General features: G+C 61.9%; 52 protein-coding genes and 1 tRNA gene (2 of these 53 running past the window's edge). 36 read left to right on the plus strand and 17 right to left on the minus strand.

Going from position 1 to position 56,346, the window contains the following annotated elements:
• Together flhB and ACN9MW_RS24930 are read right to left on the minus strand one after the other, a co-directional pair.
• Positions 1-12, minus strand: the 5' end (the start) of a protein-coding gene (gene flhB, locus ACN9MW_RS24925) for a flagellar biosynthesis protein FlhB (protein WP_426163820.1). 1,125 nt of this gene lie to the left of the window's left edge; only the first 12 of its 1,137 coding nucleotides appear in the window; its start codon is at positions 10-12; its stop codon lies beyond the left edge, outside the window.
• Between the two features lie 81 nt (positions 13-93).
• Complete coding sequence (locus ACN9MW_RS24930; RefSeq protein WP_426163822.1) at positions 94-1,125, minus strand: fumarylacetoacetate hydrolase family protein; 1,032 nt, start codon at positions 1,123-1,125, stop codon at positions 94-96.
• A gap of 92 nt (positions 1,126-1,217) precedes the next feature.
• On the opposite strand from ACN9MW_RS24930, the gene ACN9MW_RS24935 reads away from it, so the two are divergent.
• A complete protein-coding gene (locus ACN9MW_RS24935) occupies positions 1,218-1,622 on the plus strand; it encodes a DUF2061 domain-containing protein (RefSeq protein ID WP_426163825.1) in 405 nt (134 codons plus the stop codon).
• Between the two features lie 39 nt (positions 1,623-1,661).
• Here ACN9MW_RS24935 and ACN9MW_RS24940 read toward each other — a convergent pair whose 3' ends face one another.
• Positions 1,662-2,696 (minus strand): Rpn family recombination-promoting nuclease/putative transposase, encoded by a 1,035-nt coding sequence (locus ACN9MW_RS24940; protein ID WP_426163827.1) that lies wholly within the window; start codon positions 2,694-2,696, stop codon positions 1,662-1,664.
• A 149-nt stretch (positions 2,697-2,845) separates the two neighbouring features.
• Here ACN9MW_RS24940 and ACN9MW_RS24945 point away from each other — a divergent pair, with 149 nt between their 5' ends.
• Together ACN9MW_RS24945 and ACN9MW_RS24950 are read left to right on the plus strand one after the other, a co-directional pair.
• Positions 2,846-3,223 carry a VOC family protein gene (locus ACN9MW_RS24945; protein ID WP_426163829.1) on the plus strand — a complete coding sequence of 126 codons (378 nt, stop codon included), beginning with the start codon at positions 2,846-2,848 and terminating at the stop codon, positions 3,221-3,223.
• A gap of 9 nt (positions 3,224-3,232) precedes the next feature.
• Positions 3,233-3,655: an EF-hand domain-containing protein gene (locus tag ACN9MW_RS24950; protein WP_426163831.1), complete on the plus strand. Its 423-nt coding sequence runs from the start codon at positions 3,233-3,235 to the stop codon at positions 3,653-3,655.
• Here the strand turns inward: ACN9MW_RS24950 and ACN9MW_RS24955 are convergent, their stop codons facing one another.
• Positions 3,656-4,372 carry a pseudouridine synthase gene (locus ACN9MW_RS24955; RefSeq protein ID WP_426163833.1) on the minus strand — a complete coding sequence of 239 codons (717 nt, stop codon included), beginning with the start codon at positions 4,370-4,372 and terminating at the stop codon, positions 3,656-3,658.
• 143 nt (positions 4,373-4,515) lie between these two features.
• Between ACN9MW_RS24955 and ACN9MW_RS24960 the strand changes: the two genes are divergently transcribed.
• Entirely contained in the window at positions 4,516-4,809 is a 294-nt protein-coding gene (locus ACN9MW_RS24960) for a hypothetical protein (protein ID WP_426163835.1), read from the plus strand.
• Positions 4,810-4,926: 117 nt separating this feature from the next.
• Here the strand turns inward: ACN9MW_RS24960 and ACN9MW_RS24965 are convergent, their stop codons facing one another.
• Genes ACN9MW_RS24965 through ACN9MW_RS24980 form a run of 4 tightly spaced genes read right to left on the minus strand, consistent with a single transcriptional unit; the run spans position 4,927 to position 7,976 of the window.
• Complete coding sequence (locus ACN9MW_RS24965; protein ID WP_426163837.1) at positions 4,927-5,925, minus strand: S49 family peptidase; 999 nt, start codon at positions 5,923-5,925, stop codon at positions 4,927-4,929.
• Positions 5,922-6,287, minus strand: a complete 366-nt coding sequence (locus tag ACN9MW_RS24970; RefSeq protein WP_426163839.1) for a Rieske (2Fe-2S) protein — start codon at positions 6,285-6,287, stop codon at positions 5,922-5,924. The genes ACN9MW_RS24965 and ACN9MW_RS24970 overlap by 4 nt, the downstream gene beginning before the upstream one ends.
• Complete coding sequence (locus ACN9MW_RS24975) at positions 6,287-6,946, minus strand: HAD-IIIA family hydrolase (protein ID WP_426163841.1); 660 nt, start codon at positions 6,944-6,946, stop codon at positions 6,287-6,289. Before ACN9MW_RS24975 ends, ACN9MW_RS24970 begins: the two co-directional genes overlap by 1 nt.
• Positions 6,947-6,956: 10 nt before the next feature.
• On the minus strand, positions 6,957-7,976 hold the full coding sequence (locus ACN9MW_RS24980; protein ID WP_426163843.1) for an RluA family pseudouridine synthase: 1,020 nt from the start codon (positions 7,974-7,976) through the stop codon (positions 6,957-6,959).
• Between the two features lie 563 nt (positions 7,977-8,539).
• On the opposite strand from ACN9MW_RS24980, the gene ACN9MW_RS24985 reads away from it, so the two are divergent.
• Genes ACN9MW_RS24985 through glp form a run of 4 tightly spaced genes read left to right on the plus strand, consistent with a single transcriptional unit; the run spans position 8,540 to position 16,054 of the window.
• Complete coding sequence (locus ACN9MW_RS24985) at positions 8,540-11,677, plus strand: Rne/Rng family ribonuclease (protein WP_426163845.1); 3,138 nt, start codon at positions 8,540-8,542, stop codon at positions 11,675-11,677.
• Positions 11,670-13,031: a chromate efflux transporter gene (gene chrA / locus ACN9MW_RS24990; protein ID WP_426163847.1), complete on the plus strand. Its 1,362-nt coding sequence runs from the start codon at positions 11,670-11,672 to the stop codon at positions 13,029-13,031. Before ACN9MW_RS24985 ends, chrA begins: the two co-directional genes overlap by 8 nt.
• Positions 13,032-13,044: 13 nt before the next feature.
• Entirely contained in the window at positions 13,045-14,157 is a 1,113-nt protein-coding gene (gene moaA, locus ACN9MW_RS24995) for a GTP 3',8-cyclase MoaA (protein ID WP_426163849.1), read from the plus strand.
• 7 nt (positions 14,158-14,164) lie between these two features.
• Positions 14,165-16,054: a gephyrin-like molybdotransferase Glp gene (gene glp / locus ACN9MW_RS25000; RefSeq protein WP_426163852.1), complete on the plus strand. Its 1,890-nt coding sequence runs from the start codon at positions 14,165-14,167 to the stop codon at positions 16,052-16,054.
• A gap of 36 nt (positions 16,055-16,090) precedes the next feature.
• On the opposite strand, the gene ACN9MW_RS25005 is transcribed toward glp, so the two are convergent.
• From ACN9MW_RS25005 to ACN9MW_RS25015, 3 genes are read right to left on the minus strand one after another with little or no spacing between them, the layout of a single operon-like run.
• Entirely contained in the window at positions 16,091-16,426 is a 336-nt protein-coding gene (locus tag ACN9MW_RS25005) for a hypothetical protein (protein ID WP_426163855.1), read from the minus strand.
• 3 nt (positions 16,427-16,429) lie between these two features.
• Positions 16,430-17,680 carry a DNA recombination protein RmuC gene (locus ACN9MW_RS25010; RefSeq protein WP_426163858.1) on the minus strand — a complete coding sequence of 417 codons (1,251 nt, stop codon included), beginning with the start codon at positions 17,678-17,680 and terminating at the stop codon, positions 16,430-16,432.
• Positions 17,680-18,072: a group II truncated hemoglobin gene (locus tag ACN9MW_RS25015; protein WP_426163861.1), complete on the minus strand. Its 393-nt coding sequence runs from the start codon at positions 18,070-18,072 to the stop codon at positions 17,680-17,682. Before ACN9MW_RS25015 ends, ACN9MW_RS25010 begins: the two co-directional genes overlap by 1 nt.
• 91 nt (positions 18,073-18,163) lie before the next feature.
• Between ACN9MW_RS25015 and ACN9MW_RS25020 the strand changes: the two genes are divergently transcribed.
• Both ACN9MW_RS25020 and ACN9MW_RS25025 read left to right on the plus strand, forming a co-directional pair.
• A complete protein-coding gene (locus tag ACN9MW_RS25020; RefSeq protein WP_426163864.1) occupies positions 18,164-19,393 on the plus strand; it encodes a sensor histidine kinase in 1,230 nt (409 codons plus the stop codon).
• A gap of 3 nt (positions 19,394-19,396) precedes the next feature.
• On the plus strand, positions 19,397-20,392 hold the full coding sequence (locus tag ACN9MW_RS25025; protein ID WP_426163867.1) for a response regulator: 996 nt from the start codon (positions 19,397-19,399) through the stop codon (positions 20,390-20,392).
• Between the two features lie 57 nt (positions 20,393-20,449).
• Here ACN9MW_RS25025 and ACN9MW_RS25030 read toward each other — a convergent pair whose 3' ends face one another.
• Together ACN9MW_RS25030 and ACN9MW_RS25035 are read right to left on the minus strand one after the other, a co-directional pair.
• Positions 20,450-22,975: an ABC transporter permease gene (locus tag ACN9MW_RS25030; protein ID WP_426163870.1), complete on the minus strand. Its 2,526-nt coding sequence runs from the start codon at positions 22,973-22,975 to the stop codon at positions 20,450-20,452.
• Between the two features lie 6 nt (positions 22,976-22,981).
• On the minus strand, positions 22,982-23,995 hold the full coding sequence (locus ACN9MW_RS25035; RefSeq protein WP_426163873.1) for an adenosine deaminase: 1,014 nt from the start codon (positions 23,993-23,995) through the stop codon (positions 22,982-22,984).
• 346 nt (positions 23,996-24,341) lie between these two features.
• Between ACN9MW_RS25035 and ACN9MW_RS25040 the strand changes: the two genes are divergently transcribed.
• From ACN9MW_RS25040 to ACN9MW_RS25125, 18 genes are all read left to right on the plus strand, one after another.
• Positions 24,342-26,264, plus strand: coding sequence for a PrkA family serine protein kinase (locus ACN9MW_RS25040; RefSeq protein ID WP_057260456.1), 1,923 nt, complete (start codon positions 24,342-24,344; stop codon positions 26,262-26,264).
• A gap of 49 nt (positions 26,265-26,313) precedes the next feature.
• The gene (locus ACN9MW_RS25045) at positions 26,314-27,582 is read left to right on the plus strand and encodes a YeaH/YhbH family protein (RefSeq protein ID WP_130310792.1); all 1,269 of its coding nucleotides are present in this window, start codon (positions 26,314-26,316) and stop codon (positions 27,580-27,582) included.
• A gap of 5 nt (positions 27,583-27,587) precedes the next feature.
• Positions 27,588-29,117: a SpoVR family protein gene (locus ACN9MW_RS25050; RefSeq protein WP_426172297.1), complete on the plus strand. Its 1,530-nt coding sequence runs from the start codon at positions 27,588-27,590 to the stop codon at positions 29,115-29,117.
• A 364-nt stretch (positions 29,118-29,481) separates the two neighbouring features.
• A complete protein-coding gene (locus tag ACN9MW_RS25055) occupies positions 29,482-30,144 on the plus strand; it encodes an energy transducer TonB (protein ID WP_426163877.1) in 663 nt (220 codons plus the stop codon).
• Between the two features lie 87 nt (positions 30,145-30,231).
• Positions 30,232-31,155, plus strand: coding sequence for a MotA/TolQ/ExbB proton channel family protein (locus ACN9MW_RS25060; RefSeq protein WP_426163880.1), 924 nt, complete (start codon positions 30,232-30,234; stop codon positions 31,153-31,155).
• Positions 31,156-31,159: 4 nt separating this feature from the next.
• Positions 31,160-31,588: an ExbD/TolR family protein gene (locus ACN9MW_RS25065; RefSeq protein ID WP_028101866.1), complete on the plus strand. Its 429-nt coding sequence runs from the start codon at positions 31,160-31,162 to the stop codon at positions 31,586-31,588.
• A gap of 55 nt (positions 31,589-31,643) precedes the next feature.
• Complete coding sequence (locus ACN9MW_RS25070; protein WP_200953793.1) at positions 31,644-32,066, plus strand: ExbD/TolR family protein; 423 nt, start codon at positions 31,644-31,646, stop codon at positions 32,064-32,066.
• A gap of 84 nt (positions 32,067-32,150) precedes the next feature.
• Entirely contained in the window at positions 32,151-33,362 is a 1,212-nt protein-coding gene (locus tag ACN9MW_RS25075; RefSeq protein WP_426163883.1) for a tetratricopeptide repeat protein, read from the plus strand.
• Positions 33,363-33,465: 103 nt separating this feature from the next.
• A complete protein-coding gene (locus tag ACN9MW_RS25080; RefSeq protein ID WP_426163885.1) occupies positions 33,466-34,425 on the plus strand; it encodes a bifunctional riboflavin kinase/FAD synthetase in 960 nt (319 codons plus the stop codon).
• A 53-nt stretch (positions 34,426-34,478) separates the two neighbouring features.
• Positions 34,479-37,343 carry an isoleucine--tRNA ligase gene (gene ileS, locus ACN9MW_RS25085; RefSeq protein ID WP_426163888.1) on the plus strand — a complete coding sequence of 955 codons (2,865 nt, stop codon included), beginning with the start codon at positions 34,479-34,481 and terminating at the stop codon, positions 37,341-37,343.
• Between the two features lie 91 nt (positions 37,344-37,434).
• On the plus strand, positions 37,435-37,947 hold the full coding sequence (gene lspA, locus ACN9MW_RS25090; protein ID WP_426163890.1) for a signal peptidase II: 513 nt from the start codon (positions 37,435-37,437) through the stop codon (positions 37,945-37,947).
• A 10-nt stretch (positions 37,948-37,957) separates the two neighbouring features.
• Entirely contained in the window at positions 37,958-39,178 is a 1,221-nt protein-coding gene (gene coaBC, locus ACN9MW_RS25095) for a bifunctional phosphopantothenoylcysteine decarboxylase/phosphopantothenate--cysteine ligase CoaBC (RefSeq protein WP_426163892.1), read from the plus strand.
• Positions 39,175-39,624, plus strand: a complete 450-nt coding sequence (gene dut / locus ACN9MW_RS25100; protein ID WP_130310784.1) for a dUTP diphosphatase — start codon at positions 39,175-39,177, stop codon at positions 39,622-39,624. Before coaBC ends, dut begins: the two co-directional genes overlap by 4 nt.
• A 10-nt stretch (positions 39,625-39,634) precedes the next feature.
• The gene (locus ACN9MW_RS25105) at positions 39,635-40,735 is read left to right on the plus strand and encodes a M48 family metalloprotease (protein ID WP_426163894.1); all 1,101 of its coding nucleotides are present in this window, start codon (positions 39,635-39,637) and stop codon (positions 40,733-40,735) included.
• Positions 40,732-41,121, plus strand: a complete 390-nt coding sequence (locus ACN9MW_RS25110; RefSeq protein ID WP_426163896.1) for a surface-adhesin E family protein — start codon at positions 40,732-40,734, stop codon at positions 41,119-41,121. Before ACN9MW_RS25105 ends, ACN9MW_RS25110 begins: the two co-directional genes overlap by 4 nt.
• Positions 41,122-41,141: 20 nt before the next feature.
• A complete protein-coding gene (locus ACN9MW_RS25115; protein WP_426163899.1) occupies positions 41,142-42,149 on the plus strand; it encodes an XdhC family protein in 1,008 nt (335 codons plus the stop codon).
• Positions 42,150-42,235: 86 nt separating this feature from the next.
• Positions 42,236-43,135 (plus strand): DMT family transporter, encoded by a 900-nt coding sequence (locus ACN9MW_RS25120; protein ID WP_426163901.1) that lies wholly within the window; start codon positions 42,236-42,238, stop codon positions 43,133-43,135.
• Complete coding sequence (locus tag ACN9MW_RS25125) at positions 43,132-44,043, plus strand: DNA-3-methyladenine glycosylase 2 (protein ID WP_426163903.1); 912 nt, start codon at positions 43,132-43,134, stop codon at positions 44,041-44,043. Before ACN9MW_RS25120 ends, ACN9MW_RS25125 begins: the two co-directional genes overlap by 4 nt.
• Positions 44,044-44,045: 2 nt before the next feature.
• Here the strand turns inward: ACN9MW_RS25125 and ACN9MW_RS25130 are convergent, their stop codons facing one another.
• Both ACN9MW_RS25130 and ACN9MW_RS25135 read right to left on the minus strand, forming a co-directional pair.
• On the minus strand, positions 44,046-46,286 hold the full coding sequence (locus ACN9MW_RS25130) for a hypothetical protein (RefSeq protein WP_426163905.1): 2,241 nt from the start codon (positions 46,284-46,286) through the stop codon (positions 44,046-44,048).
• Positions 46,283-47,050, minus strand: coding sequence for a hypothetical protein (locus tag ACN9MW_RS25135; protein ID WP_426163907.1), 768 nt, complete (start codon positions 47,048-47,050; stop codon positions 46,283-46,285). Before ACN9MW_RS25135 ends, ACN9MW_RS25130 begins: the two co-directional genes overlap by 4 nt.
• 116 nt (positions 47,051-47,166) lie before the next feature.
• Here ACN9MW_RS25135 and ACN9MW_RS25140 point away from each other — a divergent pair, with 116 nt between their 5' ends.
• Positions 47,167-48,180, plus strand: coding sequence for a MerR family transcriptional regulator (locus tag ACN9MW_RS25140; RefSeq protein WP_426163909.1), 1,014 nt, complete (start codon positions 47,167-47,169; stop codon positions 48,178-48,180).
• A 55-nt stretch (positions 48,181-48,235) separates the two neighbouring features.
• Here the strand turns inward: ACN9MW_RS25140 and ACN9MW_RS25145 are convergent.
• Positions 48,236-48,312: transfer RNA gene (locus tag ACN9MW_RS25145), tRNA-Met, on the minus strand.
• Positions 48,313-48,436: 124 nt separating this feature from the next.
• On the opposite strand from ACN9MW_RS25145, the gene ACN9MW_RS25150 reads away from it, so the two are divergent.
• From ACN9MW_RS25150 to ACN9MW_RS25160, 3 genes are read left to right on the plus strand one after another with little or no spacing between them, the layout of a single operon-like run.
• On the plus strand, positions 48,437-49,015 hold the full coding sequence (locus tag ACN9MW_RS25150) for an NUDIX hydrolase (RefSeq protein WP_426163911.1): 579 nt from the start codon (positions 48,437-48,439) through the stop codon (positions 49,013-49,015).
• On the plus strand, positions 49,012-49,719 hold the full coding sequence (aat, locus tag ACN9MW_RS25155) for a leucyl/phenylalanyl-tRNA--protein transferase (protein WP_426163913.1): 708 nt from the start codon (positions 49,012-49,014) through the stop codon (positions 49,717-49,719). The genes ACN9MW_RS25150 and aat overlap by 4 nt, the downstream gene beginning before the upstream one ends.
• A gap of 26 nt (positions 49,720-49,745) precedes the next feature.
• Positions 49,746-50,498, plus strand: coding sequence for an arginyltransferase (locus ACN9MW_RS25160; protein WP_426163915.1), 753 nt, complete (start codon positions 49,746-49,748; stop codon positions 50,496-50,498).
• On the opposite strand, the gene ACN9MW_RS25165 is transcribed toward ACN9MW_RS25160, so the two are convergent.
• Positions 50,464-51,777, minus strand: coding sequence for an amidohydrolase (locus tag ACN9MW_RS25165; protein ID WP_426163917.1), 1,314 nt, complete (start codon positions 51,775-51,777; stop codon positions 50,464-50,466). The two genes, ACN9MW_RS25160 and ACN9MW_RS25165, sit on opposite strands and share 35 nt — an antisense overlap.
• Before the next feature lie 60 nt (positions 51,778-51,837).
• Between ACN9MW_RS25165 and ACN9MW_RS25170 the strand changes: the two genes are divergently transcribed.
• The 4 genes from ACN9MW_RS25170 to ACN9MW_RS25185 form a co-directional block, all read left to right on the plus strand.
• The gene (locus ACN9MW_RS25170) at positions 51,838-52,878 is read left to right on the plus strand and encodes a quinone-dependent dihydroorotate dehydrogenase (RefSeq protein ID WP_426163919.1); all 1,041 of its coding nucleotides are present in this window, start codon (positions 51,838-51,840) and stop codon (positions 52,876-52,878) included.
• A 2-nt stretch (positions 52,879-52,880) separates the two neighbouring features.
• The gene (locus ACN9MW_RS25175; RefSeq protein ID WP_426163921.1) at positions 52,881-53,927 is read left to right on the plus strand and encodes an aldo/keto reductase; all 1,047 of its coding nucleotides are present in this window, start codon (positions 52,881-52,883) and stop codon (positions 53,925-53,927) included.
• Positions 53,928-54,089: 162 nt separating this feature from the next.
• Positions 54,090-55,571, plus strand: coding sequence for a Tar ligand binding domain-containing protein (locus ACN9MW_RS25180; protein WP_426163923.1), 1,482 nt, complete (start codon positions 54,090-54,092; stop codon positions 55,569-55,571).
• 139 nt (positions 55,572-55,710) lie between these two features.
• Positions 55,711-56,346: the 5' end (the start) of a methyl-accepting chemotaxis protein gene (locus ACN9MW_RS25185; RefSeq protein ID WP_426163925.1), read on the plus strand. It continues 1,053 nt past the right edge of the window; the window shows 636 of its 1,689 coding nt (coding positions 1-636); the start codon lies at positions 55,711-55,713; its stop codon lies beyond the right edge, outside the window.

Here is a 56,346-nt window from a genome sequence, read left to right on the forward strand (position 1 = left end):
GTCTTCAGCCATTGACCGCTCCTGTTATCGACCGTGCCATTATCGCTGCGGCCGAGCAAGAGCTATCGATGGAAAAAGCGGGGAAAACCTGCCTTACTCGGCCCCGTCGGCGGCTGGCGCCGCCTCTGGCACGGCTTTCGGACGGCCCAATTGCCAGACCTGCTGGTCGATGGCGCCGAAGATGGACTTGCCGTCGGCATCCAGCATTTCGATCTTGATGGTGTCGCCGAAGGACATGAAGGAAGTTGTCGGTTTGCCATCGGCGATCATTTCCAGGCAGCGCTTTTCGGCGATGCAGGAATAGCCCTTTTTCGCATCCTTGTTGGACACGGTGCCCGAACCGACGATGGTGCCGGCGCGCGCATTGCGGGTTTTCACCAGGTGCGAAATCAACTGGGCGAAGTTGAACACCATGTCCACGCCCGCATTCGGCTGGCCTACCAGCTTGCCGTTCCAGGTCGAGCGCAGCGGCAGGTGGACCTTGGCGTCGCTCCAGGCTTCGCCCAGTTCGTCCGGCGTCACGGCCACTGGCGAGAAGCTGCTGGCCGGCTTGGACTGGAAGAAGCCGAAGCCTTTGGCCAGCTCCTCCGGGATCAGGTTGCGCAGCGAGACGTCGTTGACCAGCACCAGCAGGCGAATCTGCTGGAAAGCCAGGTCGGGCGTGGCGCCCATCGGCACATCGTCGGTAATCACGGCGATTTCCGACTCGAAGTCGATGCCCCATTCTTCATGCTTCAACTCGATGTCGTCGCAAGGGCCGATGAAATCGTCACTGCCCCCCTGGTACATCAGCGGATCTTCCCAGAACGAGGCCGGCATCTCGGCATTGCGTGCCTTGCGCACCAGCTCGACGTGATTGACGTAGGCCGAACCGTCGGCCCACTGGAAGGCGCGCGGCAGCGGTGCCATGCAGTTCTTCGGCTCGAAGTCGAAGCTGCGGCGGGCCTTGCCCTCGTTGAGCTGGCGATACAGGTCGTCAAGCTGGGGCGAGATGAAGGTCCAGTCGTCCAGCGCGCGTTGCAGGCTGCGGGCGATGCCATCGGCGACCACGGCGGTTTTCAGGTCGCGGGAGACGACGAGCAATTGGCCGTCGCGGGTACCGTCTTTGAGGGTGGCAAGTTTCATTTCAGGAATGCTATCGATTCGGTAGAGATAATCAATTTTACCTCCTGGATGCGAATCATTACCATTTGGCTCAACTAGAAAGGAATTCGATCATGGCAATCGCAGCGAAGAAAATGAGCCAAGTCACCGCCCACATGGGCATCGCCTTCGGCCTGATGTATGTATTGACTGGGTCGGTGGCATTCGGCGGCCTGGCTGCCGTGCTGGAACCGGTGATCAACGTCGTGCTGCTGCCATTCCATGAACGCGCCTGGCACGCGCTGCGCCAGCGCTTCGCTCACCGCCGGCTGGCATTGATCGCAGCCGAGAAAATCTCGCAAACCGCAATGCATGCGATCATTGCCTTTGGAACCTTATACGCTGCCACTGGATCAATCGCGTTCGGTGGCCTGGCGGCAGTGTTGGAACCGATCATCAATGTGATCGCCCTGCCCTTCCACGACCGCCTGTTCGACCGCCATCTAATGCGAAGCGCCGCATCGCCGATGGCTGCCTGACAATAATCGCCTGACTTGCCATCGGATGCATCCTGGCCGCTACCGCGATAACAACTCCGGCGGCACGCTCGCGCTGTCAATGAGGACGTGAATCCAGTCCAGCAGTTGCTCGGGCGCCGCTTGCTCCAGAACCTGGGCACCGGCCTGGGATAGTGGCTTTCCAGCATGCTCGAGCAGTAATCTCACAGTATTGCGCCGCTCAGCCAACAGGGCGTTTTTCGCCCCTTCCTGCTGTCCCTCATGCCAACCTTCCTGCAAGCCTTCTTGCCGGCCTTCCTGCCGGCCTTCCTGCCGGCCTTCCTCCCGCCCCTCGCGTCGACCGCGGAGCAAGGTTCGGTACTCGAGTACCTCTGTGTAGTTGCGAAAATCATGTTCGAACATCATGGCGATTTTCTCCATAGTTAGCGCCTGGGCCATGTCCGCATCGGGGAACTGGGCAGAAAGACGCATTTGCACCCAAGCAGTGAGCGTCCTCGACAACAAATCATTGTGCTGGCGCTCCAGCCACACCGACAACGTTCGAGTCAGCGCTGGAATATCGCTGGCCTCGTCATCGGCCCGATCAAGTTCAAGCAAGGCTCCGATGACACCCTGTCCGATGCTTCGATCGACCAGCACATAATTTAGTTCCGGCTGCAGCGATTCCAGGCCAGGTGGCGCCTGCGGCCGGAATGCCCCCAGGGACCGGCTATACGGCCATGCCTCGCGGCCACTATAGAGAACGATGGGGAGCAGCAGCGGTTCCTTTCCGTGGGTCGCCCTGCGCGCCTTGATGAGGTCATCGGAAAGTAGCGCTGCATAACCCTGCATGCGTGTCGCCATCCATTTGTCCGGGATCGATTGGAATTCGATAAGCATATGGATGCTCGGACGACGAGATCGATGCACACACCACACGACGTCATCATGACGATGCGTGCCATTCGGCGATACATAGCTGGCATTCAGGCGTACAAAGTCGTCTGGGCGGACCGCTCTCGTCCATTCCTGCGGCACAGCCACGCACAACAGCTCGCGCGCCAACTCCGGGAACGAAAACAGCTGTTTGTAGCCGGTATCACTGGGGGAAGCCATGCAGGAAGTCTATGCGGCCCCTGTTTAAGCACTTTGGGCAAGCGCAAGCTGTTGCGACAAACCGGTCAGCCCCGGTGTGCGACAGCGAACGGACGCTTAGCGCCCAGGGGCCTAATCTCCACGCATCGAGTTCAAGCCGGGAGGCGAATATGCTGGCAGACAAAGATGCTATTGCGATGATCGCAGTAAAGAATCTGGATGCGGCGGCGAAATTTTACGGTGAAGTTCTCGGCCTTGAGAAGCTCGACAGCCCCGAACAGGAAGTGCTGGTCTTCCGCAGTGGGACCAGCACGATCAACGTCTATCGGTCGCAGTTTGCCGGTACAAACAAGGCAACCAATGTCATGTGGAACGTGGGCAGCGAACTGGAAGAAATTGCAGAACGCTTGAGAACGCAAGGTGTCATATTCGAGCACTACGATATGCCCGGCCTGAAACGCGAGGGCAACGTACACGTTGGCGGCAGTATGAAAGTGGCATGGTTCAGGGATCTCGATGGCAATATCCTCAGCATTGTTAGTGGCTAGGAGGCCAATATGAAAGCACTTAGCTTCATCGCAGGCGCACTAATCTCGGCACAGGCAATCGCCGGACCTGAGGTCGATAAGGAATTCAATTCCATGGATGCCGACCAGAATGGCAAGGTATCGGCGGCTGAACATGCGGCCGGTGCGAAGAGGATGTTCGAGCATATGGATGCCAACCATGATGGCAAAGTGGGTGCTGCAGAAATGACTGCTGCACACAAGGCCATTACGGGACAGGCAACGAAAAAGTCGGACATGCCGGCAGCCGACAAGATCAAGGCCGTCGATTCTGACGGCGATGGCGTGCTTACTGCCGAAGAGCACGCCAAAGCGTCGGCATCCATGTTTGCGAAAATGGATACCGACAAGGACGGATTCCTGAGCAAGCAGGAAATGGCCGCGGGACATGCGGCCATGATGAAGAAACAGTGATCAGGCCGGCGCCAATAACGCGAGCTGTTCGGGGGTGAGATAGCACCATTCCCCTTCCTGCAAGCCCAGAGAATCGAGTTGCAATTGGCCGATGGCGGAGCGGTGCAGCGCAGAGCAATGATTGCCGGCAGCAGCGAGCATGCGCTTGACCTGGTGGTATTTGCCTTGTTCGAGCACGATCTCGAGCTGGTGCTCGCCGCGCTTGATGCAGGTGACGGCAGCCAGGGGAGCGGGCTCATCATGCAACTGGACGCCGGCCAGCATCTGGGCCACCAGCTCGTCGGTCACCGGTTCGGCCGTGGTGGCCAGGTAGACCTTGGGCACGTGGCGCTTGGGCGAAGACTGCGCATGGATGAACGGGCCGTCATCGGACATCAGCAGCATGCCGGTGGTGTCATGGTCGAGGCGGCCGACCGGCTGGACTTCGCGCCAGGTGAATTGCTCAGGCAACAAGGTCAGCACGCCCGGGTGGTGGCTGGGCTTGCGGGAGCATTCGTAGTCGGAAGGCTTGTACAGGGCAATATAGAGGTGCTCGCGATACACCCACTCTTCGCCGAACACTTCCAGCACCAGGCCGTCGGTTTCGATAGTCGCTTTATAGTTGTCCTGCACTTCGCCGCCGATGGCAACGTCACCGTCTTCGATCAGGGCGCGGCAGTATTTACGGGTGCCGAAGCCTTGCGACTGCAGGATTCGGTCCAGGGATAATTTACTCATGGGGCGGGATTTTACCGGATTTACGCTACCGCAAGCCTCCCTATTGATGCAGATCAAAGGGCGTGACAGTCGAGTTGGTACACTTAAATAGCATTAGGAATCTGCTGACTGGGCTATAGGAATTTCTTTGGGAGATCTCAGCAATGAAGCTCTACATCAACCGTAAGTCGTTGGCACAGGCCCATGCCGCTTCGCTGGAAACCAAATTGGCAGTCGCGCGCTGGAGCGGCCAGGCAGGGGCAATGCCGCAAGCGTTGTGGCGGCGTCAACAGGGAGCGGAGCTGCTCGAGTGGCTGCTGCAAGGCGGCTTTTCAACCGAAGACCAGGGCGCAGAAACGAAAACAGCGGCCAGGGGCCGCCGTTCTCTTGCCTCCCAAAGAGACAGTGACGAGGAATGTGAATTCACTCAAGTCCGCATCCGTAATGCGGCTGCGTAGTCTGCCTCAAGAATTGATTGCTAATCGCCCTCCCCTTGAATCGAACTACACCGTCAATATAGTCCACGTCGGGGAAATGGCAAGCAAAAATGCCAATGTTGACTGCTGAGCCAAGTTTCAGCGCAAGCTCGGCTTGGCAGCATCGGCGGCGGCCTTGATGGCGCCATAACCAACTGCTGCGCCAAACTTCTTCAGCACGCGCTCTGGCAGGTTTTCATGCTGGGTATAGTCGACGATGTCTTCCGCTTTCACGATGTCGCGCGCCACGCTGTCGACGCTGCCCAGGTCATCGGCCAGCCCCATGTCGATGGCCCGCGCGCCAGTCCAGTACAGGCCGGAGAACATGTCGGGAGTTTCCTTCAGGCGCTTGCCGCGGCCGGTACGCACCACGTCGATGAATTGGGCATGGATTTCCTTGAGCATGGTCTGCGCATGCTGCTTCTGCTTGTCCGACTGGGGGCTGAACGGATCCATGAAACCCTTGTTTTCGCCAGCGGTGAGCAAGCGGCGTTCCACGCCCAGCTTTTCCATGGTGCCAGTGAAGCCGAAGCCATCCATCAGCACGCCAATCGAGCCAATGATGCTGGCCTTGTTGACGTAGATGCGATCGGCGGCCGAGGCGATGTAATAGCCGCCCGAGGCGCAGATTTCATCGACCACCACGTATAGCGGCTTTTGCGGGTAGCCGTGGCGCAGGCGGCGGATCTCGTCCACGATCATGCCGGCCTGGACCGCGCTGCCGCCCGGGCTGTTGATGTGCAGGACGATGGCCACCGAGCCGGTATCCGAGAAGGCTTTGTTCAGCGCGGGAATCACCACATCCGCCGCACCGCTGCCTTCCGACTCGATACTGCCTTCGATTTCGATCAGGGCGGTATGGCGGCCCAGGGCCTCGGCATCGCCGCCCATCAGGTTGACGCCGAAGTAGCTGGCCAGGGCGAAGAAAATGATCGCCAGTGTCGACACCTTGAAGAAAATGCTCCAGCGGCGATTGGCGCGCTGCTCCTTCAGCGTAGCGAACACCAGCTTTTCCAGCACTTCACGCTCCCACTTGATGGGAGGATTCTCGGCCGAGGGCGCTGGCTGGGTGTTATTGTTGTCGTTGATATCACTCATGGTCGTGGGCGCACGTAATCGTCAGGCTGCCAGTAAATGTTTTCGTCTCGCTCAATCACGGCAATCGGACGCAGTCGACCGCCGCGGCATGGGCCGCCGGCACATTGGCCATTCTCAGGCATATAAATGGCGCCGTGTGTGGAACACATGATATAGAGGCCGCTCGATTCAAAGAACTCGCCCTCAGCCCAGTCCAGCTCGATCGGCACGTGGGCGCAGCGGTTCAGGTAACCATAGACCTTGCCGCCGTAGCGCACCACGAAGCCGGTGCTGTCTTCGCCACCGGCGCGCAAGGGAAAACGGATTCCCTTGCCGCCTTCCAGCAAAGCCTCGGCAGCGCAAACCAGGATGTCAGCATCCATCAAGCGTTCTCATTCAGCCATTGGTGCAATTGCGGCACAGTCCGCGCCGAATACACCGGGTTGCAGGCAGCCAGTTGTTCCAACGGATGGGCGCCATATTCGACGGCGATGCCGGAAGATCCCGCATTTTGCGCCATCATCAGGTCATGTGTGGTGTCGCCAATCATCACGGTCCTGCGCAAATCCTGGCCCAGTTCGCGGGTCAGTTCCTGCAGCATGGCCGGATGCGGCTTGGAGAAAGTCTCGTCGGCGCAGCGCGTCGCATCGAAAGTCGACAACAGTCCGGCGGCGTTCAGGGAACGATTCAGGCCGACCCGGCTCTTGCCGGTCGCGACAGCAAGAAAATAGCCTTGCTGGGACAAGTCCTGCAACATTTCGTGCACGCCATCGAACAGTGTCAGCTCGTGGTCTTTCGCCAGGTAGTGATAGCGGTAGCGCTCCATCACGCGCGGATAAATCTTCGGGTCGAGGTTCGGCATGGCGACCTGCATGGCTTCTCCCATGCCCAGCCCGATCACGTGGGCGGACTGTTCCCTGCTCGGGATAGGCAGGCCCAGGTCCTTGGCGGCAGCCTGGATGCACTTCACGATGGTGGCGGTGCTATCCATGAGCGTGCCATCCCAATCGAAGACGATCAGGTCAAATTGCTTGCGCGGCATTATTTTTTTCTCAATTCAATGGTTTCCCCAAGCTTACCAAGAATCGCTGGCATTCGGCGGCCAAAGGCGCATTCAAGGTCATCGGCTTGCCCGTTTCCGGATGGGTAAACGTAATCTGGTGGGCGTGCAGGAACATGCGTTTCAGCGCGCCACGCGTTTCCGTGGCTTTCTGCAGCGCCTTGTTCAGTGCAAAATCGCCGTATTTATCGTCACCTGCAATCGGAAAGCCCGAAGATTGCAGATGAACGCGAATCTGGTGGGTTCGGCCGGTCTTCAGCTCGGCCTCCAGCAGCGCAAAACCATCAAATTTCTGCAGCAGGCTGAACACGGTATGCGAAGCCTGGCCGTCGGCTTGCACGCGCACGCGGCGCTCGCCGTCCGGAAGCGTGTATTTATGCAATGCCAGCTTTACGTGCTGGCGCTTGTTCTTCCAGTCGCCCACCGCCAGGGCCAGGTAGCGCTTGTCGGTCAGTCCGTCGCGCATCTGGTCATGCAGGTTGGTCAGGGCAGTACGCTTCTTGGCGATCAGCAGCAGGCCGGACGTTTCCCGGTCCAGGCGGTGCACCAGTTCCAGGAACTTGGCGTCCGGGCGGGCTGCGCGCAACTGCTCGATGACGCCAAATGAAACGCCGGAACCGCCATGGACGGCAACGCCGCAGGGTTTGTTGATCACCAACAGGTTGGCGTCTTCAAATATGACGTCGAATTCGGCGGCCGGAACGGTTGCCTCTTGCTTTTCAGCAATGCGAATCGGTGGAATGCGCACCAGGTCGCCGGCATTCAAGCGGTACAACTGGTCGATGCGGCCCTTGTTCACCCGCACTTCACCCGAGCGCAGGATACGATAAACGTGGCTCTTCGGCACACCTTTGCAAACACGCAACAGGTAGTTATCGATCCGCTGTCCGGCCTCTTCTTCAGTGATTGTGACGAATTGTGCTTGCGGCAGGACCTGTTGGGGGGAAGCGGAATCGGCTTTTTGCGACTTGTTTTGGCCCGGCTTCCCAGAATTTCTCTCTAAGTCCTTCATTTTGAATATATAATCGTTATGCCGCGGTTTAATCTGCTGCAAGTGTAAAGAATTAAACGTACATTTTACACAGGGGCGTATCTACTGGCCTCGCCAAACGCAAATTCGGTGGAAAAAATTGTATACGCACATTCGTGCGCCGATCAGGGTCGCAACCGCTGTTGCCATCGGCTCGAGCGCTCGTGTGCTGAATTAGACTGGCTGGATTGTTAGGATAAGTCCGGCGAGCAAGCACTACAGTCGTTGCTCGCTGGTTGATGAAGTGGATAACGCTTGCCGTTTCGCCAAGGCACCATACAAGATGCCCTGGCCCGACGATGTGCGCACGCCTGCATTCTCCCGCCACCCGGCAACGCTCGGGCCGTTGGATGATGTTGCACGCAGTGCGCAAACTCGGCATGACGATTTGCTTCATGCGCCCAATGCGGCGGCAGCGCTTCGCGCCCGCCGCATGACGAGGCATTTCCCCCTACAGCCTCCTTAATTCACGCGTATATCCTTGTACTTCGCCGTCTCCACGGAGGCGGCTTTGACATGGCCCAAGGGTCGCGGAGTTAATAAAAATGAAACGCATGTTGTTTAATGCTACGCAGCAAGAGGAGTTGCGCGTAGCAATTGTCGACGGTCAAAAATTGATCGACATCGACATCGAGACCGCCGGACGAGAGCAGCGCAAGTCCAATATCTACAAAGGCGTCATCACTCGAATCGAACCCTCCCTCGAAGCTTGCTTCGTCAGCTACGGCGAAGACCGCCACGGCTTCCTCCCCTTTAAAGAAGTTGCCCGTTCCTATTTCCGCGAAGGCGTCGACGTGCGCAATGCATCCGTCAAGGAAGCGCTGCGCGAAGGCCAGGAAATCATGGTGCAGGTGGAGAAGGAAGAGCGCGGCAATAAGGGCGCGGCACTGACCTCCTTTATTTCGCTGGCTGGCCGTTACCTGGTCCTGATGCCGAACAACCCGCGCGGTGGCGGTGTTTCCCGCCGTGTCGAGGGCGAAGAGCGCCAGGAGCTGCGCGAAACCATGGACAAGCTGGACCTGCCGCAAGGCATGTCGGTGATTGCCCGTACCGCCGGCATCGGCCGTACCGTGGAAGAGCTGCAGTGGGACTTGAACTACCTGATGCAACTGTGGCGCGCCATCGAAGGCGCCTCCAAGGCAGCCTCCGGCGCTTTCCTGATCTACCAGGAATCGTCCCTGGTGATCCGCGCCATTCGCGACTACTTCCAGCCTGATATCGGCGAGATCCTGATCGATACCGACGAGATCTACGAACAGGCGCACCAGTTCATGTCGCACGTGATGCCGGACATGGTGCACCGCGTGAAGCGCTACAGCGACGACGTGCCGCTGTTCTCGCGCTTCCAGATCGAACACCAGATCGAAACCGCGTACTCGCGCACGGTTCCGCTGCCATCGGGTGGCGCCATCGTGATCGACCACACTGAAGCCCTGGTCTCCATCGACGTCAACTCGGCCCGCGCCACCCGCGGCTCGGACATCGAAACCACCGCCTTCCACACCAACTGCGAAGCCGCCGACGAAGTGGCCCGCCAGCTGCGCCTGCGCGACCTGGGCGGCCTGATCGTGATCGACTTCATCGACATGGAAGTGTCGAAGAACCAGCGTGAAGTCGAACAGCGCCTGAAAGACGCCCTGCACCACGACCGTGCACGTGTCCAGATGGGCAAGATTTCCCGCTTCGGCCTGATGGAACTGTCGCGCCAGCGCCTGCGCCCTTCACTGTCGGAAGGCTCGCACGTGACCTGCCCGCGCTGCTCGGGCACCGGTCACATCCGCGATACCGAATCGTCCGCCCTGCAGGTGCTGCGCATCATCCAGGAAGAGGCGATGAAGGAAAATTCGGCCGCCATCCACGTCCAGGTGCCAGTCGACGTGGCTGCCTTCCTGCTGAACGAGAAGCGCGGCGAAGTGCTGAAGATCGAGACCCGTCACCGCATCACCGTGATCCTGATCCCGAACAAGCACCTGGAAACCCCGCACTACAAGCTGGAACGCATCAAGCACGACGATCCACGCCTGGAAGACCACGCTGCCTCCTACACCATGGCTGAAGCTGCCGAGACCGACATGTCGTTCTCCAAGCGCCACAAGGAAGAAGCCAAGCCGCGCCAGGAAGCCGTCGTCAAGACCATTACCCCAGAGCAACCAGCTCCAATGGTGGAACATAAGCCGGAAGCTGCCAAGCCAGCCGCCGCCGCTCCACGCGCGGCTGCTCCAGCAGCCCCGGCTGAAAAGGGCTTCTTCGCCAAGCTGATCTCCTTCTTCACCGGTGGTGAGAAGGAAGAGCCAGTGCAGCCGAAAGCGCCAGTCATCGTCACCAAGGCGCCAGCCAACGCAGAACGCGGCGACCGCAAGGATCGCGGCCAGCGTGGCCGTAACCGTGGCGGCAAAGGCGGCCGCGGCGAGCGCGAAGACCGCGAACCAGGCACCCGTCCAGGCGCCGAGGAAGCGAAACCGGCAGCAGAAGCCCGCAAGCCGCGCGAACAGCGCGAGCCACGTGAACCGCGTGAGCCACGCCAGCCGCGTGAACCACGCGAGCAGCGCGAAGGCGCCGAGGCGGCCCAGGCCCAAGGCCAGCGTGCCGAGCGCGAACCACGCGAGCAGCGTGAGCCACGTGAACCGCGCCAGCCTCGCCAGCCACGCGAGCCGCGCGCCGAGAAAGCAGTTCCAGCGGAAGCCAAGGCCGAGGAATTGGCACTGGCAGCAGCAGGCGTCGGTCCAGTTGGCACCGGCACCGGCGCGCCTGAGACGCCAGTACTGGTGAAAGCAGCCAGCAACACCGGACCAGAGGGTGAAGAGCATGAAGGCGCGGAAGGCGGCGACGAGCCACGCCGCCGCCGCCGTCGCGGTGGCCGCAACCGTAACCGTCGTGAGCGTGAAGGCGCTGAGGGCGTGGAAGGTGCGGAAGGCGCGACCGAGGCAACGTTCACCGTTGCGCCGGCTGAAGGCGAAGCAGTTCCAGTGGCCGCCGCTACCGAAGCTGTGTCGGCCCCAGTTGCTGCCCCGGCTGCTGTCACCGCCGAGCAGGCATCCACTGAAGCTGCGAGCGCTGCCGCTGCCGAAGGCGCCGCTGCGCACGCCGCTGCAGCCACGGCTGTCGAGGCGCCAGCGCTTGCTGAACCGGTTGCCGTAGCCCCTGTAGTAGCTGCGCCAGTCGAGCCCGCACCGGTAGCTGTCGCGCCAGTCGAGCCAGCCGCCGTGGACTTGCCAGTCGCTGCTCCAGCAGCCGCTGAGCCAGTCGCAGCGGAGCCTGTGGTCAGCGCGCCAGCATCGCCACAAGGCGTGCTGCCTTTCGCTGAAGCCGCGCCGGCCGCAACCGAACCGGCAACTGCCGAAGAAGTTGCTGCCGACGTCGTCGAGCCAGCGGCTGCCGCAACTCCAGCTCCAGCCGAGGCAGCGGCAGTCGCCGCCGCGCCGGCACCGGCCCCAGTTGCGCCAGCACCAGCTCCTGCCCCGGCAGCACCCGTGCCGGCCGCTGCCAAGGCAGACGTCGATGCCATGCTGGCTGCCGCCGGCCTGTCGATGGCAGTGACCGACCCGGCCAAGGTACGCGCGGCGCAGGAAGCTGCCGCCGCCGCCGCGACCACCCAACCGATCCGCGTGCCACGCGAGCGCAAGCCGCTGCCACCGGTTGCCAGCGAGCCGCTGGTACAGGTTGAAACCAAGGCGAATGGCTAACCGGCCTTTCGCAGACGAAAAAGGGAAGCCAGGTGCTTCCCTTTTTCATGTCCCATTGTGGGAAGCATTCCTGTATTGGCTCAAGCTGGGCTTCATCAGCTTCGGCGGCCCGGCCGGACAGATCGCCCTGATGCACACCGAGCTGGTTGAGCGCCGGCGCTGGATTTCCGAACACCGCTTCCTGCACGCACTGAATTACTGCATGCTCCTGCCCGGCCCGGAAGCCACGCAGCTCGCCATCTACATCGGCTGGCTGATGCACCGCACACTGGGCGGCATCATTGCCGGCGTACTGTTTGTACTCCCCTCGCTGTTGCTGCTGATTGGCCTGTCCTGGGCCTACATGGCTTACGGCAGCCTGCCCGCCGTCGCCGGCATCCTGTACGGCATGAAGCCCGCCGTAGTCGCCATTGTGCTGGCTGCCGCATGGCGCATCGGCAAACGCACACTGCGCAACCGCCCATTGATGGCCATCGCACTGGCTGCCTTCGTCGCCATCAGCTTTATCAAGCTGCCATTCCCGGCGATTGTCGGCGCGGCCGCCCTGCTGGGCTGGGCCGGCGGCCGGCTTCGTCCCGAACTGTTTGCCCTGGGCGGCGCCGGGCACGGCCCTGCCGCCACGCAAGCCGCCCACCCTCCCGCCCTGATCGACGATGACACGCCAACGCCGCAGCACGCGCGCTTCAGCTGGACCGGACTGGCGCGCGTCGCCGCTGCCGGCATCGTATTGATGGCTGGCGGCTGGCTGCTGCTCGCCTGGCTGTTCGGCATCGACAAACCGCTGGCGCAGATGGCCTGGTTCTTCAGCAAAGCCGCCATGATGACTTTTGGCGGGGCCTATGCTGTCCTGCCCTATGTCTACCAGGGCGGTGTCGAGCACTTCCACTGGCTGACGCCTGCCCAGATGGTCGATGGCCTGGCCTTGGGAGAAACCACGCCTGGCCCTCTGATCATGGTGGTGGCGTTCGTCGGCTTCGTCGGCGCCTGGACGCAGCAAGCCGTGGCCGGCCACCCTGCCCTGGCAGGCATGCTGGGCGCCGCTGTCGCCGCCTGGTTTACCTTCGTGCCGTCCTTCGTCTTCATCCTGGCCGGCGGCCCGCTGGTCGAATCAACGCGCGGCAATATCCGCATGACCGCCCCGCTGACCGCAATCTCTGCCGCCGTGGTGGGAGTAATTGCCAGCCTGGCACTATTTTTTGGCATCCACGTGTTCTATCCAGCCGGCCGCTGGGAGTGGCCGGCCGTCGCAATCGCCGCTACCGCAGCCATAGCCTTAATGCAGTACAAGCAAGGAACAATCCGCGTATTGCTGGCCTGTGCAATTGCTGGCATCGTGCTATCGTACCGGGTGTAACCACGCACCCAGCATGACCGAAAAAATCATCCTCCTGAACGATGGCCGCAGCCAGGCGCCGGCCATCCCCGCAACGTTAGAGGCGCCAACCGGCCGCCTTCAGGACAGGTTCGCCCGTCCGCTGCACGACTTGCGCATTTCCATCACCGACCGCTGCAATTTCCGCTGCGTCTACTGCATGCCGAAGGAAGTGTTCGACAAGGACTACCAGTACCTGCCGCACAATGCCCTGCTCACGTTTGAGGAGATCACGCGCATTGCGCGCCTGTTCGTCGAACACGGGGTTGAAAAGATCCGCCTGACCGGCGGCGAGCCGCTCTTGCGCAAGGACCTGGAACGACTGGTCGCCATGCTGGCCGAACTGCGCACCGTGAGCGGCAGGCCGCTCGACCTGACCCTGACCACCAACGGCTCCCTGTTGGCGCGCAAAGCGCAATCGCTGAAGGACGCCGGCCTGCAACGCGTCACCGTCTCGCTCGACGCGCTGGATGACGCCACCTTCAAGCGCATGAACGATGTCGACTTCGCAGTAGAGGATGTGCTGCACGGAATCGACGTGGCGCACAGCGTCGGCCTTGGTCCTGTCAAAGTGAACATGGTGGTCAAGCGCGGCATGAACGAACAGGAAATCCTGCCGATGGCGCGCCACTTCAAAGGCTCGCCTTCCATCCTGCGCTTCATTGAATTCATGGACGTCGGCACGTCCAACGGCTGGAATATGCACGACGTGGTGCCATCCGCCGAAGTGGTGCGCATGATCAGCGCCGAAATGCCTTTGGTACCGGTCGATCCGAACTATACCGGCGAGACGGCCGAACGCTGGCGCTACGTCGATGGCGGTGGCGAAGTCGGCGTGATCTCCAGCGTGACGCAGGCCTTCTGCAAGGATTGTTCGCGTGCCCGCCTGTCGACCGAGGGCAAGCTGTACACCTGCTTGTTCGCATCGCGCGGCCACGACTTGCGCGCACTGCTGCGCGAAGGCCGCAATGACGCAGAAATCTCATCCGCCATCACTGCGCTGTGGCGCGTTCGTGCCGACCGCTATTCGGAACTGCGTACCATCAATACCGAAGGCCTGGCGCTGGGCGCCGACCGCAAAGTCGAAATGTCATATATCGGGGGCTAAGCTGGCGATGGAACAAAACATCAGTGGATTGATCCTGGCAGGTGGCCGCGGCACCCGCATGGGCCGTGTGGACAAAGGCTTGCAGCCCTTCCGGGGCGGCACGCTTGCCTCACATGTGCTGCAGCGGCTTGCGCCGCAAGTGGCCAGCGTCGCCATCAACGCCAACCGCAATCTGGGCGCCTACGGCGCGCTCGGCGTGGAGGTGCTGCCGGACGAACTGGAAGGCTACGAGGGCCCGCTGGCCGGTCTGCAGACGGGCCTGCGCCATTGCACGACGGACCTGCTGCTGACAGCGCCCTGCGACTCCCCTTTCCTGCCGCCCGACCTGGCGCAGCGGCTTTACGAGGCGCTGAACGCGCAGGGCGCCGACCTCGCCGTGGCATCTACGCTGGAAACCGACGACGATGGCAAGACGCGCACGCAACTGCATCCTGTTTTTTGCCTGGTGCGCAAAAGCGCCCTGCCGGCGCTGGACGATTACCTGCAGACCGGCTCGCGCAAGATGGATGGCTGGTACAAATCGATCAAGGTGGCCGAGGTGCTGTTCAACGAGGCCGCTGCCTTCCGCAATATCAACACGTTGACCGAGCTGCAGAACGAGGAAGAAGCTGCCGCCAACCCTTCACTGAAAGATGTGGCGAGTTGCCTGTCCGGCTACGACCCCGACGCCCTGCCTGTGCGGAATGCACAGCGCATCATCCGTGAATTCATCCGGCCCGTGCGCTGCATCGAAAAGGTCGCGCTGCGCAGCGCCCTGGACCGCGTGCTCGCTGCCGATGTGATCTCGCCGATCAACGTCCCCGCGCACGACAACTCCGCGATGGACGGATTCGCGTTTGCCGGCGGGCAGCTCAAAGCCGACGGCAACACCACGCTGAAGGTGATCGGAACAGCCTACGCGGGCCGCCCTTCGGCGCTGAAGCCCGGCCCCGGCGAGTGCGTGCGCATCATGACCGGCGGCGTCATGCCGGATGGCTGCGACACCGTGCTGCCGCAGGAGTTGGCGGCGGACCTGAGCGACGTCGCCGTCACAATCTCGCCGAACACCGTGCGCACTGGCGACAACCGCCGATTCAAAGGCGAAGACCTTGCAGCCGGCACTCCCGCACTTCGCAAAGGCAAAGTATTGCGCCCGGCCGACCTGGGCCTGCTTGCCTCGCTGGGCCTGGCCGAAGTGCCGGTGCAGCGCCGCCTGCGCGTGGCCTTCTTCTCCACGGGCGACGAGCTGCGCTCGATCGGCGAACCGCTGGCGGAAGGCTGCGTCTACGACAGCAACCGCTACACCCTGTTCGGCATGCTGCAACGCCTTGGCTGCGACATCGTCGACATGGGCATCGTGAAGGATGACGCGGCATCGCTCGAAGAAGCCTTGCGCACTGCCTGTGAATGTGCCGACGCCGTGATCACATCCGGCGGCGTATCGGTAGGCGCAGCGGATTACACCAAGCAGGTCATGGCCACGCTGGGCGATGTGCATTTCTGGAAGATCGGCATGCGCCCTGGCCGCCCGATGGCGTTCGGCCGCATCCGCTCGAACGGCCACAGTGCCTACCTGTTTGGCCTGCCTGGCAATCCAGTGGCCGTCATGGTCACCTTCTACTTCTTCGCGCGCCACGCCCTGCTGCGCATGATGGGCGCCGATGCACCAGGCGACCAGTTGCTGCGTGTCCGCTCGGCCCAGGCGATCCGCAAGAAACCCGGCCGCACCGAATATCAACGGGGCATCCTCTCCACGGCGCTGGACGGCACGCGCGAAGTGCGCATCACCGGCTCGCAAGGCTCCGGCATCCTGCGTTCGATGTCCGAGGCAAACTGCATGGTGGTGCTGCACGACGAGCAAGGCAATGTGGCGGAGGGTGACCTGATTGACGTGATAGTTTTTGAGGGGCTGGTCTGACTCGCCTGACCTGCATCAGCCCGGCCCCAGAAAGACTCAATAGCGGTAGCAGTGCGCTTGCTGCGGCTCGCTGCGCATAAGAGCCGTCGTCCAGGCGGGGTTGGTGGCTTGCTGGCACTTTATCAGGACTTCCGACCATGCTTTCAAATTCGCTTCGGAAGCATCCTTCTTCCATGCCTCGTTCATTGCGCGCGCCAAGGGCGTTTGGCTGCCTGGGACACCCAAAGGCCGGCCGAAGCTGTCGCGGGCGGGTTCTAAATCAAGCTGTGTTCGCACAACAGGCTTCGCGGCAGGGAGTTCCAGTTCGCCGGCCCATACGCCAGTTGATGCTGGCAGCAGCAATGCTAGCGCGAAGTGGGCAGCGAGCTTCATCGCTCAGTTGGGGCTGTCGGTGTCCGCGTCAGCGCCGTCGGATGCGCCCAGCATCAACAGGGCCGCTTCGGCAGGTAGCGCTTCCACTGATTTCAGCTTGCGCGCCATCTGGCGGCTGCGTACTTCCGCGTTTTCGATGTTGCGGGCGGCTTTTTCCAGTGTCATCTTGGTCGTTGCAAGGACGTCGCCGAATTTGGCGAATTCGGTCTTTACAGCGCCCAGCACTTGCCACACTTCCGACGAGCGTTTTTCCAGCGCCAGGGTACGGAAGCCCATTTGCAGGCTATTCAGCAGCGCGGTCAGCGTGGATGGGCCGGCGATGCTGACCCGATTCACACGCTGCAGTTCATCCGCCAGGCCGGGGCGGCGCATCACTTCTGCATACAGGCCTTCGGTCGGCAGGAACAGGATGGCGAAGTCGGTGGTCAGCGGGGGCGAGACGTATTTTTCAGCGATCGTCTTCGCCTCGCCGCGCACGGCGCGTTCCAGCTCACGGCCGGCAGCGGCAACTGCATCGGCATCGGCGCGGTCGGCCGCTTCCAGCAGGCGCTCGTACTGCTCTTTCGGGAACTTGGCGTCGATCGGCATCCATACTGGCGCGCCGCCCTCTTTCTGGCCCGGCAGCTTGAGCGCGAATTCGACGCGGGCGTTGGATCCCGGGATAGTTTCGACGTTCTTGGCGTATTGATCCGGCGTGAGGATCTGCTCGAGCAGCATCTCGAGCTGCACTTCGCCCCAGGTGCCGCGCGTTTTCACATTGGTCAGCACGCGTTTCAGGTCGCCAACGCCCAGCGCCAACTGCTGCATTTCGCCCAGGCCCTGGTGCACGCGCTCCAGGCGTTCGGACACCTGGCGGAATGATTCAGTCAGGCGTGTTTCCAGCGTTTCGTGCAGCTTTTCATCGACAGTCTTGCGCATCTCTTCCAGCCGCGCACCGTTGTCGGCCTGCAGCTCGCGCATCCTGGTTTCCAGCGCCACGCGTACTTCCAGCAGGCGGCGCGTGTTGGATTCGGTCAGCACCTCGATCTGGCGGCGCATTGTTTCAAGCTGCTGGACTGTCGCTGCGTGCGACTGCGCAAGGATATTGCCCATTTCCTGGCGCTGCGCCTGTGCCGTGGCCTGAAGCTGCAGGCGCACTTCGCGTTCGACTCGGTCCAGTTGGTCGGCGACGTCGCTGCCGCGGCTGCGCAGCAGCGCGACAATTTGCAGGACGATGATGACGGCGGCCAGCGCCAGCAGGATGGTCAATTCCATCAATCGGCCTTGTTCCGCATCCAGTCGGCGGTCTGATAGAACGACTCCATCAGCCGCAGCCGCAAATCTTCGGCGATGCCGACGTCCTGCATCGCCCACGCCATGCAGCGCAGCCACTGGTCGCGTTCACTCGAACCGACAGCGAACGGCAGGTGGCGCGCGCGCAGGCGCGGGTGGCCGAAACGCTCGATGAACAGGTCCGGGCCGCCCATCCAGCCGCTGAGGAACCAGAACAGCTTGTCGCGCGAGCCGTCGGTGCTGGGCGGGTGCATGGCGCGGATGCCGGCGAACTCCGGCTCCAGCTCCATCAGGTCGTAAAAACGGTCAACCATCTCGCGCAGCTTGGTTTCTCCGCCGATGACTTCGTAAAGGGTGCGTGCTTCATCATTCATAAAGCAATGATAGCGCATGGACGTATTGATGTGGATCAAGCATAGTGCTGATTTCACGCAAAAAGCGCCAACAAACCGCCATGATTGCCAGATGATCCGACGCCTTATCCGAACCCGACTGCACGCCCGCAGTGCCGGGGAAATCGCCGACCTGCGCCTCGCTGCCCTGAGCTGGCTCGGAATCACCTGCTTTCCGCTGTATTACGCGATTTTCGGCTGGCTGGTGCCGCAGCCGTATGAAAACCTGATGGCGCGCGCCGTCGGTACCGCGCTTGGACTTGGCGGCCTGTTGGCGCGACGCCTGCCTGCGCGACTGCGCGACCGCTACACCCTGGTGCTGGTGACTTACGAGCTGCCCTTCTTCTGCACCTTCATGTTCCTGATGAATCACGCCAACGTCACCTGGTCCCAGGTGATGCTGGTGATGCTGGTTGCGCTGTTCCATTTCGAAGTTCGTCTCGCTTTGCGCGCCGGCGCAATCGGCATTTGCGCCGCCGTGCTGCTGGCGATTGCGCTGGGGGCCGGTGAGGTCATCGCCTCGGCGGCGGTGCTGCAATTGCTGCCGGTGCAGTTGTTCCTGGTCGGCTGGATGTGGGTGTTTTCGCAAAGCCGCAAGGCGCTGGAAGAAGAAAAGCTGGAAGGGCTGGGCGAAGGACTGGGCGCTGTGGCGCACGAGATGCGTACCCCGCTGGCCAGCCTGGACGCCAATGTGCGCGGCCTGTCGCGCATGCAGCAGCGCGCGGGACAGGATAATCCGGCAATGCGCCAGGCACTGGGCCGCATGCAGTACGAAGTGCGCCATATGAATCATATGATCGACCTGTTCCTGCTTAGCGCGCAGGCGGTGCGGCAGAAGCTGGATCCGCACGAAACCGTGTCCATGCTTGATACCGTTGAATCGGCGCTGCGCCGCTATCCCTTTACCGGCGAGGCCCAGCGCCAGCTGGTCGCGCTGCAGGTCCGCAGCGATTTCCGCTTCGGTGGGCAGAACGAGCTGGCCATCATGCTGCTGCTGAACCTCCTGCGCAATGCCATGCAGGCGGTGCAGCGCGCCGGCAAGGGGCGGGTCAGGATCGTGATCGATGGTTGCCGGCCGGTGCCACGCGTCCTGGTGATCGATACGGGCTGCGGTATTGCACCGCACCATCTGCCGATGATTTTCCAGCGTTTCTTCACTTATCCGGAGCACAATGGCGCCGGCATCGGCCTGGCACTGTGCCGCCAGGTGATGCAAGCGTGGGAAGCGAAACTACATTGTGTCTCCCGCGAGCACGCATATGCTATCTTTGTGCTTGAATTTCCCTTACAAGCAAGCCGTTGAACCATGAAACTGCCCGTTTACGCCCACCCAACCATGACCGTCCTGGTGGACGACAGCGATACCTTCCTTCACAGCCTGGTATTCCAGCTCGATCCGATGCAGGCCAGCGTGTGCTTCCACGACCCGCTGCAGGCGCTGGAATGGTTCAAGGCCAATGCCCGCAGCAGCGAACTGCCGCTGCAGGTGGATTTCGATAATCCGAACCAGTCGGCGGAGCAGCGCAACGTGGCGGTGGACCTGGAGCAGATCTACCGGATTTCCGCCCAACGCCAGCGTTTTTCCATTCCATCGGTGCTGGTGGTCGATTATTCAATGCCACAGATGAACGGCGTGGCGTTTTGCCAGGCGATCCAGCACCTGCCCTGCAAGAAGATCCTGTTCACCGGCCAGGCCGATGAAAAGATCGCGGTCGACGCCTTCAACCGCGGCCTGATCGACCGCTATATCAAGAAAAGCGCAGACGATGCGCTGGACCGGCTGGAGGAGGAAGTGGCTGCGCTGCAGAAGGCGTTTTTCCAGGAGCAGTCGGAGACCCTGCTGGACATGCTGGTGCTGCACGAATTCAGCTTCCTGCGCTGCGGTGCGCTGGCCAAGGTCGTGCAGCAGCTGTACCAGGAGCACGGCTTCGTCGAGCACTACCCTTTCCCGAGCCCGAGCGGCATCCTGTTCTTCAAGGCCGACGGTTCGGCGCAGCTGATGGTGGTGGAAACCGAACGGGGCTACGAATCGCAGGTGGAAATGGCTCGTGACAGCGGCGCCCCGCAATCGCTGGTGGAAGCGCTGGAAGAAAAGCGCATGCTGCCCTTCTTTCCGCCCGACGGCATGTATTCCGACGAAGTGGGCCAGCATTGGCACCGCTACTGCAAGGCGCCGCAGGTGTGCAAGGGCCTGGAAACCTACTACTGGGCCCTGTTCGAGGTCGAACCGACGCTGCTCGATATCCAGCCCACCCCTTACGCGGAATTCCTGCGCCAGCATACCCCGCCGCTCGCAGCGTGACGGTCCAGCCCGTGTCACACTTGGGGTGTGACCCCAGGGTGTGACACGGGCCCAGCCTTATGCCTCGCGCAGCGTTTGCAGCGGGGGGTGGTTCAGGACGTTGCGCAGGCCGAGCCAGCCGCCGATCACGGCGCAGATCGCGCCTGCCAGCAGGCCTGCCAGCCAGACCCAGGGACTGAAGGTCCAGGCGAACTTGAACTGGTAGGTTGCCAGGCCCCATCCCATCAGGCCGGCGCCGGTGGCGGCCAGCAGGCCTCCCAGGCCGCCGACCAGCATGAACTCGATCAGTTGCGCTTGCGAGAGCTGGCGGCGGGTGGCGCCGAGGGCGCGCAGCAGGCCGGCTTCGCGCCGGCGTTCGTCCTGGGAGCCCATCAGCGCGGCATAAAGCACCAGCACGCCGGACAGCAGGGTGAAGGCAAACAGGAATTCCACCGCCTGGATCACCTGGTCCAGCACCGATTGCACCTGGCGCAGGATGCCGCCAACGTCGATGATGGTCAGGTTGGGGAATTCGCGCGACAGCGCGTTGCCGGCAGCCAGGGCATGCTTCGGCAAGTGGTACGAGGTAATCCAGGTTTGCGGCGTGTCGGCCATCACTGCCGGGTTGATGATGACGAAGAAGTTCACCCGCATCGATCCCCATTCGAGCTTGCGCAGGCTGGTGATCTTCGCTTCCACCGGCGAGCCGGCGATATCGAAGCGCATCGTGTCGCCCAGTTTCAGGCCCAGCGTCTTGGCGATGCCCTCCTCGACCGAGGCTTCGCCCGCCGTGCCCCCCATCGCCCATTTGCCGGAGGTGACCTGGTTCTGCGCCGGCAGTTCCGTCATCGTCGACAGGTTGAATTCGCGTTCGGCCAGTCCTTTCGCCCGTTCGTCGGTGTAGGTCTCGCTGGTGATGGCCTTGTCGTTCACCGCCACCAGGCGGCCGCGGATCATGGGGAACATCGGCACGTCCTTCACTCCGGCTGCCTTCAGGCGCGCAGCGATGACGTCCTTCTGGTCTGGCTGGATGTTGATGATGAAGCGGTTCGGGGCATCAGGCGGCATGGTATTGCGCCAGGCCGACATCAAGTCGCCGCGCACCACGGTCAATAGCAGCAATGCCATGAGGCCAAGCGACAGCGATACCACCTGCACCACGGTGGCGCCGGGCCGGCGGCGCAGGGAGGTCACCGCGAAGCGCCATGCCTGGTGCGGGAATGCATTGCGCAGCGGACGCAGGGCTTGCAAGCCGAGCCAGCCCACCAGGGCAAACAATGCGAAACCAAGCAGGAAGCCGCCGCCGGTCACGCCGGCGAGCTTGACGTCATTCGATTGCCATAACAGCAGCGCGCCGAAAGCGGCGATGCCGAGCCCGTAGGTGGCCAGGGCGGCAGGCTTCGGCGCGGCGGCCTCGCGCCGAATCACGCGGTTGTGCGGCACGTTACGCAGCTGCAGGATCGGCGGCAGCGCGAAGCCGGCCAACAGGATCATGCCGGTGGCGAGGCCCTGCAGCGCCGGCAGGATGGTCGGCGCCGGGATGTCGGTAGCGACAAGGCTGCCAAGCAGTTGCAGCAGAACATAGTGGGCGCCAAAGCCGACCAGGACCCCGAGCAGGCTGCCCGCCAGCCCGACCAGCAGGAATTCGACGAGGTAGATCAAGGTCACCTGGTTCTGCGTCAGCCCCAGGCAGCGCAGCATGGCGCAGGAATCGAGATGCCGCTGCATGAAGCGGCGCGCAGCCATCGCCACCGCTACCGCAGCCAGCATGGCCGACAGCAGGCCGACCAGCGACAGGAAGCGGTCGGCGCGGTCGAGGGTGGCGCTCATTTCCGGGCGCCCCTCTTCCAGCGATTCGAGGCGCACCCCGCGTACATTGTCCTTCCTGATCAAGGTTTTCAGCCATTCGCCATATTCCTGCGTCGCCCTGGAGCTGGCGCCGGGGCCGGCCACCAACAGCCGATAGCCGACGCGCGACCCCTCCTGCACCAGATTGGTCGCCGGCATATCGGACAAGGCAAGGAAAACGCGCGGGGCAAAGTTGATGAAACCGCCGCCGCGATCCGGTTCCGCGGCAATCAGCTGCGTTACGCGGAACTGCTTGTCCCCCAGTTGCACCGTGCCGCCGACTGCGACGTCGAGCGACGTCGCCAGCGCCGGGTCGATCCAGACCGTGCCCGGTTCAGGCGTGGCCGGTGCCGGAGTGCCGATGCTTTCGTTCGCTTGCGCGACGTCGGTATTGACCTTGACGCGGCCGCGCAGCGGATAGCCCGGGCCGACGGCTTTCAGCGTCACCAGCACGGAGCGGGCGGCATCGCCCTGCCCTGCCTGCGCCATGCTGGGGAAGGCCAGCGTATCGGTCACCAGCAGGCCGCGCCGCAGCGCTTCTTCGCGCCAGGCGCCGGGCACCGGGTTGTCGGCGACGATCACCAGGTCGGCGCCCAGCAACTGGTGCGCATCGCGATTCAGTCCGCTGCGCAGGCGATCGATGAAGAATCCGGCGGCCGACAGCGCCGCCACTGCCACAACCAGCGCTACCAGCAGGAAGCGCAACTGCCCGGCGCGCCAGTCGCGCGCCGTCATCCTCAGGGCTTGTTGAAACATTGATTGTCAGACCACGTTAAAGGCAGAGAAATAGGTATCGACTTCGTCCAGGAACTTCTGCTTTTCCTCGGCGGGCAGGAAGGCTGCTTCGAAGCTGTTGCGCGCCAGCTGGTGCGCATGGGCCAGGCCAAGCGGCAGCGCGTCGAACACGGCGACGAAGTTATCGTTCATATAGCCGCCAAAGTACGCCGGGTCGTCCGAATTCACCATCGCCACCAGGCCCGCGTCGAGCAGCGCCAGCAGGTTATGGTCCTTCATCTGGTCGAACACGCGCAGCTTGGTGTTGGACAGCGGGCAAACGGTCAGGGGCATGCGCAGCGCGGCCAGGCGCCGTGTCAATGCAGGATCTTCCAGGCAGCGTACGCCGTGGTCGATGCGCTCCACCTTGAGCAGGTCGACCGCCGTTTCGATATAGGCTGGCGGCCCCTCTTCGCCGGCATGCGCCACCAGGTGCAGTCCGAGGTCGCGGGCGCGTGCGAACACGCGGGCAAATTTCTCCGGCGGGTGGCCGACTTCGGAAGAATCGAGGCCGACGCCGATGAATTTGTCGCGGTACGGCAGCGCCGCTTCCAGCGTGGCGAGCGCGTCTTCTTCGCTCAGGTGGCGCAGGAAGCACAGGATCAGCTTCGCGCTGATTGGCCCTTCGGTGCAAGCGCGATGGATACCATTAATCACATCGCCAATCGGCACGCCGCGCGCGGTATGGGTCTGGGGGTCGAAGAAAATTTCGGCATGGCGTACATGATCGGCCCTGGCGCGCTGCAGGTAAGCCATGGTCATGTCATAAAAGTCCTGCTCTTTCAGCAGCACGCTGGCGCCGGCGTAGTAGATGTCGAGGAAGGATTGCAGGTTGGTGAAGGCATATGCCGCGCGCAGTGCTTCCACCGACGGGTAGGCCAGCTTGACGCCATTGCGTTCGGCCAGCGCGAAAATCACTTCCGGCTCCAGCGAGCCTTCAATGTGAATGTGCAGTTCTGCCTTCGGCATATTCTGCACGATGGAGCGCATTTGGGTAGTCATTTTTTGTTCTCTTTCACCGCTGATAAGTAGTTGGCATCTTACTCCAAGATAGTGTGCTGCAGAGTCGGGCCAGCCGTGCTACTGTGGTGCCATAGGCGAGGGGATCGAGCATTGGCGGTACTACTGGCTTTACTTCTAGATCCAATAGAGCAATAATAAATTTCATCAACGTAAGATGCGTTTCGAGCCCGGCAACCATCCCCCCGCCGGCTAATAATGATCCAGCTCCGAGCCTCGGGCAATCCCTGGCAACTCAGGCAAGCTGGCAAAGCATTGAGCAGGCCTGCAGCCCACGCTACGACTGCCGACCATGTGACTAGTAGATTTTTCATTAAAGGACATTCACATGACCATTTTTGACAACTACGCAGCACGGTATGAGCGCACCAAGGAAGAGGAAATGTCCCTCTCCGAGTATCTCGCGCTTTGCAAAAAGGACCGCCTGACTTACGCTTCGGCGGCGGAACGGATGCTGGCTGCGATCGGCGAACCGACCCTGGTTGATACGCGCAACGATACGCGCCTGTCCCGCATCTTCGCCAACAAGGTCATCAAGATTTATCCCGCCTTCCGTGAGTTCTACGGCATGGAGGACGTCATCGAGCAGGTCGTTGCCTACTTCCGCCATGCCGCCCAGGGCCTGGAAGAGCGCAAGCAGATCCTCTACCTGCTGGGCCCTGTCGGCGGCGGCAAATCGTCGATTGCGGAAAAGCTCAAGCAACTGATGGAAGAAGTGCCGTTCTACTGCCTGAAAGGCTCGCCGGTGAACGAATCGCCGCTCGGCCTGTTCAGCGAGGCGGAAGACGGCACCATCCTGGAAGAGGATTACGGCATCCCGCGCCGCTACCTGCGCAATATCCCTTCGCCATGGGCAGTCAAGCGCCTGCACGAATTCAATGGCGATATCAACCAGTTCCGCGTGGTCAAGCGCTACCCTTCCGTACTGAAGCAGACTGCCATCTCGAAGACCGAGCCGGGCGACGAGAACAACCAGGACATTTCTTCGCTGGTGGGCAAGGTCGATATCCGCAAGCTCGAAGACTACGCCCAGGACGACCCGGACGCCTACAGCTATTCCGGCGGCCTGTGCCTGGCCAACCAGGGCCTGATGGAATTCGTCGAGATGTTCAAGGCGCCGATCAAGGTGCTGCACCCCTTGCTGACCGCCACCCAGGAAGGCAACTACAAGGGCACGGAAGGCTTCGGCGCCATCCCCTTCGAGGGCATCATCCTGGCCCACTCGAACGAGTCGGAGTGGAAGAGCTTCAAGAACAACCGCAATAACGAGGCATTCCTCGACCGTATCTATATAGTGAAGGTGCCGTACTGCCTGCGCGTCACCGACGAGATCAAGATTTACGAGAAGCTGCTGCACAATTCCTCGCTCGACAAGGCGCCTTGCGCTCCCGGCACGCTGCGCATGATGTCGCAGTTCGCCATTCTGTCGCGCCTGAAAGAGCCGGAAAACTCCAGCATTTTCAGCAAGATGCTGGTGTACGATGGTGAAAACCTCAAGGATACCGACCCGAAAGCCAAGTCCATCCACGAATACGTGGACTATGCCGGGGTCGACGAGGGCATGAGCGGCCTGTCGACGCGCTTCGCCTTCAAGATCCTGTCCAAGGTCTTCAACTTCGACTCGACCGAGGTGGCGGCCAACCCGGTGCACCTGCTCTACGTGCTCGAACAGCAGGTCGAGCGCGAGCAGTTCCCGCCGGAGACCGAGCAAAAGTACTTCTCCTATATAAAAGAGCACCTGGCCCAGCGCTATGTCGAGTTCATCGGCAAGGAAATCCAGACCGCCTACCTGGAGAGCTACTCCGAATACGGCCAAAACATCTTCGACCGCTACGTGACCTTTGCCGACTTCTGGATCCAGGACCAGGAATACCGCGACCCGGATACCGGCGAAAGCTTCGACCGCGAATCGCTGAACAACGAGCTGGAGAAGATCGAGAAGCCGGCCGGGATTTCGAACCCGAAAGACTTCCGTAATGAGATCGTCAACTTCGGCCTGCGGGCGCGCGCCAATAACGGTGGCAAGAACCCGGCCTGGACCAGTTACGAGAAGTTCCGCACGGTGATCGAGAAGAAAATGTTCTCCAATACGGAGGAACTGCTGCCGGTGATCTCCTTCAATGCCAAGGCCAGTGCCGAGGACGCCAACAAGCACGCCGACTTCGTGGCGCGCATGGTGGAAAAGGGATACACGGCCAAGCAGGTCCGGCTGCTGTGCGAATGGTATCTGCGCGTGAGGAAGTCGTCCTGATAGAGAAGTGGGATAATCAGGACGCGCCAATCAAGCAGGCAGGAGGCACATGACTTACCTCATCGACCGTCGTTTGCAGGGCAAGAACAAGTCCGCGGTCAACCGCGAACGATTTTTGCGGCGTTACAAGGGCCAGATCAAGGATGCGGTCGGGCGCGCCATCAAGGGGCGCTCGATCACCGACATCGAGAATGGCGAAAAAGTATCGATTCCCGTCAAGGACGTGAACGAGCCCTCGTTCGGCCACGCCCATGGCGGGATCTGGGAAGTGGTTAATCCCGGCAACGAGGAATACCAGAAAGGTGATTTGATCAACCGCCCCAAGGGCGGCGGGGGCAGCGGCCGCGGCCGCGCAGGCAACAGCGACCAGACCACCGAGGATGATTTCATCTTCGAACTGTCGCGCGAAGAATTCATGAACTACTTCTTCGAAGACCTGGAACTGCCGCACATGATCAAGACCCAGCTCACGGCGACCACGGAATTCAAGCCGCAGCGCGCAGGTTATACGGTATCGGGCACGCCTTCGAACATCCACGTGCTGCGCTCCCTGCGCGGCGCCCTCGGCCGCCGCATTGCGGTGGGCGGCAGTTCACGCAAGCGCCTGATCGAGGCGGAACGCGAACTGGAGGAACTGCTGGTGGCCGGCGCGCCCCTCGACGACCCGCAGGTCATCGAGCTGAAAAAGCTGATCCACCACTTGCATACGCGCTTGCTGGCCATTCCCTACATCGATCCCTTCGACCTGCGCTATTCGAACCGCATCAAGGTGCCGAAGCCGATGACCCAGGCCGTGATGTTCTGCATCATGGACGTGTCGGGCTCGATGGACGAGCAGCGCAAGGATACCGCCAAGCGCTTCTTCATCCTGCTCTACCTGTTCCTCAAGCGCGTGTACGACAAGATCGAGGTGGTGTTCATCCGCCACCATACGGCAGCGTCGGAAGTGGACGAAAATGAATTCTTCCATTCGCGCGAATCGGGCGGTACCGTGGTGTCCTCGGCCTTGCACCTGCTGAACAAGATCATTGACGAGCGCTTCGGCGGCGGCAGCTGGAACGCCTACGTGGCGCAAGCATCCGACGGCGACAACTGGGACAACGACTCCGTGCTGTGCCGGCAGCTGCTGGTCAACACCATCATGCCCAAGGTGCAGTACTACACCTATGTCGAGATCACCGACGGCCCGCCGCAGAACCTGTGGGAGCAATACGCCCAGATCCCCGAATACCACCAGCACTTCGCCATGCAGAAGATAGTCACGCCGGCCGATATCTACCCGGTGTTCCGCGAACTGTTCAAGAAGCAGCCAAAATGAACCAGATGACCAAGCGCCCCCCGCATCCACGCGCCCTGCCGGAGCAATCCGAATGGACGTTTGAACTGATCGAGCAGGCGCACGAAGAAATCCGCCGCGTAGCGCAGAACTTCGGGCTGGATACCTATCCGAACCAGCTGGAGATCATTACTGCCGAGCAAATGATGGATGCCTACACTTCAGTGGGCATGCCGGTGTCGTATGCCCACTGGTCGTTTGGCAAGCACTTCCTGGCGACAGAAAAAGGCTACAAGCGCGGGCAGATGGGGCTGGCTTACGAGATCGTCATCAATTCCAACCCCTGCATTGCCTATCTCATGGAGGAAAACAGCCTGACCATGCAGGCACTGGTGATCGCCCACGCCGCCTATGGCCACAACTCCTTCTTCAAGGGCAATTACCTGTTCAAGACCTGGACCGATGCCGATGCCATCATTGATTACATGGTGTTTGCCAAGAATTACATCACCGAGTGCGAACAACGGCATGGTATCGATGCCATTGAATTGCTGCTCGACTCCTGCCACGCGATCCAGAACTATGGCGTGGACCGCTACAAGCGTCCGGCCAAGCTGTCGCTGGCGCAGGAACAGATGAAGCAGAAGGAGCGCGAAGCCTACCTGCAATCGCAGATCAACGAACTGTGGCGCACCGTGCCGCGGCGCGAAGAAGAGGCCGTCGACAAGCCGGCGCCGCGCTTCCCGCCTGAGCCGGAAGAAAACCTGCTGTACTTTATCGAGAAGTACGCGCCGCTGCTGGAACCCTGGCAGCGCGAGATCGTGCGCATCGTGCGCAAGATCAGCCAGTATTTCTACCCGCAGCGCCAGACCCAGGTCATGAACGAGGGCTGGGCCACGTTCTGGCATTACACCATCCTCAACCAGTTGTACGATGAGGGCGTGGTCAGCGATGGCTTCATGATGGAATTCCTGAAGAGCCATACCAATGTGGTGTACCAGCCGCCGGTGCACAGCCCCTACTACAACGGCATCAATCCGTATGCACTGGGCTTTGCCATGATGTCTGACATCCGGCGCATTTGCGAGAATCCGACGCCGGAAGACCGCGAATGGTTCCCCGATATTGCCGGCAGCGACTGGAAGAAGACGCTTGACTTCGCCATGCGCAATTTCAAGGATGAAAGCTTCATTGCGCAATATCTGTCGCCGCGCCTGATCCGCGAGTTCCACTTCTTTGCTGTATTAGATGACGACAAGAACGACAAGCTGGCCGTCTCGGCCATCCACGATGAGCTGGGCTACCGCTATGTGCGGCAAATGCTGGCCGACCAGTACAACCTGGGCAACCGCGAGCCGAATATACAGGTATGGTCCGTCAATACCCGCGACGACCGCGCCCTGACACTGCGTCACACGCAGTACAACCGCCGTCCCCTCAACCAGCAGGCCAATGAAGTGCTGAAGCACGTGGCCCGTCTCTGGGGATTTGACGTTCACCTGGATACGGTTTCGCCGGATGGCCAGGTGATCAGCACCATCGAGTGCAAGCGCGAGAAGCGCAACCGGGTGATCTGACCGCCGCTTTTGACAGAGTTACGTCGAAGCAACACACTTCGCCAAATTTCCTTAGCCTCGCCAGGGTCGCTGGCGAGCAATATTTCGTCTTGAAGAAAAAGTGATGAAGATCAATCGCAGGGGCGAAAAAATGGTCAATTTTCTCTTGCTTTTTCTGCCAGACCACTTTGGCACAGCCTGGTAACAGCCTGCCAATATGGGGCTAAGGGCATGAAATTTAAACGGTTTTCGGGACAAAATTCTATGCAAAAATCCAAAATTCGTATGTATAATTCGCCGACGTCCCGGATGCGGCTGTAGCTTTGTGTCGCCATTTTGGGGGTTTAAAGTAGCAACACAAGAGTTGGTATTGGAGAAAGCAGGCATGAATTTCAGTGATAACGAGAAAATTGCCGGGAAGAAGAACTATACGGGCATCGTGTTCGTCGTAGTCCTGCACATAATTGCTGGTTACGGTATTGTTTCCGGCTTGGGCAAGAAAATGATTAGCAAGATGATCGAACCGGTGGAGACCAAGATCATCGAGGAGGTTGCCCCGCCTCCGCCAAAAGAACTGCCACCACCGCCACCGCCACCAGAGATGAAGGCACCCCCACCGCCATTCATTCCTCCGGTCGAAGTGAACGTGCAGCAACCGCCGCCAGCGCAGAACGTGATCGCCAACGCGACCAACGTGAAGCCAGCAACCACCGATATTCGCCCAGCCCCTCCGGCACAACCTGCACCTCCAGCCCCTGCGGCAACCGGTGTACGTACCCCGGCTGTGGTCGACTTCAGCACCTGCGCCAAGCCAGAATGGCCGAAGTCGTCGCTGCGTAACGAAGAGACTGGCACTGTGACCATGTCCTTCCTGATCGGTGTGGACGGCCACGTAGCTGAGGCAAAAGTAGTGAAATCTAGTGGTTTCCGTGACCTGGACAAGGCCGCACAAGTTGGTATTTCCAAGTGCAAATTCAAGCCTGCAACGGTCGACGGCAAGCCGCAAGAAGGCTGGCAACAGATGCAATACGTCTGGACGCTGGAATAAACCTGAGACAGAGCACCGTCTCGCAACTAAGTAAGTCCGTTGTCGTTTAAGCCAGCGAACTGATTATTTTTCAAATTTGGAGGAAGCATGTTTAAGAATACCCGTTTGTCCGCTGTACTGGCCGCTGTGCTGTTCTCGGTGACCGCAGCTACCGCCCTGGTAAGCGCCCCAGCCATGGCTGACGCGCCTGCCTCGGCAGCCGCTTCGGCTCCAGCCGCTGACGCACCTGCAGCTCCAGCAGCTGACGCGGCAGCCGCTCCAGCAGCAGAAGCAGCCGCTCCAGCTGCTGCCCCAGCTGCTCCAGCCGCTAAAGAAGAAGTCGAAAACCCATTCGGTATCTCCGCTGTGTGGGAAGCCGGCTTCGTGGCTCGTGCTACCCTGATCATCCTGTCGATCATGTCGATCGGTTCCTGGTACATCATCGTGACCAAGATCATCGACCAGCAGAAGATCTTCAAACAGCAGAAAGAAACCTCTGCCAAGTTCTGGAAAGCATCGTCGATCGCTGCCGGCACCGCGACCCTGACCGAAGGTTCCCCATTCCGCTTCATCGCTGAATCCGGCACCAAGGCCACCGCTCACCACGACGGCGCCCTGCTGGAACAGATCGACCTGTCGACCTGGGTGACCATGTCCATCCAGCGCGCTGTTGACAAAGTGCAGTCCCGCCTGTCCGATGGCCTGTCCTTCCTGGCAACCGTTGGTTCGACCGCTCCGTTCATCGGCCTGTTCGGTACCGTTTGGGGTATTTACGGCGCGCTGACCAACATCGGTATGACCGGTAACGCATCGATCGACAAGGTTGCAGGTCCAGTGGGTGAAGCGCTGATCATGACCGCTTTCGGTCTGCTGGTCGCAGTTCCTGCCGTTCTGGGTTACAACTGGCTGCTGCGTCGTAACAAGACCGCAATGGAAGATGTACGCTCCTTCTCCGCAGACGTGCACTCCGTGCTGATCTCCGGCGCAATGTCCACCTCGAACGCTGCTGCTTCGTCGAAAAAAGTAGGTTAATACCATGTCGATGTCTGTAGGCTCCGATACCGGGGGAGAAGAGCAGCTTAACAGTGAGATCAACACGACTCCGCTCGTGGACATCATGCTGGTTCTGCTGATCATCTTCCTGATCACGAGCCCGGTCGTTCTCAAACTGCAGAAGATCAACCTGCCGGAAGAGATCAACCAGGCAATCCAGACCAAACCAGAGAACGTCAACATCGTTGTTAACAAAGATGGCGACATCTACTGGAACCAGAAGAAAATGCGCGACGCGAATGAGCTGTTCGATTTTCTGAAAGAGGAAGCTGTGAAGGTGCCTCAGCCTGAAGTTCATGTCCGCGGCGACAAAGACGCGAAATATGAATCGATCGGCCGTGTGATCTACACCACCCAGCGCGCTGGCATCCAGAAGGTCGGTTTCATCACCGAACCGCCTGATAAGATGTAAGAACAAGCCGCCCCTGGCTGTAGCGGGGGCGGCCTTCTGAAAAGGAACACATTTCATGAGTATGAGCGTAGGCAGTTCCGGCGGTGAGTCGGAACCGATGATGGAAATGAACATGACGCCGATGATCGACGTCATGCTGGTTCTGATCATTCTGCTGATCATCACCATTCCAAAAGCGAACCACTCGGTCAACCTGAACATGCCGGTCGGCACCCCGCCACCGCCAACCAAGGAACCAGTGGTCGTGACCATCGACGTTGACTTCGACGGCACCATCCTGTGGGACAATGTGGTCGTTCCTGACCGCCCTGCCCTGGAGAACAAGCTGATCGCCGTAGCGGCACAGGCTGACCAGCCTGAAGTGCACCTGCGTCCGAACAAGCTGGTTAACTACAGCGTGGTTGCAGGCGTCATGGCTTCGGCACAGCGTCTGGGCGTCACCAAGATTGGCCTGGTCGGCAACGAGCAGTTCCAGTAAATAATTGGGCCAAAACACCCTTTATTTTCCTAAATAGGCAGGTTATCCTGCCTATTTCGCATTTTGAAGAAAGAAAATCACCCCATGATTAAGTTTCGTCTCGCACACCTCGGCCTGGTAATGGCCGCTATCGGTTTCAACGCTGCTGTCCCGATGGTGGGCCTGTCCTCGATCGCGTATGCCGAGGCCGTGCGCGCAGAAGTTGGCAAGCCACTGCAAGAAGCCCAGAAACTGGCCTCCTCCGGCCGTTACAAGGAAGCCCTGGCGAAACTGAAGGAAGCAGACGCTGTCGGCGGCAAGTCCGAACTGGAAAAATTCCAGATCGAATACACCCGCGGTTCCGCTGCTGCCGCTGCCGGCGAGAATGAGACCGCCGCCCGCGCCTTCGAGCAAGTGCTGGCATCCGGCAAGCTGTCTCCAGCCCAGGCACCAAAGATCACCGAAGCCCTGGCCAGCATCTACCTGCGCGCCAAGGATTATCCAAAAGCCATTACCTACATCCAGAAGGTCCTGAAGGATAATCCGAACAACTCCCAGATGCGCGAGCAGCTGATCCAGACCTATTACCAGAGCGGCAAGCTCAACGAAGCCGCCAAGGAACTGCAAGGTGCCAAGTCCGAAGGCAGCCTGCAAATGCTGGCCAACATCCAGCTGAAGCAGAACGACAAGGCTGGCTACGTGCAGACTCTGGAAAAGCTGGCTGCATCCTATCCAAAGGCATCCTACTGGGCCGACCTGCTGAACCGCGTGATCGGCAAGCCAGGCTTCTCCTCCTCCCTGAACCTGGACGTGATGCGCCTCAAGCTGGCCCTGAAGCAGATCACCAAGCCGTCCGAATTCATGGAAATGGGCCAGTTGGCCCTGCAAGCCGGCAACCCTGCTGAAGCCCTGAAGATCGTCGACGAAGGCTACAAGAAAGGTGCCCTGGGCACCGGCGCCGACGCCGGCCGCCACCAGCGCCTGAAAGACCTGGCAACCAAGACCCTGGCCGACCAGCAGAAGAACGCTGCCACCCAGGAAGGCAACTTCCGCAAGGAAAAGGATGCTGACGGCCTGGCCAACCTGGGCTATGCCATGGTTTCCGACGGCAAGGCCGATGGCCTGAAGCTGATGGAAGAAGCGATCAAGCTGGGCACCGGCCGCAAGCCTGAAGAAATGAAGCTGCACTATGGCGTGGCACAGTACATCGCCGGCAAGAAGGCTGCTGCCATCAGCACCCTGAAGTCGGTGAAAGGCACCGCTGGCGAGCCTGAACTGGCCCGCTACTGGACCATGTACATTAACAACCCGGTCTGAACAAAGCCGGGCTGAGCCAAGAAAAGCGCTGCCTGCACCCGCAGGCAGCGCTTTTTTACATTGAGAACGTATAATCAAGCATTTGAGCCTGATAGCAAGATAAATGAAGGTATTTCGCGGACTTCCCAATGCAGCGGCGCGTGCGCCCTGCGCCCTGACGATCGGCAACTTCGACGGTGTCCACCGCGGCCACCAGGCCCTGCTGGCGCGCGTGCGCGCGGCCGCCGATCGCCTCGGGCTGGAATCGGCCGTGATGACCTTCGAGCCCCATCCGCGCGAATTCTTCGCCCACAAGATGGGCGATATGTCGAAAGCCCCGCCGCGCATCGCCAACCTGCGCGACAAGCTGCAGGCCCTGGAAAACAATGGCGTGGACCGGGTGATCGTCGAGCATTTCTGCGATGCCTTTGCCGGCCAGTCGCCGCAAAGCTTCGTCGAAAAGGTGCTGGTCGACGGCCTGCACGTGAAGTGGCTGATGGTGGGGGACGATTTTTGTTACGGCGCCAAGCGCGCCGGCAATGTCGCCATGTTGGCCGAAGCTGGCAGGCAGTATGGCTTCGAAGTCGAAGTACTGCCGACCGTGCGCAATGGCGAAACCCGTATTTCCTCCTCCGCCGTGCGCAGCGCGCTTTCCGAAGGCGATTTCCCGCATGCGCAGGCCTTGCTGGGCCATCCCTACTCGATTTCCGGCCACGTGATCCACGGAGCCAAACTGGGGCGCGATATCGGCTTCCCGACGCTGAACCTGCGCGTGCCGCACCGTCCTGCCCTCTCCGGCATCTTTATCGTGCAGGTGCACGGCCTGGGCGACAGGCCATTGCCGGCCGTTGCCAGCCTGGGCGTGCGTCCCACGGTGGAAGACGCCGGCCGCGTGCTGCTGGAAGTCCATGTCTTCGACTTCGCCCGGAACTGCTACGGCAAGGTGGTGCGCGTCGAATTCCTGCAAAAGATACGTGACGAAGAAAAGTTCATTGACCTGCCTACCCTGGTCAAGGCCATCGAGCGCGACGCCGACCAAGCGCGCGCCTTCTTCGCCGCCAACTCCGTCACCGACCGAATTTAGGCCTTGCCCAACTTCGCAAGCGCCAACCGAAACACAAACTTAAAGCATTCATCATGTCTGACAACAAACCAAAGAAGCAAGAGAGCAAGTACCCGGTCAATATGACCGAAACCCCATTCCCGATGCGCGGCGACCTGGCCAAGCGCGAACCGGGCTGGGTCAAGCAATGGCAGGACAAGAAGATCTACGAACGCGTGCGTAAGGCCGCCAAGGGCCGCCCGAAGTTCGTGCTGCATGATGGTCCTCCCTACGCCAACGGCGACATCCACATCGGCCACGCCGTCAACAAGATCCTGAAGGACATCGTAGTGAAGTCGCGCACCCTGGCCGGCTTCGACGCGCCTTACGTGCCGGGCTGGGATTGCCACGGCATGCCGATCGAGATCCAGATCGAAAAGCTGTTCGGCAAGAACCTGCCGACCGCCGACGTGCTGACCAAGGCGCGCGCCTACGCGCACGAGCAGGTGGAGCGCCAGAAGAAGGACTTCATCCGCCTGGGCGTTCTGGGCGAATGGGACAATCCTTACCTGACCATGAACTATGGTAACGAAGCCGACGAGCTGCGCGCCCTGGGCAAGCTGCTGGAGAAAGGCTACGTCTATCGCGGCCTGAAACCGGTGAACTGGTGCTTCGATTGCGGCTCCGCCCTGGCGGAAGCGGAGGTGGAATACCAGAACAAGCGCGACCCGGCGATCGACGTCGGCTTCGCCTTCCATGAACACGACAAGCTGGCAGCCGCCTTCGGCCTGCCTGCCCTGCCGGCCGGCGACGGCTTCGTCGTGATCTGGACCACCACCCCCTGGACCATCCCGTCCAACCAGGCCCTGAACATGCACCACGAGGTGACCTACGCGCTGGTGCAGACCGAGCGCGAAGGCAAGCCGCTGCTGCTGATCCTGGCCAAGGACCTGGTGGCCTCCTGCCTGGAGCGCTACAAGCTGGAAGGCAGCGTCATCGCCACCGCCACCGGCGACAAGCTGGCCGGCATCGCCTTCAAGCACCCGCTGCACGCCAGAGACGCGTTCTACGACCGCCTGTCGCCGGTCTACATCGCCGACTACGTGACCACCGAAAGCGGTACCGGCGTGGTGCACTCGGCCCCGGCTTACGGCCAGGACGACTTCATCTCCTGCAAATCGCACGGCATGAAGGACGATGACATCCTGAAGCCGGTGATGGGCGACGGCAAGTACATCCCGTCCCTGCCGCTGTTCGGCGGCATGAGTATCTGGGAAGCCTCGAAGCCGATCTGCGAGGCGCTGCGCGAAGCAGGTGCCCTGTTCGAACTGAAGATGTTCGACCACAGCTACATGCACTGCTGGCGCCACAAGACCCCGATCGTCTACCGCGCCACCTCGCAGTGGTTCGCCGGCATGGACATCCAGCCGCTGGACGGTGGTTCCACCCTGCGCGAGACAGCGCTGGAAGGCATCGAAGCCACTGAATTCTTCCCGGACTGGGGCAAGGCGCGCCTGCACGGCATGATCGCCAACCGTCCGGACTGGACCCTGTCGCGCCAGCGCCAGTGGGGCGTGCCGATGGCGGTGTTCGTCCACAAGGAAACCGGCGAGCTGCACCCGCGCACCGCGGAACTGCTGGAGCAAGTGGCCAAGCTGATCGAGCAAGGCGGCATCGACGCCTGGCAGGCACTGGACCCGGCTACCCTGCTGGGCGCAGAAGCCGAACACTATGTGAAGAACAAGGACACGCTGGACGTGTGGTTCGACTCCGGCTGCACCCACCAGACCGTGCTGCGCGGCTCGCATCCTGAGCAATCGCACTTCCCGGCCGACCTGTACCTGGAAGGCTCGGACCAGCACCGCGGCTGGTTCCACTCCTCGCTGCTGACCTCTTCGATGCTGAACGGCCGTCCGCCGTACAAGGCGCTGCTGACCCACGGCTTCGTGGTCGACGGCGAGGGCAAGAAGATGTCGAAGTCGATCGGCAACACCGTCGCGCCGCAGAAGGTGTCCGACACCCTGGGCGCCGATATCCTGCGCCTGTGGGTGGCCGCCACCGACTACACCTCCGAGCTGTCGATCTCCGACGAGATCCTGAAGCGCGTGACCGAGTCCTACCGCCGCATCCGCAACACCCTGCGCTTCCTGCTGGCCAATACCTCGGACTTCGATCCGAAGGCGAACGCCGTGCCGGTCGCCGATCTGCTGGAAATCGACCGCTACGCGCTGGCCAATATGGCTGCGCTGCAGGCCGACCTGTCGCGCCACTACGAGCGCTACGAATTCCACCCGGTGGTGTCCAAGCTGCAGAACTTCTGCTCCGAGGACCTGGGCGGCTTCTACCTGGACATCCTGAAGGACCGCCTGTACACCAGCGCCGTGGATTCCAAGGCGCGCCGTTCCGCGCAAACCGCGCTGTGGCACATCACCCAGTCCCTGCTGCGCCTGATGGCGCCGGTGCTGTGCTTCACCGCCGAAGAGGCGTGGGCTTCATTTGCCGGCGAGGAATCGTTCAAAGCCAGCGACGAAACCATCTACACCCAGACCTGGTGGCAGCTGCCGGAACTGGCGGACGCCGAAGCCCTGATGGCCAAGTACGCGACCATCATCGCCGTGCGGGCCGACGTGACCAAGCAACTGGAAGAACTTCGCGGCTCCGGTGCGATCGGCTCCTCGTTGCAGGCGGAACTGGAGATCAAGGCCGCCGGCGACAAGTTCAAGGCGCTGGCATCGCTGGACGAGGACCTGAAGTTCATCTTCATCACGTCGCTGGCCAAGGCTGTCGAAGTGGCCTCCGAAGCAGATGAAGCCGTGAACGTGGCAGCATCGACCGCGCAGAAGTGCGAGCGCTGCTGGCACTACCGCGCAGACGTGGGCTCGCACGCCGACCACCCAGGCCTGTGCGGCCGTTGCCACGCCAACCTGTTCGGCGCCGGCGAATCCCGCAAGTACGCCTAACCCAAGCCTGCGGCCGCCGCAGATGAGTGTCTGACCCTGCGGGTCAGACACTGGTTCCCCGGTTCTGGCAAGCACAAAGAAAAAGCTATTTATGGCCACCAAAAAGACCACCACCTTCAGCAGCAAACCCGCCTCCGGCAGCATGGCCCCTTGGCTGGGCATCGCCTTCATCATCATCCTGCTGGACCAGCTAAGCAAGATCACGATCAACAAGCTGTTCGTATACGGCGAAGAGAAAGTCATCACCAGCTTCTTCAACCTGGTCCTGGCCTACAACAAAGGCGCCGCATTCAGCTTCCTCGCCAACGAAGGCGGCTGGCAACGCCACCTGTTCACCGCCATCGGCGTGATCGCCGCGCTGTACATCGTCTACCTGCTGATGCGCCACAGCGGCCAGCGCATGTTCTGCTGGGCCCTGTCCCTGATCCTGGGCGGCGCAGTGGGCAACGTGATCGACCGCATCTGGCACGGCCACGTGATCGACTTCCTCGATTTCCACTGGAGCGGCTTCGGCCACTTCCCGGCCTTTAACATCGCCGACACCGCCATCTGCATTGGCGCCGCACTGTTCGTACTGGACGAACTGCGCCGCGTGAACAAGTAGGAGCAGCAAAATGGAACTGACTGGCAAGAAAATCGTCCTCGGCCTGTCCGGCGGCGTAGCCTGCTACAAGGCCGCTGAACTGTGCCGCGCGCTGACCAAGGAGGGCGCTTCGGTGCAGGTCGTGATGACCGACGCCGCGACCCACTTCATCACCCCGGTGACGATGCAGGCGCTGTCCGGCAAGCCGGTTTTCAGCAGCCAGTGGGATCCGCGCGTGAACAACAATATGGCCCACATCGACGTCACGCGCGACGCCGACGCCATCCTGATCGCCCCCTGCTCCGCCGACTTCATTGTCAAGCTGGCGCACGGCGTGTGCGACGACCTGCTGTCGACCATGTGCCTGGCCCGCCCAAGCCGTGTGCCGCTGCTGATCGCGCCCGCCATGAACGTGGAAATGTGGTCCAATCCCGCCACCCAGCGCAACGTGGAGCAGGTACGCGAAGACGGCATCACCGTGTTCGGTCCCGCCACCGGCGACCAGGCATGCGGTGAAGTGGGACTGGGCCGCATGCTGGAACCGGAACAACTGCTGGCGGAAATGATCGCCGCCTTCCAGCCGAAAGTCCTGGCCGGCAAGCGCATCCTGGTCACTGCTGGCCCGACTTTCGAAGCCATCGACCCGGTGCGCGGCATCACCAACCTTTCCTCCGGCAAGATGGGTTACGCCGTGGCGCGCGCCGCGCGGGAAGCGGGCGCCGAAGTGACCCTGGTGTCCGGCCCTGTCGCGCTGGAGACGCCGTACGGCGTGGAGCGCCACAACGTCAAGAGCGCACAGCAGATGTTCGACGCCGTAATGGATCATATCGGCGGCCAGCACGTGTTCATTTCCGTGGCCGCGGTGGCGGACTGGAAGGTCGTGAACCCGAGCGCGCAGAAGGTCAAGAAAACCGGCGACGGCAGCGCGCCGGAACTGAAATTCGAACAGAACCCGGACATCCTGGCCAGCGTGGCCACCCGCACCAGCCTGGCCGGCTGGCCTTATTGCGTGGGCTTCGCCGCCGAATCGGAAAACCTGATCGAATACGGCGCCAGCAAGCGCGAACGCAAAGGCATTCCCCTCCTGGTCGGCAATATCGGCCACAACACCTTTGGCCAGGACGACAACACCATCATCCTGTTTGACGAAAACGGACACACCATCCTGCCGCGCGCCGACAAGCTCACGCTGGCGCGCCAGCTGATTTCCGAAATCGCCAAACGCATCGACAAGAACTCGCTATTCCAATGAAAACTGTAGACGTCAAAATCCTCGATCCGCGCATGAAAGACCAGATGCCGGCCTACGCAACGCCTGGCAGCGCCGGCCTCGACCTGCGCGCCTGCATCGATGCGCCGCTGGTCATCGAACCCGGCCAGACCGTGCTGGTGCCGACCGGCCTGGCGATTCATATCGCCGATCCGGGCTATGCCGCCATGATCCTGCCCCGCTCCGGCATGGGCCACAAGAACGGCATTGTTTTGGGGAATCTGGTAGGCTTGATTGACTCCGATTACCAGGGACAATTGATGGTGTCTACCTGGAACCGGGGCTTCAACACGTTTACGCTGAATCCAATGGAGCGCCTGGCGCAATTGATCATCGTGCCCGTGCTGCAGGTTGGCTTCAATGTTGTCGAAGACTTCGAGGCCAGCGACCGCGGCGCCGGAGGTTTCGGCAGCACAGGCAAGCACTGAGGAAATATTTATGGCAGTAGAGCAACGCTACAATTCAAATTCGCCGCTTACCTGGCCCGCGATTGCGGCCTCGCTCCTGCTCTCAGCCTGTTCAACTTTTCAATCCGGCAGCGAGCCGGCCGCCCCGGTGCAGCCAATGCCGCCGTCGGCGCCAGTTGCTCCGGTGGTGACGCCGCAGATGCAGGCCGCACGCGACAACCTGAAGGTGATCGCAAGCCTGCAGGAACGCCTGTACCGCATCGCCGCCCCGCTGTTGATCAATAACGCTGACCTGTGCAAGGCGCAGGCGCGCAACCTGCTTGGTTTCACCGCCAAGAACAAATACTCCTATCCCGGCGAATACGGCGACGCATCGGCCGCCGTGCTGGGCTACGACGATGTGCTGCAAGTATCCGGCGTACTGGCTGGCAGCGGCGCCGCCAAGGCCGGCCTGCGCAAGGGCGACGACCTGATCGCCGCTGGCGGCAAGCCGCTGCCGAAAGGCCACGATGCCGAAAGCAAGGCTGCAGCCGTCTTCGGTCCTCTGACCGCCAACAGCGCCACCTTGAGCATGACCATTGCCCGCAATGGCAACAGCCAGACGCTGAACGTGCCCGTCACCCGCGCCTGCGCCTTCCGCGTCGACCTGGGCAACTCGGACAATGTGAACGCCTACAACGACGGCAGCCGCGTCATGCTGACGCGCGGCATGATCAACTTCGCGCAGAACGATGAAGCCGTGGCTTACGTCATGGCGAAAGAACTGGCGCACAACATTCTCGGCCACGCCGGCACCATGCGCAGCACCGCCACCATGGCCAGCATCATCGACAACCTGGCATCGGTGCGGCCTGACCTGACCATGCTGGTCGGGACAGCCGGCGTACGGCCAATGCCTGCCGATTACGACGTGGCAGCCGACAACCTGGCGCTGTACATGCTGGCGCGCGCCGGCTACAACATCGGCAATGCACGCAACTTCTGGCAACGCCTGTCCGGCCAGTATCCAGCGACGGCGCTGAATGGCTACACCGCGATCCACCCGAACGTCACCGTCCGCCTGGCCGCGATAGACCGCAGCGTTTCCGAAATCAAGGCCAAGCAGGCCGCCAAGCGCCCGCTGCTGCCATGAAAACAGCGGTCCTGTTGCTCGCCCTGGCGCCCGGCGTGGCGCTGGCGGGGCCCTGGACCACTGTCTCCAGGGACAAGGACAGCACCCTCCTGCTCGACAGCAAATCCGTGCGCAGCGCTGCCGAAGGCCGCAAGGCCTGGACCATGGAAACCTTCCGCAAGCCGCAAACCGCGCCCGACGGCAAGATGTATCTCTCGGTGCGCTCGCTGCACCTGTATGCCTGCGAGGCCGGCACCCGCACCCTGCTCAGCCAGACCTTCCACGCCGACGTCCTGGGCAAAGGCGAGCCGGTAGGCACCTTCAAATACGAAGCCTACGATCCCGAAACGATCGCCCCCGACAGCCTGCCGGAAAAGGCCTTCAGGGCCGTCTGCAAAAAGCGCTGACCCTTGCTATAGTTCGATGCATGGACAGCATCGACCTCGAAGTACTCAAGACTTGCTCCGCCTGGCTGGCCGCGGGACACCGCTGCGAACTGGTCACGGTCATCCGCACCTGGGGCTCCAGCCCGCGCCCGATCGGCGCCACCCTGGCCATCTGCGACGATGGGCGCGTAGTCGGCTCGGTCTCCGGCGGCTGCATCGAAGACGACCTGATCGAGCGCGTGCGCAAGGAAGGCATCGTGCGCCAGTTGCCGGAGGTCGTCAGCTACGGCATCACGGCCGACGAAGCCCACCGTTTCGGCCTGCCCTGCGGCGGCACCATCGAACTGGCGCTGGAACCCCTCGGCCCGCACAGCCGCATTGACGAGCTGCTGGAACGACTGGCGGAGCACCAGCTGGTGGCGCGCACGCTAGACATGGGCAACGGCGCCGTCACCCTCGAACGTGCCCGTCCCGGCGCGGTGCTGGAACGCAGCGGCGATTTGCTGGTCACCCAGCATGGCCCGCGCTGGCGGCTGCTGATCATTGGGGCCGGGCAGCTATCGCGCATGCTGGCACAGATCGCCACGGCCATGGACTACCACGTCACCGTCTGCGACCCGCGCGAAGAATACCGCGCCGGCTGGGCCCTGCCCGAAGTGCCGCTGGTGCACGCCATGCCCGACGACCTGGTGCTGGAGATGCAGCTCGACTCGCGCAGCGCCGTGGTCGCGCTGACGCACGACCCCAAGCTGGACGACATGGCATTGATGGAAGCGCTCAAGTCAGACGCCTTCTACATCGGCGCCATTGGCTCGCGCGCCAACAACAACAAGCGGCGCGAACGGCTGTTGCAGTTCGACCTGACCGAGAAACAGATCGCCCGCCTGCACGGCCCGATCGGCCTGTACATCGGCAGCAAGACACCGCCCGAAATCGCGATCTCCATCCTGGCCGAAATGACGGCGGTAAAAAACGGCGTTCCCGAAGTCCTGCAGATCAACCACGCCGCCGCCCTGGCCACAGCCCCCGGCCCCGCCTGCCCGACATGAATTCAATAGCAAGAATCAGCTTGCCACAGCCCAGCCCGTGTCACACCATGGGGTCAGGCACCATGGTGTGACACGAACTGAACAATATGAATACTGCGAACCTTCTTAAACTGATTTTGCTGGCTGCCATCTGGGGTGGCTCCTTTCTATTCATGCGCATTGCGGCGCCGGTGCTGGGGCCGGGTGTGCTCATCGAGTACCGGGTGACGTTCGCGGCGGTCTTCCTGGCCGCGGTGGCGCTGGTGCTGCGCAAGCGGCTTGACCTGGGCCAGCATTGGAAGCATTACCTGGTGCTGGGCTTCTTCAACTCTGCCCTGCCCTTCCTGCTGTTCGCCTTTGCGGCGAAGACGCTGACCGCTTCCGTGCTGTCGGTCTTGAATGCGACCGCGCCGATCTGGGGCGCTATCGTCGGCGCCGTGTGGCATCGCCATATGGTTTCGGGGCGAGTAATGCTTGGGCTGGCTTTGGGCACGGCAGGCGTGGCGATACTGGTCGGCTTCGACCATGTGAGCAGCAAGGATGGCGCCGGATTGGCTATCGCCGCAGCTACCCTGGCTGCCTTCAGTTATAGCATCGCCACTACCTATACCAAGGTGGCCAGGTCGGCGCAGGGCGTTGAGCCTTTCGCCAACGCTCACGGCAGCATGTGGGCTGCGGCCTTGCTGACCATACCGTCCCTGGCGATCTTCCCGCAACCGGGCGAGCCGACCATCGGCATCATGGGCGCTGCCCTGGCGCTGGGCGTGCTGTGCAGCGGCATCGCTTACCTGCTCTACTTTGGACTGGTGCGCGATGTGGGGCCGACTTCGGCGCTGACCGTTACCTTCCTGAATCCCTTGTTCGGCATCCTGTGGGGCACGCTGTTCCTGCACGAAGTGGTGGGCTGGTACACGGTTGCCGGCGCGGCCATCGTCATTGCCGGCACCATGCTGGTCACCGGTTACAAGGTCAAACTGCCCTGGATGCGGAATACCGAGGCTGCATGAAGCATACATTTTCACTGGCCCTGCCCGCCGCGTACCGGGTGCAGGACGTACTGGCCTTCCATAGCCGCGATGCCGAAAGCGTCGCGGAACAAGTGAGTCCGGATGCGATCCGCAAAGGGATGTTGCTGGATGGCGTGCCGGTGCTGCTGGCCATCGCGTTGCCCAAGGGCCGCGCACGTTCCGCCGTGTGCGATGCCGACATTGACCTGCCGCGTGCCCGTAAGGTTCCTGCGGCGCTGGCGGCGCGCATCGAAGCCGCTGCCCGCAACATCCTCGGCCTTCACATTGATCCCGCACCGTTCGTTGCGTTTGCTCGCGGGGACGAGCTGCTCGGCCCGCTGGTCGCCCGCCAGCCTGGCCTGCGGATCGTGCAGTCGGCAACCGTGTTCGAGGCGCTGACCTGGGCCATCATCGGCCAGCAGATCAACCTGTCCTTCGCCATCGCCTTGCGCCGCACCTTCATCTTGCAGGCGGGGCGCCAGCACAAGGCCGGCCTGTGGTGCTATCCCGAGGCGGCGGATGTGGCCAGGCTCGCCGTGGAAGACCTGACTACCCGCAAATTCTCGCGCGCCAAGGCTGAAACCCTGCTCCGCTTCGCCCAGCTGGTCGCGGCCGGGGAGCTCGATATCGAGGAGCGCGAGGACAATCCGATCCCGGCGATCTGTCAAAACCTGCTGGCGGTGAAAGGCATCGGGCCGTGGACGGTCAACTACGCTCTGCTGCGCGGCTACGGCTTCGCCGATTGTTCGCTGCATGGCGACGTGGCCATCCGCGCAGCGCTGCAACGGTTGCTGGGCGAAGAGAGCAAGCCTGACATGGCGCGTACTGAGGCCCTGCTGCAGCGCTACTCCCCGCACCGCACGATGGCGGCGGCCCACCTGTGGGCCAGCCTGGCGTTCGAGGGCTAGCCTCAGTAGTAGTATTTGGTTTTCCTGGCCCAGTCGCTGTTCGGGTACAGCTTGTGCAACATGGCGAAAGCTTGCCTGGAGTACTTGTTGCGCAACTCCGTTTGAGCAGGCAAGCGCTCCTCGGCAGCATAGACCCAGGGGCTTTCGTTGCGCATCGATGCCACCAGCAGATGCAAGGCCTTCGGCGCCTCCGCGTCATTCGGCTTGGCCGAAGCCCATGCCATCAGGGTCGGGGCCAGGAAAATCGAACGCAATGAGAGTTGGCGCAAGCTTTGCTGCTCGCGTTCTGCTTCGGCGCGCTGCTCCTCGCTCAGGAAGCGCGGCGCCGGTGCCGGCCGCTCGCCGATACTGACCGGTTTGCCGTAGACATCGTTGCCGACAGCTGCATTGCTGATCACATGCGGCCGCAGTTCCGGCGTGTTCACCAGGATCAGCGCCGCGGCCAGCTTGCGTTCCGCTCCGCTGGCAGCCTTGCGATAACGCGCGTACAAATGTGCGGTAGTCTTGCGCCCTTCGGCGACGCCATCCAGCAGGGAGAGCGCGGTCGCTTCGTCATTGGCAATCAGGGCGCGCGTGAAGATGGCCTCGCGCAGCTCCACTTTCGAGGCCGGCAGCAGGCCGGGGTGGGCGTACAGCGCCTTCAGGCTGGCCATCGGCAGGTAGCGGTAGACCGCCACGTAAAAATCGCCGTCGGTTCCTTCCGGATCTTTTGCCGCATCATCGATCGGTGCGCCGCGTTCCACGGGGTCCTGGACTCTTCGCCCGGCCCTGACAAAACCGTCCAGCGTACTTGCCGTCAGCATCTTCAGCGCCAGGAAGCGGTTGGTGGTTGCCACCGACATGGCCTTGCCCTGGCTTGCCAGCAGGCGGTCGACGTCCTTGTCCGCTTGCGCCAGGCGGTTTTCAGAAACAGCCAGGCGCACAAGGTTGTATTGCATTGTCTGGTAGAGCGGATGGCCGGCGGGCACTGCCGCGGCGGCCTTCTTTTCTGCCTCGCCAAGCTCACCGGGCCGGGCGAATGTCAGCAGGGGTGCCAGCCACAGGGCGTCTCCATGCTTCTGCCATTGCTGGCGCGTCACCTCCAGTGCCAGCTTGCGGCGCTCCTTCACTTCCGGATTGTCGCTGCTGTCATACCAACCGAACGAGTCGCCTTGCATGGTGCCGATCCATGCCGTCAGCGGCTCCCTGGCTTCGACCATTTCATTGCGCGGCAGCTTGTCGAGCAGCAGCAGGTAGTCGCTCAACATGCGCGGCGTATCGGCGCTGAAAGGTTCCTTCTCCAGGCGGCGCGCCAGCACCTTCACCTGCGCTGCGGGATCGAGGCGCGCGTCGATCAGGAGCATCATTTGCCTTGCTGGCGCGTAGGAAGGCGCCAGCGCTTCAAGCTCTTCGCGCGCCTGCCTGAACCTGGCGATACGATTGTCGCCTGCCTCCTCCCTTTGCAGCGTGGCCATGCGGATCAGGCATCGTGCTGCCAGGTAGGCGCCCAGCGGCTGCCAGGGCGAGTTCGCATCCTGCGCCACTGCCTGGAACTGGCGGCGCGCGGCGTCCAGGTTGCCCGAATAGAAATTGGCTGCCGCTTCCTGATACGCGCGGTCTGCCTTCAGCCATGCGGGCGCGCTCTCCGGTATCGCGGGCGGCAGCACCGGACTCGATGGTCCGCCTGTAAAGCCGCAATTGGCAAATACCGCGTCCTGCCCTTCCAGCCATGCTTTGAACCACTGGTCAGGCTTGCCGCCAGGGCCCAGTTGCGCGCGCGCCTTTGCGGTCGCGGCGGCGCGGCGGAAGGCATCGGGGTGGCAATTCACATAGCTGCCCCAGTCTTCGCTGCCAGTGATCTTGACTTCGGCCTCGGCCGGCAAGCCTGCCTGCACCGCGAGCGGCGTACGCGCCTTGAACCATTCCCCGCTGCCATTCTTCTCCGCGTTGCCGACGTAGTCCCAGGCCCTGTGGCCTTCCCCTACATGCCAATCCCACACATGGAGCGAAGCGACTTGCGCCGGAGTGAGGCCGTGCCCTTTGGTTGCCTGGTAAGCAAGGTAGAGATAGACGCGCCAGTAGCTGCTCGACAGCACGCCAAGGTTGCCGGCCGCGTATTGGGGCAGCGCGCGCGGTGCGACCATCAGTTCATTGGCGTAGAGGTTGTAGGTGAAGCCATCGAAGCCGCTGGAGAAAGCATATTGCGGCAGGACGACTAGCGCGGTCATGGCTGCGAACTTGCGCAAACTGGAGAAACGTTTCATGGAGAGCGGACCTTGGTTGGTGCATGGAGGGCTTGCCATTGCGCAGCCGTCCAGGAACGAGGGGAAAAATAATAGCTGCGCGGAGCCAGCCGGCGCAGCCGCGGTTCATCGGTCGCGTAGCCGGCGGCCTGGCGGCAATAGGGCTGGGTGAATCCTTGCCAGCGCAGGCGCTGGCGAAGCTCGTGCTGCTGTTGTCCCATGCGGAAGGCCATCGGCACAACCTCGTCAGCCATGCCTTCGGCCAGCCAGGCATCGTCGAGGCACCAGGACGCCAGCGCCGTCACCGATAGCGCCATGTCGGGCGCCAAGCTGCGGCGGATGGCGGCGACAGTGCGGGCCAGGAAGGGACGCTGCGAGCGCCGCACTTCAAAATCGAGCTGCACTACTTGGCGGTTGGCTCCCGGCGCAATGCGCAGCAGTTCCTTGACGATGGCCTGTAGCTGCGCTTCGTTCAATGCCGGCGGCTCGTGTCCCGACATGTCGACGTGCAGCACCGGCACGCGCGCCGTGGCAGGCTCCATCAACAGGCGCGCGGTGCGTGGACGCACCAGCGCTTCATCGCCTTGCAGCATGATGCTGGAGGCGACGAACGCCACCCCGGCATCGCCCGGCAGCCAGCGCAGGTCTTCCGGCCGCTCCCAGGCCCAGGCCATCTGCAGGGGCAGCATGGCCAGCGCGGGATGGGCATTCGGCACGTGGCCGCTGTCGGCGCGCCACAGGACGGCAAGCAGCAGGGTCGCGATGAGTAAAAACAAACGTTGCATGTCCAACATCATAAGGGATGGATCGCTTACCATCATCTTTTTGCACGCAGCGCTTGACCCTCACCTAGCGTGAGGCTCCAGCATGGCAGTAACGTAACGAAGAAAGGAGCGGGAAGATGATGTTGAAAGTAGGTGAACTGGCGCGCCGTTGCGGCCTGACCGTGCGCACCCTGCACCATTACGACAGCATCGGCCTGCTCAAGCCTTCGGGACGTTCCGACGCCGGCTACCGCCTCTACAACCGCGACGACGTGGCGCGCCTGCACCAGGTGCAGGCGCTGCGCCGTTTCGGCATGGCGCTGGCCGACATCGGTCACTTCCTGGCCAAGCCCGGCTCTTCCCTGCCCGACCTGATTTCCCGCCAGATCGATTCGCTCGACCGGCAAATCGCCGAAGCCGCCAAACTGCGCGAGCAGTTGACGGCCCTGCGCGGGCAATTGCTGGCGGGCGAGGAGCCGGAACTGGCCACCTGGCTAACCACACTGGAGCAAATGACCGTGTACGACAAATACTTTACCAAGGAAGAACTGGCTCAACTGCCAATCTACAACGACCCAGCCGCGCCCGAAGAGTGGTCGGAATTGATCGAAGCCGTAGGGCAGAAAATGGCGGCGGGCATCCCGCCGTCCGATCCTGCGGTTCAAGCGCTGGCCGAAAAATGGATGGCGACCTTCAGCCGCCAGGCCGGCCACAGTGTCGACATCATGCATCGGCTCGACAATATGTGGTCGCGCGAAGAGGAATACCGCAAGCAAAGCGGCGTGACGCTCGAGATGCGCAACTATATTGCGGCGGCCAGCGGCCAAGGCAAACTGGCGCTGTATGCCAAATATATGCGGCCGGAGGAAATCGAGACCATGCACAAGCATTTCCGCACCCGCGCCCACGAATGGCCGGCACTGATCGGCGAAATCCGCGCGCAAATGGCCGCCAATCCCTCGCCATCGGCGCCTGAAGCACGTGCGCTGGCCCAGCGCTGGTTTGAACTGTTCACCGATATGGTCGGCAATGCGCCGGGCGTGCGTGAACGCTTCCGCGAGGCGCTCGAAAGCGAGCCGGCGCTCCGTGCCGGCCGCATGATGAGCGACGAAGTGCTGGATTTCCTGCGCCAGGCCCACGCAGCGGCGTAAAAAGACGAAAAAAAACCGTCATCGCTAGCTGCTGATGACGGTTTCTTCTGAATTCTGGTTGCGGGGACAGGATTTGAACCTGTGACCTTCGGGTTATGAGCCCGACGAGCTGCCAGACTGCTCCACCCCGCGTCTGATGCGAGTATTATAGGGCGTCTCGCCAATTTAGGCAATATTTATCCCACTTCTTCTTACGATAGCTCGAATATATTTCGCTGAATTCCGGCAACGAGCCGTTCGGTGTACAGTAGACCCTATGAAATTTTGCTCAGAATGCGCCCACCCTGTTGAGTTGATGGTGCCGGCCGGCGACAACCGGCCGCGTTATGTTTGCGTCAACTGTTCGGCAATCCATTATCAAAATCCCAAAATGGTGATCGGTACGGTCCCGGTCTGGGAGCGTGATGGCGAGTTGCAAGTTTTGCTGTGCAAGCGCGCGATCGAGCCGCGCCGCGGATTCTGGACACTGCCGGCCGGCTTCATGGAAAACAATGAAACCACCGCCGAGGCAGCCCAGCGCGAAACCGAAGAAGAAGCCGGCGCCAATATCGACCTTGGCAGCCTGTACACCCTGCTCAACGTGCCGCGCGTGCACCAGGTGCATATGTTCTACCTCGCCACCCTGCGCGACCTCGATTTTGCGCCGGGCGAAGAAAGCCTGGATGTGAAGATGTTCACGGAAGCGGAAATCCCATGGGATGAGCTGGCCTTCCCCACCATCCGCACCACGCTGGAATTCTTCTTTGCCGACCGCGCCAAAATGCGCGAAAGCGGCAGCTACGGCTTCCATACCCAGGACATTACCCAGCCGATGCGCCAGTCGTCCGACACATGATTCCCTGGCTCGACGTCAACACGCCCTTTCCCGACGTCTCCGAAGCCTTGACCACGGACGCGCCGGGCCTGCTGGCCGCCGGCGCTGATCTGTCGCCGAAGCGGCTGCTGGCCGCTTACCAGCGCGGCATCTTCCCCTGGTTTTCCGAGGGCCAGCCCATCCTGTGGTGGAGCACCGATCCGCGCATGGTGCTGCGCACCGCCGACTTCAAGATTTCCGACAGCCTGCGCAAGACGCTGAGGAAGATTGCGCGCGACGGCCAGCGCTGGGAAGTGCGTTTCGACAGCGCCTTCGAGCAGGTGATGCGCGCCTGCGCCGCACCACGCCGCGACGGCCCCGGCACCTGGATTTCGGAAGACATCATCGCCGGCTACACCGGCCTGCACCAGCAGGGCTTCGCCCATTCCTCCGAGTTGTGGCTGGACGGCGAACTGGTGGGCGGCGCCTACGGCGTTTCCATCGGCACCATGTTCTACGGCGAATCGATGTTTGCGCGCGTCACCGACGGTTCCAAGGTGGCCCTGGCCTACCTCGTGCATTTTTTGCGACAGCACGGCGTGGAACTGATCGATTGCCAGCAGGAGACCGGCCACCTGGCATCGCTCGGCGCGCGGCCGATTCCGCGCAAGGACTTCATCGCACACTTGCAGAAAAGTATTGTGATGCCACAGATACGCGATTGGTGCCCTGTCGCACCGTTTTAAGCCGCGGACGCGTTATGATATGACTCATGACGCAGCTTAACGACCTTCCCTTCGCAACGTTGCAGTTTTATACAACGGCGCCTTATCCGTGCAGCTACCTTGATGCGCGCCAGGCACGTTCGCAAGTGGCAACGCCCTCGCACCTGATCAACGCCGACGTCTACTCGGAGCTGGTGAAGAACGGTTTCCGCCGCAGCGGCATCTTTACTTATCGTCCATATTGCGACGGCTGCCAGGCTTGCATTCCGGTGCGCGTCGTGGCCGCCGGCTTCAAGCCGACACGCGGCCAGCGCCGCGCCTGGGCGCGCCACGGCAACCTGGAGGCGGGTGTTGCCAGCCTGTCCTTCTCGGACGAGCACTACGAGCTCTATCTGCGCTACCAGAGCACCCGCCACGCGGGCGGCGGCATGGACCAGGATTCGCGCGACCAGTATGCCCAGTTCCTGCTGCAAAGCCGGGTCAATACGCGCCTGGTGGAATTCCGCGAGCCCGATGGCACGCTGCGCATGGTGTCGATCATCGACGTGCTGTCGGATGGCCTGTCGTCGGTCTACACCTTCTTCGACCCTGACGTGCCGGGTGCGTCGTTCGGTACCTACAACGTGATGTGGCAAATCGCGCAGGCGCACGAGCTGGGGCTCGATTTCGTCTACCTGGGCTACTGGATCGAAGACAGCCCGAAGATGAACTACAAGATCAAGTTCCAGCCCCTGGAGGCCCGCATCAAGGGCGTGTGGGGACCGCTCACATCTTCATCAAATCCAGCAGCGCAACCGTAGTTGCCAGCACGCCGGTCTGAATCGACTTTTCCGCATCGGCGCGGAACAGCGGGCTATGGTTGTAGGCAATCGTGGCTTTGCCGGCGCGTGCCGCTTCCACCTGCGCGGCCGGCGTGCCGCCCACCATGAAATACACGCTCGGGATGCCCTGGCCGTAAATGAAGTGGGCGTAGTCCTCGCCCACCATGCTGCCGCGCTGGTAGCCCTTGTCGAAAATTCCCTCACCCAGTTTGCTGGACCATACGGTACGCAGGCGCTGCAGCATCGCTTTGTCGTTCAGGGTTGGCGGCACGGGCCGGTCGGTGTGGCGGATTTCCGGCAGCTTGTCTTCCGGTACGCCTGCAGCCCGCGCGGTGTTCTCGGCCACGCGCTTGATTCCCTCCAGCAGCCTGGCGCGCGTCTCGTCGCTTTCCGAGCGCACGGTCAGTTCCAGGCGCGCCGTATCGCTGATCACATTGCCCTTGGTGCCGGCGTGGAAAGAGCCGACGGTGATCAGGGCCGCTTCACGCGGGGCGATGTCGCGTGTGACCACGGTTTGCAGCGCCAGCACGATCTGCGATGCGATCACGACCGGGTCCTTGCCTGTATGCGGGCTGGCGCCGTGCGTGCCGATGCCGTGCACCACGATCTCCATCAGGTCGGCGCCGGAAAACGGCGCCTCGCTGGCCTCGATCTTGCCGGCTTCGATGTCGGCGCCCACGTGCAGCGACAGCGCGTAATCCGGTTTGCCAAAGCGTTTGTAGATGCCGTCGGCCATCATGTCCAGCGCGCCGCCGGTGCGTTCTTCGGCCGGCTGGCCGACCAGCATCAAGGTGCCTTTCCACTCGCCCTTGTGCGCCGCCATCTGGTGGGCCGTGCCGACCAGGCTGGTCATGTGCACGTCGTGGCCGCAGGCGTGCATTACCGGTACCAGGTTGCCGCTCGAATCCTTGACCTTCACCTTGGAGGCGTTCGGCGCATCCGATTTCTCTTCCACGGGCAGCGCATCCATGTCCGCGCGCACCATCACGGTCGGGCCTTTGCCGTTGCGCAGTATGGCCACCAGGCCGGTCTTGCCCACGCCTTCTGTCACCTCGAAGCCTGTTGCACGCAATTCCCTGGCCATGCGCGCGGCCGTCTGCACTTCCATATAGGACAGCTCTGGATTGGCGTGCAAGTGGTTGAACAGGGGCTCCAGGCTGGCTTTGTAGTCGCGCGCAATGGCGGCGGAGAGCGGGTTTTCGGCGGCAACGACGGGCAGGGAAAGGCAGGCCAGCAAGGCAAGTCCAGGCTTGATCACGGAAGGTCCTCCAGGGAGCGCAGTGTAAAATGCTACAAAAATACACCAAAGCTGCCCACAATGTCCGACAAATTCCTGTACTCCCTCGCCCGCCCCATCCTGTTCTCGATGGACGCGGAATCCGCCCACCATTTCACCCTGCCGGCACTCAAGCGCCTGTCCGCACTGGGCCTGACCCGCGCCATGGTGCGCCGTCCGAAAGACGATCCGCGCACCGTCATGGGCCTGACCTTCCGCAACCCGGTCGGCCTGGCCGCTGGCCTGGACAAGGATGGCGCCTTCATCGACGCGCTGGCCGACCTCGGCTTCGGTTCCATTGAAGTGGGCACCGTGACTCCGCGCGCCCAGCCGGGCAACCCGAAGCCGCGCATGTTCCGCATTCCTGCGGCGCAAGGCATCATCAATCGCATGGGCTTCAATAATGGGGGAGTCGATGCTTTCGTGGCCAATGTGCAGTCGTCGCGCTTCTACCAGAACCGCGAGGGCGTGCTGGGCCTGAACATCGGCAAGAATGCCGATACGCCGATCGAGCGCGCGGTCGACGACTACCTGCATTGCCTGGACAAAGTCTATCCCTACGCCAGCTACGTCACCGTCAACATCTCCTCGCCGAATACCAAGAACCTGCGCCAGCTCCAGGGCGCGTCGGAAGTCGACGGCCTGCTGTCGCAGCTGAAGCAAGCGCAACTGCGCCTGGCCGACCAGCACAAGCGCTACGTGCCGATGACCCTGAAGATCGCGCCCGACATGGATGGCGACCAGGTTAAGAATATCGCCGACGCGCTGCTGCGCCACAAGATCGACGGCGTGATCGCCACCAATACCACCCTGAGCCGCACTGCGGTGGAAGGCATTCAGCACGGCGCTGAAGCCGGCGGCCTGTCCGGTGCACCGGTATTCGAACTGTCCAACAACGTGATCCGCCTGCTGAAAGCGGAACTGGGCGATGCGCTGCCGATCATCGGCGTTGGCGGCATCATGCAGGGCAAGGACGCCAGGGCCAAGATCGAAGCCGGCGCGCAACTGGTACAGCTCTACTCCGGCCTGATCTACGCCGGCCCGGCGCTGGTACGCGATTGCGCGGACGCCTTGCGAGCCTGAACATGGAAAAAATCGCCCTTGGACGCAGCGACCTGAAAGTCAGCAAGATCTGCCTGGGCACGATGACTTTCGGCCAGCAGAACACGGAAGCGGACGCGCACGCCCAGCTAGATTATGCGCTGGAGCGCGGCATCAATTTCATCGATACGGCGGAACTGTATCCGGTCATGCCGTCCGCCGCGACCCAGGGCGATACCGAACGTTTCATCGGCAGCTGGCTGAAAAGGTCCGGCCGCCGCGCCGGCGTGGTGCTGGCGACCAAGATTGCAGGCCCCAACCCTTACATGCACTGGATCCGCAAGGGCAAGAGCAACCACAACGCGTCCAATATCCGCGCTGCCGTGGAGACCAGCCTGCAGCGCCTGCAGACGGACTGCATCGACCTGTACCAGCTGCACTGGCCAAGCCGGAATGTGCCGATCTTCGGCGCCAGCCAGTTCGATCCTGAAAAAGAGCGCCACAGCATCGCCGTCGAAGAAACGCTGGCCGTGCTGGGCGACTTGATCAAGGAAGGCAAGATCCGCCATATCGGCGTGTCGAACGAAAGCAGTTGGGGCGTATCCGAATTCGTCAAGCAAGCCGAGATGAAGGGCTTGCCGCGCATTGCCACTATCCAGAACCTGTACAACCTGACGGCGCGCCATGTCGAAACCAGCTTCCTCACCGAGACTTGCTTCCGCGAGCAAGTAAGCCTGATGGCATATAGCCCGCTGGCATTCGGCCAGCTCACGGCAAAATACCACGACGACCCGAAGGCGCACGGCCGCCTGACGATCTTCCCGCCGACCTGGAGCCCGCGCTACCTGCGTCCAGGCGTGCTGGAGGCGGTTGCGCAGTACGCAAAACTGGCGCGCGACAACGACATGACGCCAGCCCGGCTTGCGTTGGCATGGTGCTACTCGCGCTGGTTCGTCGCCTCGACCATTATCGGCGCCACCACGCTGGCGCAGCTCAAGGAAAACATCGATGCCTTCGACGTGCGGCTGTCGCCGGAGGTCGTGGCGGCAGTCGACGCAATCCACGCCAGGCTGCCCAACCCGGGCCAGTAACCGCAAGGTCAGGCCTTTTCCTGACGATGAATTCATTTGCTGCGCGGGAATGTTGTTGATACTATTCCCCATTCAGGTTGCCTGCGCCGCAGGCCATGCCGTCCCTGATTCTTTGCCGCCCCCTCCCTGCGGCCTTGTCAAACTCCCCAATAAGAAATCGACATGTTCAAGAACCTGACCATCAGGGCGCGGCTTGTTGCCGTCCTTTCCATGTTGTCCATCCTGCTGCTTGCCGTTGGGGGCGCCGGCTTGGCCGGCCTTGGCAGAAACCACGACGCCTTGCGCACCGTGTATGAAGAACGGTTGATGTCACTTGGCCATCTCGACAACATGATGCGCATCATGCTGCGCAACCAGCTCGCGCTTCACCGCGCTGCGAATTCGGCCCCCGCTGCCTTGCCGGCGGCGATCGAGCAGATCGAACAGGATCGCGATGCCACCAGCCGCCTGTGGCAGCAGTACAGCGCATCCTTCGCCTCCGAAGAAGAAAAGGAAATCGCCGAACGATTCGACGCGGCGCGCAAGCATTTCATGCTCGATGCCCTGGCCCCTGCCCTGGTGGCCGGAAAAGCCGGCGATATCGAGACCATGCGTGCATTGGTGAACGGGCCTATAGAACATATGTTTCCAAAGATCCGGATCGAGATGGACAAGCTGATCGCCTACCAGCTGGAGCATGGCAGGGTCCAATATGCAATGTCCGCGGCAAACTACGCCAGGCAGCGCACGCTGGTGACTGCCCTTTTGGCAGCAGGCTTCGTGTTGGTCGCAGTCGTAGGCCGGTGGCTGGTGCGCAGCATTACCGTTCCCTTGAACCGCGCTGTGGCGATCGCGCAAGCCGTTGCCCGGGGCGACCTGACGCAACAGATCGAGGTTCGCACGCATGACGAAACTGGCAAGCTCCTCGCCGCGCTAAAGGAAATGAACGCGAACCTCGCTGCCATGGCCGGCCACGTGCGCCAGTCTGCGCAGGACATCGCTGCTGCCTCAGGCCAGGTTGCCTGCGGCAGCCTGCATCTCTCGCAACGGACCGCGTCCCAGGCGAAATCACTGGAGGAAACCGCGGCGTCGATGGAGGAGCTGGCCAGCATCGTGCGCCAGCATGCCGACAATGCCCGGCAGGCGAATCATCTGGCACAGCGCGCGTCGCATGCCACGACGCGCGGCGGGGCGGCAGTGTTCCTGGTGTTTGGCAAAATGGAGGCGATCAGGCAGGCGTCGCGCAGCCTGGAAGAGGTCAGCGGCGCCGCGGAGTGCGCTCCACTGCAGGCCGGCCTGCTTGAACTGGATGCCGCCGTGGCAGCGGCGCATGCCATCATGGGCGAGGTCGTGCAGGCCGTGCACCGGGTTGGCGACACCATTAACGAGATCACCGCGGCCAGCCATGAGCAAAGCGTTGGCATCGACCAGCTCAATGGGGCGCTCATCCAGATTGATGCGGACACGCAGCGCAATGCTGCGCTGGTCGAGCAGGCAGCCGGCGTTGCAGCTGCCATGCAGCGGCAGTCCGCCGTGCTGTCGGAAGCTGCCTGTGCTTTCCGTCTTGTCGGAGAAGCGTCATTGGCAAGCCGACATTCGAACGGCGCGGTGCGCGCTCCGGCGGCGGCGAATACGCCACATTCTCACCAAATCTCACTTGCCTAGCGGGAACCTTGTTGTTAGCATCGGGTTCCGGGGTGCCGCATGGCCGGCCCAAACACCCCCGAAGCCCGCCGCCTCGCCCACGCGGCATGTTGAACTCCCCCCTACAATGCCGGCGCACCTGCGCGGGCCGGAGCCGTACATGCTGAACAACCTTACAATCAAAGCCCGCCTGGTAGCGGTCCTGGCCATCCTGTCGGTCATGATGACGGTGATCGGCATTGCCGGCATCGCCAGCCTCGCCAACACGAATGCATCGCTGCAGACCGTCTATGAAGACCGGCTCGTCGCGCTGGGCCAGTTACAGGAAGTCATCCGCACGATTAACCGCAACCAGCTGGCCATGTCCGACGCCCTCACCGTCGGTCCGGCAGCGTTGCCGGAAATGGTCAAGACTGTCGAAGAAGGCCTGGCCAAAACCGACAGTACCTGGAAAGCCTACGCCGCCACCAAGATGACGGATGAAGAAAAATCGCTGGCGGAACGCTTTGCCGCGGCCCATGCAAGCTTCCTCCAGGAGGGGATGAATCCGGCCCTGGAAGCCGGGCGTGCCGGCGATATGGAAAAGATGAAGGCGCAGATGCACGGCCGCATGAAAGAGAGCTTCCTGCCGGTGCGCGACCTGATCAACCATCTCGTGCAATTGCAGATGGATGTCGGCAAACAGGTCTACGAGTCCTCGCAGGCCAGCTACGCAAGCTTCCGCCTGGTGGTCATTGGCATGCTCGCCGGCGGCCTGGCGCTGGCGACCGGCATTGGCTGGTGGCTGGTGCGCAGC

This window comes from Pseudoduganella sp. R-34 (assembly GCF_049904655.1).
Lineage (GTDB): Bacteria > Pseudomonadota > Gammaproteobacteria > Burkholderiales > Burkholderiaceae_D > Rugamonas.

Bases quoted from the DNA above. Each gene is read 5' to 3' on its own strand.
- ACN9MW_RS25015 (WP_426163861.1), bottom strand. From the start codon at position 18,072: ATGAATGATGAAGCACGCACCCTTTACGAAGTCATCGGCGGAGAAACC.
- ACN9MW_RS25080 (WP_426163885.1), top strand. From the start codon at position 33,466: ATGAAGGTATTTCGCGGACTTCCCAATGCAGCGGCGCGTGCGCCCTGC.
- ACN9MW_RS24945 (WP_426163829.1), top strand. From the start codon at position 2,846: ATGCTGGCAGACAAAGATGCTATTGCGATGATCGCAGTAAAGAATCTG.
- ACN9MW_RS25160 (WP_426163915.1), top strand. From the start codon at position 49,746: ATGACGCAGCTTAACGACCTTCCCTTCGCAACGTTGCAGTTTTATACA.
- ACN9MW_RS25065 (WP_028101866.1), top strand. From the start codon at position 31,160: ATGTCGATGTCTGTAGGCTCCGATACCGGGGGAGAAGAGCAGCTTAAC.
- ileS (WP_426163888.1), top strand. From the start codon at position 34,479: ATGTCTGACAACAAACCAAAGAAGCAAGAGAGCAAGTACCCGGTCAAT.
- ACN9MW_RS25020 (WP_426163864.1), top strand. From the start codon at position 18,164: ATGATCCGACGCCTTATCCGAACCCGACTGCACGCCCGCAGTGCCGGG.
- ACN9MW_RS25055 (WP_426163877.1), top strand. From the start codon at position 29,482: ATGAATTTCAGTGATAACGAGAAAATTGCCGGGAAGAAGAACTATACG.
- ACN9MW_RS24930 (WP_426163822.1), bottom strand. From the start codon at position 1,125: ATGAAACTTGCCACCCTCAAAGACGGTACCCGCGACGGCCAATTGCTC.
- ACN9MW_RS24960 (WP_426163835.1), top strand. From the start codon at position 4,516: ATGAAGCTCTACATCAACCGTAAGTCGTTGGCACAGGCCCATGCCGCT.
- ACN9MW_RS25050 (WP_426172297.1), top strand. From the start codon at position 27,588: ATGACCAAGCGCCCCCCGCATCCACGCGCCCTGCCGGAGCAATCCGAA.
- moaA (WP_426163849.1), top strand. From the start codon at position 13,045: ATGACCGAAAAAATCATCCTCCTGAACGATGGCCGCAGCCAGGCGCCG.
- ACN9MW_RS25105 (WP_426163894.1), top strand. From the start codon at position 39,635: ATGGCAGTAGAGCAACGCTACAATTCAAATTCGCCGCTTACCTGGCCC.
- ACN9MW_RS25130 (WP_426163905.1), bottom strand. From the start codon at position 46,286: ATGAAACGTTTCTCCAGTTTGCGCAAGTTCGCAGCCATGACCGCGCTA.
- ACN9MW_RS25125 (WP_426163903.1), top strand. From the start codon at position 43,132: ATGAAGCATACATTTTCACTGGCCCTGCCCGCCGCGTACCGGGTGCAG.
- ACN9MW_RS25180 (WP_426163923.1), top strand. From the start codon at position 54,090: ATGTTCAAGAACCTGACCATCAGGGCGCGGCTTGTTGCCGTCCTTTCC.
- ACN9MW_RS25150 (WP_426163911.1), top strand. From the start codon at position 48,437: ATGAAATTTTGCTCAGAATGCGCCCACCCTGTTGAGTTGATGGTGCCG.
- ACN9MW_RS24935 (WP_426163825.1), top strand. From the start codon at position 1,218: ATGGCAATCGCAGCGAAGAAAATGAGCCAAGTCACCGCCCACATGGGC.
- aat (WP_426163913.1), top strand. From the start codon at position 49,012: ATGATTCCCTGGCTCGACGTCAACACGCCCTTTCCCGACGTCTCCGAA.
- chrA (WP_426163847.1), top strand. From the start codon at position 11,670: ATGGCTAACCGGCCTTTCGCAGACGAAAAAGGGAAGCCAGGTGCTTCC.
- ACN9MW_RS25075 (WP_426163883.1), top strand. From the start codon at position 32,151: ATGATTAAGTTTCGTCTCGCACACCTCGGCCTGGTAATGGCCGCTATC.
- coaBC (WP_426163892.1), top strand. From the start codon at position 37,958: ATGGAACTGACTGGCAAGAAAATCGTCCTCGGCCTGTCCGGCGGCGTA.
- ACN9MW_RS24985 (WP_426163845.1), top strand. From the start codon at position 8,540: ATGAAACGCATGTTGTTTAATGCTACGCAGCAAGAGGAGTTGCGCGTA.
- ACN9MW_RS25140 (WP_426163909.1), top strand. From the start codon at position 47,167: ATGATGTTGAAAGTAGGTGAACTGGCGCGCCGTTGCGGCCTGACCGTG.
- ACN9MW_RS25175 (WP_426163921.1), top strand. From the start codon at position 52,881: ATGGAAAAAATCGCCCTTGGACGCAGCGACCTGAAAGTCAGCAAGATC.
- ACN9MW_RS25060 (WP_426163880.1), top strand. From the start codon at position 30,232: ATGTTTAAGAATACCCGTTTGTCCGCTGTACTGGCCGCTGTGCTGTTC.
- ACN9MW_RS25045 (WP_130310792.1), top strand. From the start codon at position 26,314: ATGACTTACCTCATCGACCGTCGTTTGCAGGGCAAGAACAAGTCCGCG.
- ACN9MW_RS24965 (WP_426163837.1), bottom strand. From the start codon at position 5,925: ATGAGTGATATCAACGACAACAATAACACCCAGCCAGCGCCCTCGGCC.
- ACN9MW_RS25135 (WP_426163907.1), bottom strand. From the start codon at position 47,050: ATGCAACGTTTGTTTTTACTCATCGCGACCCTGCTGCTTGCCGTCCTG.
- ACN9MW_RS25035 (WP_426163873.1), bottom strand. From the start codon at position 23,995: ATGACTACCCAAATGCGCTCCATCGTGCAGAATATGCCGAAGGCAGAA.
- ACN9MW_RS25040 (WP_057260456.1), top strand. From the start codon at position 24,342: ATGACCATTTTTGACAACTACGCAGCACGGTATGAGCGCACCAAGGAA.
- ACN9MW_RS25030 (WP_426163870.1), bottom strand. From the start codon at position 22,975: ATGTTTCAACAAGCCCTGAGGATGACGGCGCGCGACTGGCGCGCCGGG.
- ACN9MW_RS25005 (WP_426163855.1), bottom strand. From the start codon at position 16,426: ATGAAGCTCGCTGCCCACTTCGCGCTAGCATTGCTGCTGCCAGCATCA.
- ACN9MW_RS25115 (WP_426163899.1), top strand. From the start codon at position 41,142: ATGGACAGCATCGACCTCGAAGTACTCAAGACTTGCTCCGCCTGGCTG.
- ACN9MW_RS25110 (WP_426163896.1), top strand. From the start codon at position 40,732: ATGAAAACAGCGGTCCTGTTGCTCGCCCTGGCGCCCGGCGTGGCGCTG.
- ACN9MW_RS25170 (WP_426163919.1), top strand. From the start codon at position 51,838: ATGTCCGACAAATTCCTGTACTCCCTCGCCCGCCCCATCCTGTTCTCG.
- ACN9MW_RS24970 (WP_426163839.1), bottom strand. From the start codon at position 6,287: ATGGATGCTGACATCCTGGTTTGCGCTGCCGAGGCTTTGCTGGAAGGC.
- lspA (WP_426163890.1), top strand. From the start codon at position 37,435: ATGGCCACCAAAAAGACCACCACCTTCAGCAGCAAACCCGCCTCCGGC.
- ACN9MW_RS24980 (WP_426163843.1), bottom strand. From the start codon at position 7,976: ATGAAGGACTTAGAGAGAAATTCTGGGAAGCCGGGCCAAAACAAGTCG.
- glp (WP_426163852.1), top strand. From the start codon at position 14,165: ATGGAACAAAACATCAGTGGATTGATCCTGGCAGGTGGCCGCGGCACC.
- ACN9MW_RS24950 (WP_426163831.1), top strand. From the start codon at position 3,233: ATGAAAGCACTTAGCTTCATCGCAGGCGCACTAATCTCGGCACAGGCA.
- ACN9MW_RS24940 (WP_426163827.1), bottom strand. From the start codon at position 2,696: ATGGCTTCCCCCAGTGATACCGGCTACAAACAGCTGTTTTCGTTCCCG.
- ACN9MW_RS25025 (WP_426163867.1), top strand. From the start codon at position 19,397: ATGAAACTGCCCGTTTACGCCCACCCAACCATGACCGTCCTGGTGGAC.
- ACN9MW_RS24955 (WP_426163833.1), bottom strand. From the start codon at position 4,372: ATGAGTAAATTATCCCTGGACCGAATCCTGCAGTCGCAAGGCTTCGGC.
- ACN9MW_RS25120 (WP_426163901.1), top strand. From the start codon at position 42,236: ATGAATACTGCGAACCTTCTTAAACTGATTTTGCTGGCTGCCATCTGG.
- ACN9MW_RS25010 (WP_426163858.1), bottom strand. From the start codon at position 17,680: ATGGAATTGACCATCCTGCTGGCGCTGGCCGCCGTCATCATCGTCCTG.
- dut (WP_130310784.1), top strand. From the start codon at position 39,175: ATGAAAACTGTAGACGTCAAAATCCTCGATCCGCGCATGAAAGACCAG.
- ACN9MW_RS25070 (WP_200953793.1), top strand. From the start codon at position 31,644: ATGAGTATGAGCGTAGGCAGTTCCGGCGGTGAGTCGGAACCGATGATG.
- ACN9MW_RS24975 (WP_426163841.1), bottom strand. From the start codon at position 6,946: ATGCCGCGCAAGCAATTTGACCTGATCGTCTTCGATTGGGATGGCACG.